50 protein-coding genes, 5 pseudogenes and 1 riboswitch are annotated in these 56,769 nt (G+C 70.1%); of the genes and pseudogenes, 26 read left to right on the top strand and 29 right to left on the bottom strand.

Annotated features, from left to right (window positions below; genetic code table 11):
- Window positions 1-936: 936 nt before the first annotated feature.
- The 3 genes and pseudogenes from IEY89_RS34510 to IEY89_RS34500 all read right to left on the bottom strand — a co-directional run.
- Window positions 937-1,734, bottom strand: coding sequence for a cytochrome P450 (locus IEY89_RS34510; RefSeq protein WP_308437474.1), 798 nt, complete (start codon window positions 1,732-1,734; stop codon window positions 937-939).
- A gap of 451 nt (window positions 1,735-2,185) precedes the next feature.
- Window positions 2,186-2,758, bottom strand: a pseudogene (locus IEY89_RS34505) (FAD-dependent oxidoreductase); the annotation flags it as partial.
- 10 nt (window positions 2,759-2,768) lie between these two features.
- Window positions 2,769-2,906, bottom strand: a pseudogene (locus tag IEY89_RS34500) (transposase); the annotation flags it as partial.
- A 40-nt stretch (window positions 2,907-2,946) separates the two neighbouring features.
- Here IEY89_RS34500 and IEY89_RS34495 point away from each other — a divergent pair.
- Window positions 2,947-3,306 carry a hypothetical protein gene (locus IEY89_RS34495; protein WP_189151500.1) on the top strand — a complete coding sequence of 120 codons (360 nt, stop codon included), beginning with the start codon at window positions 2,947-2,949 and terminating at the stop codon, window positions 3,304-3,306.
- A gap of 255 nt (window positions 3,307-3,561) precedes the next feature.
- Here the strand turns inward: IEY89_RS34495 and IEY89_RS42060 are convergent, their stop codons facing one another.
- Window positions 3,562-3,822, bottom strand: coding sequence for a hypothetical protein (locus tag IEY89_RS42060; RefSeq protein ID WP_189151484.1), 261 nt, complete (start codon window positions 3,820-3,822; stop codon window positions 3,562-3,564).
- Between the two features lie 7 nt (window positions 3,823-3,829).
- Between IEY89_RS42060 and IEY89_RS34485 the strand changes: the two genes are divergently transcribed.
- On the top strand, window positions 3,830-4,072 hold the full coding sequence (locus tag IEY89_RS34485; RefSeq protein ID WP_189151499.1) for a hypothetical protein: 243 nt from the start codon (window positions 3,830-3,832) through the stop codon (window positions 4,070-4,072).
- 225 nt (window positions 4,073-4,297) lie between these two features.
- Window positions 4,298-4,858, top strand: a complete 561-nt coding sequence (locus tag IEY89_RS34480) for an SMI1/KNR4 family protein (protein WP_189151483.1) — start codon at window positions 4,298-4,300, stop codon at window positions 4,856-4,858.
- Between the two features lie 256 nt (window positions 4,859-5,114).
- Here IEY89_RS34480 and IEY89_RS34475 read toward each other — a convergent pair whose 3' ends face one another.
- From IEY89_RS34475 to IEY89_RS34455, 5 genes are all read right to left on the bottom strand, one after another.
- Window positions 5,115-5,894: an SGNH/GDSL hydrolase family protein gene (locus IEY89_RS34475; RefSeq protein ID WP_189151482.1), complete on the bottom strand. Its 780-nt coding sequence runs from the start codon at window positions 5,892-5,894 to the stop codon at window positions 5,115-5,117.
- A gap of 70 nt (window positions 5,895-5,964) precedes the next feature.
- On the bottom strand, window positions 5,965-7,011 hold the full coding sequence (locus IEY89_RS34470; RefSeq protein WP_189151481.1) for a hemolysin family protein: 1,047 nt from the start codon (window positions 7,009-7,011) through the stop codon (window positions 5,965-5,967).
- Window positions 7,008-8,396, bottom strand: a complete 1,389-nt coding sequence (locus IEY89_RS34465; protein WP_189151480.1) for a hemolysin family protein — start codon at window positions 8,394-8,396, stop codon at window positions 7,008-7,010. The genes IEY89_RS34470 and IEY89_RS34465 overlap by 4 nt, the downstream gene beginning before the upstream one ends.
- A 155-nt stretch (window positions 8,397-8,551) precedes the next feature.
- The gene (locus tag IEY89_RS34460) at window positions 8,552-8,977 is read right to left on the bottom strand and encodes a GNAT family N-acetyltransferase (protein ID WP_189151479.1); all 426 of its coding nucleotides are present in this window, start codon (window positions 8,975-8,977) and stop codon (window positions 8,552-8,554) included.
- A 90-nt stretch (window positions 8,978-9,067) separates the two neighbouring features.
- On the bottom strand, window positions 9,068-10,729 hold the full coding sequence (locus IEY89_RS34455; RefSeq protein WP_189151478.1) for an FAD-dependent oxidoreductase: 1,662 nt from the start codon (window positions 10,727-10,729) through the stop codon (window positions 9,068-9,070).
- A 278-nt stretch (window positions 10,730-11,007) separates the two neighbouring features.
- On the opposite strand from IEY89_RS34455, the gene IEY89_RS34450 reads away from it, so the two are divergent.
- The 7 genes from IEY89_RS34450 to IEY89_RS34420 all read left to right on the top strand — a co-directional run bounded on the left by IEY89_RS34450 (window position 11,008) and on the right by IEY89_RS34420 (window position 16,340).
- A complete protein-coding gene (locus tag IEY89_RS34450; RefSeq protein WP_189151477.1) occupies window positions 11,008-12,132 on the top strand; it encodes a SchA/CurD-like domain-containing protein in 1,125 nt (374 codons plus the stop codon).
- A gap of 76 nt (window positions 12,133-12,208) precedes the next feature.
- Complete coding sequence (locus tag IEY89_RS34445) at window positions 12,209-12,691, top strand: cupin domain-containing protein (RefSeq protein ID WP_189151476.1); 483 nt, start codon at window positions 12,209-12,211, stop codon at window positions 12,689-12,691.
- Window positions 12,688-13,956: a beta-ketoacyl-[acyl-carrier-protein] synthase family protein gene (locus IEY89_RS34440; protein ID WP_189151475.1), complete on the top strand. Its 1,269-nt coding sequence runs from the start codon at window positions 12,688-12,690 to the stop codon at window positions 13,954-13,956. Before IEY89_RS34445 ends, IEY89_RS34440 begins: the two co-directional genes overlap by 4 nt.
- Window positions 13,953-15,218 (top strand): beta-ketoacyl synthase N-terminal-like domain-containing protein, encoded by a 1,266-nt coding sequence (locus IEY89_RS34435; protein ID WP_189151474.1) that lies wholly within the window; start codon window positions 13,953-13,955, stop codon window positions 15,216-15,218. The genes IEY89_RS34440 and IEY89_RS34435 overlap by 4 nt, the downstream gene beginning before the upstream one ends.
- 25 nt (window positions 15,219-15,243) lie before the next feature.
- Window positions 15,244-15,504: a phosphopantetheine-binding protein gene (locus IEY89_RS34430; RefSeq protein ID WP_164323487.1), complete on the top strand. Its 261-nt coding sequence runs from the start codon at window positions 15,244-15,246 to the stop codon at window positions 15,502-15,504.
- A 1-nt stretch (window position 15,505) separates the two neighbouring features.
- Entirely contained in the window at window positions 15,506-15,982 is a 477-nt protein-coding gene (locus IEY89_RS34425; protein WP_189151473.1) for an SRPBCC family protein, read from the top strand.
- Window positions 15,983-16,007: 25 nt separating this feature from the next.
- A complete protein-coding gene (locus IEY89_RS34420; RefSeq protein ID WP_189151472.1) occupies window positions 16,008-16,340 on the top strand; it encodes a TcmI family type II polyketide cyclase in 333 nt (110 codons plus the stop codon).
- 69 nt (window positions 16,341-16,409) lie between these two features.
- On the opposite strand, the gene IEY89_RS34415 is transcribed toward IEY89_RS34420, so the two are convergent.
- From IEY89_RS34415 to IEY89_RS34390, 6 genes are all read right to left on the bottom strand, one after another.
- A complete protein-coding gene (locus IEY89_RS34415; protein WP_189151471.1) occupies window positions 16,410-17,465 on the bottom strand; it encodes a methyltransferase in 1,056 nt (351 codons plus the stop codon).
- Between the two features lie 61 nt (window positions 17,466-17,526).
- Window positions 17,527-18,606, bottom strand: coding sequence for a right-handed parallel beta-helix repeat-containing protein (locus tag IEY89_RS34410; RefSeq protein ID WP_189151470.1), 1,080 nt, complete (start codon window positions 18,604-18,606; stop codon window positions 17,527-17,529).
- 76 nt (window positions 18,607-18,682) lie between these two features.
- On the bottom strand, window positions 18,683-19,369 hold the full coding sequence (locus IEY89_RS34405) for a class F sortase (RefSeq protein WP_189151469.1): 687 nt from the start codon (window positions 19,367-19,369) through the stop codon (window positions 18,683-18,685).
- A 137-nt stretch (window positions 19,370-19,506) separates the two neighbouring features.
- A complete protein-coding gene (locus IEY89_RS34400; RefSeq protein WP_189151468.1) occupies window positions 19,507-19,995 on the bottom strand; it encodes a hypothetical protein in 489 nt (162 codons plus the stop codon).
- A 473-nt stretch (window positions 19,996-20,468) separates the two neighbouring features.
- Window positions 20,469-23,036, bottom strand: a complete 2,568-nt coding sequence (locus IEY89_RS34395) for an ABC transporter permease (RefSeq protein ID WP_189151467.1) — start codon at window positions 23,034-23,036, stop codon at window positions 20,469-20,471.
- Between the two features lie 6 nt (window positions 23,037-23,042).
- A complete protein-coding gene (locus IEY89_RS34390; RefSeq protein WP_189151466.1) occupies window positions 23,043-23,891 on the bottom strand; it encodes an ABC transporter ATP-binding protein in 849 nt (282 codons plus the stop codon).
- A gap of 171 nt (window positions 23,892-24,062) precedes the next feature.
- On the opposite strand from IEY89_RS34390, the gene IEY89_RS34385 reads away from it, so the two are divergent.
- Window positions 24,063-24,302, top strand: coding sequence for a hypothetical protein (locus IEY89_RS34385; RefSeq protein ID WP_055533068.1), 240 nt, complete (start codon window positions 24,063-24,065; stop codon window positions 24,300-24,302).
- 4 nt (window positions 24,303-24,306) lie between these two features.
- The gene (locus IEY89_RS34380) at window positions 24,307-24,681 is read left to right on the top strand and encodes a fic family toxin-antitoxin system, toxin component (RefSeq protein WP_189151465.1); all 375 of its coding nucleotides are present in this window, start codon (window positions 24,307-24,309) and stop codon (window positions 24,679-24,681) included.
- On the opposite strand, the gene IEY89_RS34375 is transcribed toward IEY89_RS34380, so the two are convergent.
- The gene (locus IEY89_RS34375) at window positions 24,676-25,413 is read right to left on the bottom strand and encodes a class I SAM-dependent methyltransferase (RefSeq protein WP_189151464.1); all 738 of its coding nucleotides are present in this window, start codon (window positions 25,411-25,413) and stop codon (window positions 24,676-24,678) included. The two genes, IEY89_RS34380 and IEY89_RS34375, sit on opposite strands and share 6 nt — an antisense overlap.
- Window positions 25,414-25,539: 126 nt before the next feature.
- Complete coding sequence (locus tag IEY89_RS34370) at window positions 25,540-26,226, bottom strand: esterase/lipase family protein (RefSeq protein WP_189151463.1); 687 nt, start codon at window positions 26,224-26,226, stop codon at window positions 25,540-25,542.
- Window positions 26,227-26,341: 115 nt separating this feature from the next.
- On the opposite strand from IEY89_RS34370, the gene IEY89_RS34365 reads away from it, so the two are divergent.
- On the top strand, window positions 26,342-28,702 hold the full coding sequence (locus tag IEY89_RS34365; protein WP_189151462.1) for a helix-turn-helix transcriptional regulator: 2,361 nt from the start codon (window positions 26,342-26,344) through the stop codon (window positions 28,700-28,702).
- Window positions 28,703-28,773: 71 nt separating this feature from the next.
- Here IEY89_RS34365 and bioD read toward each other — a convergent pair whose 3' ends face one another.
- From bioD to bioB, 3 genes are read right to left on the bottom strand one after another with little or no spacing between them, the layout of a single operon-like run.
- Window positions 28,774-29,496, bottom strand: coding sequence for a dethiobiotin synthase (gene bioD / locus IEY89_RS34360; protein WP_189151495.1), 723 nt, complete (start codon window positions 29,494-29,496; stop codon window positions 28,774-28,776).
- A gap of 2 nt (window positions 29,497-29,498) precedes the next feature.
- Window positions 29,499-30,779 (bottom strand): adenosylmethionine--8-amino-7-oxononanoate transaminase, encoded by a 1,281-nt coding sequence (locus IEY89_RS34355; RefSeq protein WP_189151461.1) that lies wholly within the window; start codon window positions 30,777-30,779, stop codon window positions 29,499-29,501.
- Window positions 30,772-31,932, bottom strand: a complete 1,161-nt coding sequence (bioB, locus tag IEY89_RS34350; RefSeq protein WP_189151460.1) for a biotin synthase BioB — start codon at window positions 31,930-31,932, stop codon at window positions 30,772-30,774. Before bioB ends, IEY89_RS34355 begins: the two co-directional genes overlap by 8 nt.
- Before the next feature lie 322 nt (window positions 31,933-32,254).
- On the opposite strand from bioB, the gene IEY89_RS34345 reads away from it, so the two are divergent.
- Complete coding sequence (locus IEY89_RS34345) at window positions 32,255-32,401, top strand: hypothetical protein (RefSeq protein WP_189151459.1); 147 nt, start codon at window positions 32,255-32,257, stop codon at window positions 32,399-32,401.
- A 445-nt stretch (window positions 32,402-32,846) separates the two neighbouring features.
- Here the strand turns inward: IEY89_RS34345 and IEY89_RS34340 are convergent, their stop codons facing one another.
- Window positions 32,847-33,578 carry a DUF7873 family protein gene (locus IEY89_RS34340; RefSeq protein ID WP_189151458.1) on the bottom strand — a complete coding sequence of 244 codons (732 nt, stop codon included), beginning with the start codon at window positions 33,576-33,578 and terminating at the stop codon, window positions 32,847-32,849.
- A 284-nt stretch (window positions 33,579-33,862) separates the two neighbouring features.
- Window positions 33,863-34,393: pseudogene (locus tag IEY89_RS34335) on the bottom strand (zinc-binding dehydrogenase); the annotation flags it as partial.
- On the opposite strand from IEY89_RS34335, the pseudogene IEY89_RS42055 reads away from it, so the two are divergent.
- The 5 genes and pseudogenes from IEY89_RS42055 to IEY89_RS34315 all read left to right on the top strand — a co-directional run.
- Window positions 34,297-34,542 (top strand): annotated as a pseudogene (locus tag IEY89_RS42055) (hypothetical protein); the annotation flags it as partial. The pseudogenes IEY89_RS34335 and IEY89_RS42055 sit on opposite strands and share 97 nt — an antisense overlap.
- Window positions 34,543-34,735: 193 nt before the next feature.
- A complete protein-coding gene (locus tag IEY89_RS34330; protein WP_189151456.1) occupies window positions 34,736-34,912 on the top strand; it encodes an amidohydrolase family protein in 177 nt (58 codons plus the stop codon).
- Window positions 34,913-35,155: 243 nt separating this feature from the next.
- Window positions 35,156-35,926: an SDR family NAD(P)-dependent oxidoreductase gene (locus IEY89_RS34325; protein ID WP_189151455.1), complete on the top strand. Its 771-nt coding sequence runs from the start codon at window positions 35,156-35,158 to the stop codon at window positions 35,924-35,926.
- A 613-nt stretch (window positions 35,927-36,539) separates the two neighbouring features.
- Window positions 36,540-36,980, top strand: coding sequence for an Lrp/AsnC family transcriptional regulator (locus IEY89_RS34320; protein ID WP_189151454.1), 441 nt, complete (start codon window positions 36,540-36,542; stop codon window positions 36,978-36,980).
- A gap of 318 nt (window positions 36,981-37,298) precedes the next feature.
- Entirely contained in the window at window positions 37,299-40,250 is a 2,952-nt protein-coding gene (locus IEY89_RS34315) for an aminotransferase (RefSeq protein ID WP_189151453.1), read from the top strand.
- A gap of 548 nt (window positions 40,251-40,798) precedes the next feature.
- On the opposite strand, the gene IEY89_RS34310 is transcribed toward IEY89_RS34315, so the two are convergent.
- Window positions 40,799-41,362 carry an MBL fold metallo-hydrolase gene (locus IEY89_RS34310; RefSeq protein ID WP_189151452.1) on the bottom strand — a complete coding sequence of 188 codons (564 nt, stop codon included), beginning with the start codon at window positions 41,360-41,362 and terminating at the stop codon, window positions 40,799-40,801.
- A gap of 47 nt (window positions 41,363-41,409) precedes the next feature.
- Window positions 41,410-42,024, bottom strand: a complete 615-nt coding sequence (locus IEY89_RS34305; RefSeq protein ID WP_189151451.1) for a TetR/AcrR family transcriptional regulator C-terminal domain-containing protein — start codon at window positions 42,022-42,024, stop codon at window positions 41,410-41,412.
- A gap of 162 nt (window positions 42,025-42,186) precedes the next feature.
- Here IEY89_RS34305 and IEY89_RS34300 point away from each other — a divergent pair, with 162 nt between their 5' ends.
- Both IEY89_RS34300 and IEY89_RS34295 read left to right on the top strand, forming a co-directional pair.
- Entirely contained in the window at window positions 42,187-43,872 is a 1,686-nt protein-coding gene (locus tag IEY89_RS34300; RefSeq protein ID WP_229695576.1) for an amidohydrolase, read from the top strand.
- Between the two features lie 83 nt (window positions 43,873-43,955).
- The gene (locus IEY89_RS34295) at window positions 43,956-45,443 is read left to right on the top strand and encodes an APC family permease (protein ID WP_189151450.1); all 1,488 of its coding nucleotides are present in this window, start codon (window positions 43,956-43,958) and stop codon (window positions 45,441-45,443) included.
- 220 nt (window positions 45,444-45,663) lie between these two features.
- Here IEY89_RS34295 and IEY89_RS34290 read toward each other — a convergent pair.
- Window positions 45,664-46,341, bottom strand: a pseudogene (locus IEY89_RS34290) (glycoside hydrolase family 6 protein); the annotation flags it as partial.
- A 65-nt stretch (window positions 46,342-46,406) separates the two neighbouring features.
- Here IEY89_RS34290 and IEY89_RS34285 point away from each other — a divergent pair.
- The gene (locus IEY89_RS34285) at window positions 46,407-46,763 is read left to right on the top strand and encodes an RICIN domain-containing protein (protein ID WP_229695575.1); all 357 of its coding nucleotides are present in this window, start codon (window positions 46,407-46,409) and stop codon (window positions 46,761-46,763) included.
- A 37-nt stretch (window positions 46,764-46,800) separates the two neighbouring features.
- Here IEY89_RS34285 and IEY89_RS34280 read toward each other — a convergent pair whose 3' ends face one another.
- The 3 genes from IEY89_RS34280 to IEY89_RS34270 all read right to left on the bottom strand — a co-directional run bounded on the left by IEY89_RS34280 (window position 46,801) and on the right by IEY89_RS34270 (window position 50,155).
- A complete protein-coding gene (locus tag IEY89_RS34280) occupies window positions 46,801-47,838 on the bottom strand; it encodes an HpcH/HpaI aldolase/citrate lyase family protein (protein ID WP_189151449.1) in 1,038 nt (345 codons plus the stop codon).
- Window positions 47,828-49,045, bottom strand: coding sequence for a CaiB/BaiF CoA transferase family protein (locus IEY89_RS34275; RefSeq protein WP_189151448.1), 1,218 nt, complete (start codon window positions 49,043-49,045; stop codon window positions 47,828-47,830). The genes IEY89_RS34280 and IEY89_RS34275 overlap by 11 nt, the downstream gene beginning before the upstream one ends.
- A gap of 183 nt (window positions 49,046-49,228) precedes the next feature.
- The gene (locus tag IEY89_RS34270; protein WP_189151447.1) at window positions 49,229-50,155 is read right to left on the bottom strand and encodes a LysR family transcriptional regulator; all 927 of its coding nucleotides are present in this window, start codon (window positions 50,153-50,155) and stop codon (window positions 49,229-49,231) included.
- A gap of 174 nt (window positions 50,156-50,329) precedes the next feature.
- Here IEY89_RS34270 and IEY89_RS42050 point away from each other — a divergent pair, with 174 nt between their 5' ends.
- From IEY89_RS42050 to IEY89_RS41735, 4 genes are all read left to right on the top strand, one after another.
- On the top strand, window positions 50,330-50,827 hold the full coding sequence (locus IEY89_RS42050) for an SLC13 family permease (protein ID WP_373287331.1): 498 nt from the start codon (window positions 50,330-50,332) through the stop codon (window positions 50,825-50,827).
- A complete protein-coding gene (locus tag IEY89_RS42045) occupies window positions 50,815-51,705 on the top strand; it encodes an SLC13 family permease (RefSeq protein WP_373287330.1) in 891 nt (296 codons plus the stop codon). The genes IEY89_RS42050 and IEY89_RS42045 overlap by 13 nt, the downstream gene beginning before the upstream one ends.
- Window positions 51,706-52,138: 433 nt before the next feature.
- Window positions 52,139-53,338, top strand: a complete 1,200-nt coding sequence (locus IEY89_RS34260) for a PHB depolymerase family esterase (RefSeq protein ID WP_229695574.1) — start codon at window positions 52,139-52,141, stop codon at window positions 53,336-53,338.
- 196 nt (window positions 53,339-53,534) lie between these two features.
- On the top strand, window positions 53,535-54,806 hold the full coding sequence (locus IEY89_RS41735; protein ID WP_189151445.1) for a poly(ethylene terephthalate) hydrolase family protein: 1,272 nt from the start codon (window positions 53,535-53,537) through the stop codon (window positions 54,804-54,806).
- 113 nt (window positions 54,807-54,919) lie between these two features.
- Window positions 54,920-54,986, bottom strand: a riboswitch (guanidine-III (ykkC-III) riboswitch).
- A gap of 105 nt (window positions 54,987-55,091) precedes the next feature.
- On the opposite strand, the gene IEY89_RS34250 is transcribed toward IEY89_RS41735, so the two are convergent.
- Entirely contained in the window at window positions 55,092-56,141 is a 1,050-nt protein-coding gene (locus IEY89_RS34250; protein WP_229695573.1) for a LacI family DNA-binding transcriptional regulator, read from the bottom strand.
- Between the last annotated feature and the right edge of the window lie 628 nt (window positions 56,142-56,769).

Below are 56,769 nucleotides of genomic sequence, written 5' to 3'. Positions count from 1 at the left end.
TCGGCGGGGGTGCGGCCGGTGTCGGTCGGCAGCGCCTCCTGATCGCTGTTGACGAGGGTGGCGGTCCTGTTCTTGCTGCCGACCGGAAAGTCCAGATCGAGGCTGGTGAATTCGAGTGTGCTCATCAGGACTCTTCGCTGTTCGGTCGAGGATGGGGCCCGCTGACGCGAGCCATTCATCTGACAAGACGGTATCTGACACATCAGATGTTGTTGCCATGGGGGCACTCGGTGTGATGCGAGTCGCACTGGGTCTGCTGTTGCGGCCACCGTTGGCCGGGTGGGTGGTGCCGTGGCGTGAAGTGCCCGGGGCGCCGTCGAGCACGCCGGACTCCTCATCCGGGTGAACCGCAACTACATGCTGTCCACCGCCGACCTGCCGCTCGTGATCGGCGGCCTTGACGGTGGGGGCACCTCGTGGTCGAGCGGAGCCGAGACTGGGCAATACAGGGCCTGCGTCGAGTCGGGCGGCTCCACCAAGCCTCGCTGAGGCCGTGAGCGGAACAGATCCGCCAAGTGCTCCCACCGTCGCTCAGCTGTGTCCTGCGGAGACAGCTGACGACAGACCTGGATTACACCGCGGCCTCCCCACCGAAGCCGCCCACTCCGCCTCTCACCGAACCAGCAACACACCAGGCCGGCCACCGCTCCGTACACCAGCGAAACACCCTTCGAGCGTCACCGGTTTCCGGCCCCACCGCGCGCGGTCGGGCCGGAAACAATCGTCAGTTCGGCGGAGGTGAACATCGGGAGGGATGAGGGACCGGCGGCGGCATGGGCGTGGTGACGCCCAGCAGCCGGACGGTCGCAGAGGCGGACGGGAACAGAGGAGTCGTCCTGCCGCGTGTTGGCGGCAGAGGAAGCGGGGGCTGCTGACCAGAGGCGCGGCTCTCATCAGCAGCAGGTGGAACCTACTGTCGTCTGAAGGCGGATTCGGTCACCAGGCCACCGGAAGAGCGGCGACGCCGTAGACGAAGCTGTTCGTCCGCATCTCGATCTCGTCTGCGGGAGCGCCCAGACGCAGGGTCGGGAACCGTTCGAGGAGCGCGGGAATCGCGATGCGCATCTCGACGCGGGCCAGTTGCTGGCCGACGCACTGACGGACGCCGAAGCCGAAGGCCAGGTGACTGGTGGCGGAGCGGCCGATGTCGAGGGTGTGGGGGTCTTCGAAGCGTTCCGGGTCACGGTTGGCCGTCATCAGGGCGGGGATCACCACGTCACCCTTTTTGATCTGCCGGCCGCGGACCTCGACGTCTTGCAGAGCGGCGCGCTCCCCTCCGAACTGCGGGACGGTCAGGTAGCGGAGCAGTTCCTCGACCGCGTTGTCGATCCGGCCGGCGGGGTCTTCGCGCAGCAGGGCCAGTTGGTCGGGGTGCTGGAGCAGGGCGAAGGTGGACAGGGCGATCATGTTGGCGGTGGTTTCGTGACCGGCCACGAGCAGGCCCAGGCCGAGGAAGGCCGCCTCCTCCAGGGAGAGTTCCTCGTCCTGGGCGAGTTCGCTGAGGATGTCGTCCGCAGGATGGGCGCGCTTGTGGCGGGCCAGTTCGTGGACGATGTCCAGGACCCCTTGGACCGCCGCACCGTACTCTTCCGTGGTGCCGCCCACTTTCAGCAGACTGGCGGTACGGGACTGGAACTCTTCGCGCTTCCCATAGGGCACGCCGAGGAGTTCGCAGATGACCAGCGAGGGTATGGGCAGGGCGTACGTCTCGACCAGGTCGACCGAAGGGCCCATGCGCTCCATCTCGTCGAGGCGCTCGTTGACGATCTGAGTGATGGGATCGGCGAGCCGGGCGACCCGCTTGGTGTGAACTTGCCCTGGAGCTTGCGGCGCAGCCGGGTGTGGTCCGGCGGATCCATGGCGGCCAGGTTACCGACCTCGGCGGGCCTGCGTGCGAAGAGCGGGGTTCCGATGGGCGAGGTGCGCAGTTCACCGCGGGAGCTGAAGGTCTCGTGGTTGCGCAGGGTCGCGTAGATGTCGTCGTAGCGCGTGAGCAGCCATCCGTCGGTGCCGTCCGGCATGATGATCGGGCACACCGGCTCCTTCGCCCGGAGTTCGCTCAGCTCGGGGGGCGGGTCGAACGGGCAGCCTTTCACCCGCTGTACGGGGATCGAACGACGCTCGGGCAGGGTTTCCGACATGGGATTCCTTATCTTGATGGGACGGGGCCGGCGGGGTGGGGGTATCAAGCCGCCCGGGCCGCACTCACGACCTCGCGCCAGGCGACGCGCAGGGCGACGGACTGGCGCCATGCCCGGATCGCCTTCGGCGGCATGCCGACGGCGAGGACTCCGGCGAGGACTCCGGTGAGGCGGCCGCGGCTGCGGTAGGCGGTGACGAACCGGCGGGAGGCCAGATCGCCCTCCACGACGGTGGCCTCGTCGTGTCCGCGCAGGTAGCCGTAGGCTTGGATCTTCATGCCGTACTGGTCGGACCAGAAGTACGGCACCGGCGCGAAGGGTTTGCGCGCCTTGGGGGTGAGCAGATTGCGGGCGGCGGCCACACCCTGTTCGGCGGCGTTCGTGCGGTGCTCGATGCGCATCCGGGTGCCGAACAGAGGGTTGTGCCACCAGGCCACGTCGCCGGCTCCGTACACGCCGGGGGTAGCGGCACCGAACTCGTCGCACACCAGGCCGTCGCCGACGGTCAGGCCGCTGCCCTCCAGCCATTCGGTGTTGGGCAGTGAGCCGATGGCCACGAGTACCTCGTCGGCCTTGAGTGCGCTGCCATCGCCGAGGCGTACACCGCCGGGGCCGACTCGCTCCGGCTGCCCGGACCCAGTTCCGCAGCGTCTCCGGATTGATCCCCAGATCGGCGGCGACCGACCTGATCGTCGCCTCCGGCCGCGACTCGTACAGCGCGACCGCGTCCGCCTTGAACTCCGGCGGGTAGTTCTTCATGACCACGAGATGTCCGTTCTCAGATCCTCAGGATCCAGTGTCTCGTGTGTTCAACATCAGGGGTCAAGGCCCGACAGACGCCCTCATTGAGTCTGTCGCGGACGGCAGCGATGCGGGCTTGGGGTTCTGGCGGCTGCCTGGAGGGTTCGAGAAGACCCTCGCTGACTGGCCGACCGCTGGGCCGGTGGCCTACGTGGAAGCCGAGTACTTCGGCGGTGCGGGCGAGCAGCAGGCTGCCGTGTGGGATGGCGGCACCATCGTGCTGGGACCGCCCCATGTACAGGAGGGCCAGCCTTTTCTGCCGGCTGGCAGCGCCATCTCACAGGCTCTTCGACGGCTGGGCGTCGTGGCGAGCACCGGAGAGAATGAGTTTTCCGCTGGGATTGGACCGTCACCGACACGGTGAGGGATGGATCGCCTGAGCAGCGGCTTCCGGATTCCTGCATGGACGAGCAGGTTTCCGGCTCCGCTAGCGGAATCTGTCCGTAAGTCCCAGAACCTCGCGCCGACTTGGGAAAGTCTCACGCAGAATGCGCACCTGGGCACCTGCGCCGATACGGCTGCCGAGCATCTTGGGGAACCCGCGCGAACTCCAGTTGGCGGCAGAGCCTTGCTGCGCGGCACCCGCCTTACCCTCAGCCGGACGGCGTGAGCGGGGATCTCATGCCGAGCCACCGCTCGGCGCCCCAGGCCTCGAACCGCTCCACCTCGGTGAACCCCAGTACAGGGCGGCCGGTCGGCTGAAGTCCACCTCCCGCACGGGGTCGAAGCCGATGCTCACCGGCTTGGCCTCGGTGAACGACAGGGTGGCTCGACGGATGAGGTCAGGTGAGGCCGGACCCAGAGCGGCACGTCGGGCGGGCATGGTGCGGGAGTTCGGGGAGCTGCTCACGTACGCGTGGCCGGGCGACACCGTGTGCACCTCCTGAATGTTCCGCCTCGTGCGCGGCACCCGGTACGTCCTCGACGTACTCCCCTACGACCGGTTCGCCCTGGGCATCCACGACGGCGCGTTCTCCGCCATGGACCCCACCACCCGCCCCCTCCGCATACCCGGAGAGCTGCGCAGGCGTCCGGCGCCCCATGGGCCGCAGCGATCCGCGAGTGTGGCGGGCACGGCATCCCCGTCGTGGCCGCGGAGGAAGTGGAGCGGCTCCTGGAGGGTGGTCTGAAGTTCGATCTCACGGATACTCTCCACACGGCAGCCGCAGGAATCGCCCCATGCCGAGGACGCGAGGGTGTGGCCATGTCGGGCGTCGGCATATCGTGGTAACGGACAAGTTTTTGAGAATTGAGACAGGGGTGACCTTCCTGGGGGGGGCAGGAAGATGCCAAGGGGCAGGTGTTAGTGCCGCAGCGCGCGGGGCGTTGTCGCAGCGAGGTGGTATCCATGCCGCATGAATATTGATCAAGCCGACCCTGCCGAGCTGGCGGTACTTCGTGCGGCGTTCGACGTCGATGACGGAGGAGAGTCGGCTCTTGGCTGGGAGGCAGTCCATGCCTTCGAGGCAGAACACGGGATCGTGCTGCCCGAGCCGTATCGGACCTTCGTCGCGGAGATGACGGACGGTTCGTACTCCGGGCCGCCCGAGTACGGACTGCTGTCGGTGGCGGAGCTGCCGGACGACTGGGGCGATGACGAGCAGGAACGCGACCTGAGCAAGCCGTTCCCGCTGGCGGAGGCATGGATGTGGGAGGAAGCCTCGGACCAGTCCGAGGATGCCGACGAACTCCTTGAACAGGTCTACAACCACGGCTCGGTCGTGCTCGGCACCGACGGGTGCGCGATGAACTGGCATCTCATCGTCACGGGACCTCACCGCGGGCACGTTTGGCTGATCAGCGACGTCGGTGCTGTCCCCTTCGGCGAGCAGTTCGGGTTCACCACTGCTGAGCCTGGCTTTGCTGGCTGGGTCCGCCATTGGGCGGCGAACAAGCCCTGGTATGACGCTGCGTGACTCTTCAGGAGTGCGGCCTGTGGTGGTCCTCTCCAGTTCCGCCGACTTCATGAGCTCAGTGAGAGGGACGAACGAAGCTGTCGGCCGTCCCCAGTTCCTTGGGAGTGTGACCCGCTGGGGCGGGGTGGGGTGTCGGCGAGGCCTTCGGCGAGTGAGGCGACTGCTTCGCGGTCGCCTTCGAGGCGTTCGCGCCCGTGTTCGAAGGGAGCTAGGAGAGGCCGTCGTGCGCGAAGTGACGGCAGGTCGTCATGCGAAGCTACGACAGGTCGTCGTACGGCGACAGTTCCGGTCGTTTCGCCGGCATTCCGTCTCCGGAGGACCGCCCTGTCAGCCGACGCCCGATCCACGGCAGCAGGTACTGCCGGGCGAAGCGGGCGTCCGCGACCCGGCGGGCGCCCCAGCCGGGCGGTGCCGTGGCCGGCACGGGCGTGTGCCACTCGGGGTCCTCGGCCTCGTGCCCGAGGGTCTGCCAGACCGCCTCGGCGACCCTCCGGTGGCCCTCGCTCGTCAGGTGCAGCCGGTCGACGTCCCACAGACGGGGGTCGCCGAGCGAGGCGGCCCCGTACAGGTCGACCACGAGGGCGCCGTGCCGGGACGCGAGGTCGTCGATGCAGGTGAACAGTTCCTCCATGCGCGGCCGGAAGCGCTCCATGACCGGGCCCTGGCGGCCGGGGCTGCGCATCAGCACCAGCTGCTTGCACGCGGGCGCCAGCTGCTCCACGGACTCCTCCAGGAGCCCGCGCACCCGCCCCATGTCGCACTTGGGGCGCAGTGTGTCGTTCAGCCCGCCCACCAGCGTGATGACGTCCGGCTCCATCGCCACCGCGACCGGCACCTGCTCCGCGGCGATCTGCCCGATCAGCTTGCCGCGCACGGCGAGGTTCGCGTACCGGAAGCCGGGCGTGCGGGCGGCCATCCGGGCCGCGAGGAGATCGGCCCAGCCGCGATAGGAACCGTCCGGCAGTCGGTCCGACATGCCCTCGGTGAAGGAGTCGCCGACCGCGACAAGGCTGGTGTATGAGGCATTCGTCTGCATGGCGACAGAGATGATAGCCCGATAAACATACCCAGCGGTCGGTCGACCTCCGACAGGCGTCCGGCAGCGCTTACACCGGCTGTCCGAACAGCTCGCGCAGTACGTCCTCCATCGTCACCAGACCCGCGAGCAGTCCGTCCTCGCCCTGCACCGCCGCCAGGTGCGTACGGCTGCGCCGCATCGCCGTGAGGACGTCGTCCAGGGGAGTGTCCGCCCGTACGCTCGCGATGGGCCGCATGTCCCGGACCTGGAAGGCGAGGTCCCGGGGCGCGGCGTCCAGGGCGTCCTTGACGTGCAGGTAACCGGCGATCCGGCGTTCGTCGTCCACCACGGGGAAGCGTGAGAAGCCGGACTCGGCCGACAGCCGCTCCAGCTCCTCCGGAGTGACGCCCACGCGCGCGTAGACGATGCCTTCCAGCGGGAGCACGACGTCACGCACCGGTCGGCGCCCCAGCTCCAGGGCGTCGTGAAGGCGTTCCCGCGCGCGGTCGTCGATGAGCCCCGCCTCGCCGGAGTCCCGGACCAGGCGGGCCAGTTCGGCGTCCGAGAAGGTCGCCGTGACCTCGTCCTTGACCTCGACGCGCAGCAGCTTCAGGAGCGTGTTCGCGAAGGCGTTGATCGTGAAGATCACGGGCTTGAGCGCCCGCGCCAGGGCCACCAGGGGCGGGCCGAGCAGCAACGCGCTGCGCACCGGCTCGGCGAGCGCGATGTTCTTCGGCACCATCTCGCCGAGCAGCATGTGCAGATAGGTCGCCAGGGCGAGGGCGATCACGAAGGACACCGCGTGGCCCGCGCTCTCGGGAACGCCCACCGCGTGGAACGCCGGCTCCAGCAGATGCGCGATCGCCGGTTCCGCGACCACGCCGAGGATCAGCGTGCACAGCGTGATGCCCAGCTGGGCCGCGGCCATTAGCGCGGACACGTGCTCCAGGCCCCACAGCACGCTCTTCGCCCGCCGGTCGCCGTCCGCACGGTCCCCGTCCGTGCCTCCCGCACCTTCCTCCACGTGCTGCTCGATCTGGCTGCGGCGTACGGAGATCAGCGCGAACTCGGCCCCCACGAAGAAGGCGTTGACGACCAGCGTCGCCAGACCGATCAGCAGTTGGACGGTGGTCACTTCGCCTCCCCTTCCTTGTCAGCCTTGTCAGCCTTGCCCTTGTCGGCCTTGCTCATGTCGGTTTCCCGGGTCTCCTCGCTCGCGCGTGGCGCGTGCAGCAGGACGCGGGCGGCCCTGCGGCCCGAGGCGTCCACCACGTCCAGGCGCCAGTCGGCCACCTCGACGGTGTCACCGGCCTGCGGAATACGGCCCAGCTCCGTCGCGACCAGGCCGGCGAGCGTCTCGTACGGCCCCTCGGGGATCCGGAGGCCGACACGGGCGAGCTGGTCGGTGCGGGCGGCGCCGTCCGCGGAGTAGAGGGTGCGGCCCTCGTCGTCCACGCCGGCCGGGTCGAGGTCGGACGTCTCGTGCGGGTCGTGCTCGTCCCGCACCTCACCGACGACCTCCTCGACGATGTCCTCCAGCGTGGCCACACCCGCCGTACCGCCGTACTCGTCGATGACGACGGCCATCGTGCGCTTGCCGGAGAGCCGGTCGAGGAGCCGGTCGACGGTCAGTGACTCGGGGACGAGCAGTGGCTCGCGCATCAGTTCGGAGACGCGCACCCGCGGGCGACGCTCCGCGGGCACCGTGAGGCAGTCCTTGATGTGCGCGACGCCGACGACCGAGTCGAGGTTGCCGCGGTACACGGGGAACCGGGAGAGCCCGGTCGCCCGCGTCGCGTTGGCCACGTCCTCGCAGGTCGCCTGGGCGTCGAGGGCGACGACCTGGACCCGCGGTGTCATCACGTTCTCCGCGGTGAGGTCGGCGAGGTTCAGGGTCCGTACGAACAGTTCCGCGGTGTCGGGCTCTAGGGCGCCCTCCTTGGCGGAGTGCCTGGCCAGCGCCGCGAGTTCCTGAGGGCCGCGCGCGGAGGCCAGCTCCTCGGCGGGCTCGATGCCGAAGAGGCGCACCATGCGGTTCGCCGTGTTGTTGAGGTGCGTGATGAACGGCCGGAACGCGGCGCTGAACAGGCGCTGCGGCGTCGCCACCCGCTTGGCCACGGCCAGCGGCGAGGAGATCGCCCAGTTCTTGGGCACCAGCTCGCCGAAGACCATCAGGAAGACGGTCGACAGCGCCGTACCGATCACCAGGGCCAGGGAGGAGGACATGGAGGCCGAGACGCCGAGCGACTCCAGCGGGCCCGAGATCAGCGCGGCGATCGACGGTTCGGAGAGCATGCCGACGACGAGATTGGTGACCGTGATGCCGAGCTGCGCGCCGGAGAGCTGGAACGTGAGGTTGCGTACGGCCTTCAGGGCACCGGCGGCACCCCGTTCGCCGCGCTCCACCGCGCGCTCCAGCTCGCCGCGCTCGACCGTGGTCAGGGAGAACTCCGCCGCGACGAAGGCGCCGCACGCCAGGGAGAGCAGGATCGCCACCAGGAGGAGGAGCACTTCGGTCATCGGTTCACCTCCGTCCCATGGTCGGGCAGGGCCGGCGGGATCGCTCGACGTCGAGTGGTGCTGTCGCTACTGGGAGGCTCGCCCATGGGCGGACGCTCACACCTTTCCTCGGAGAAGTAACTGGTCCGCTCATAGTAAAGGGTGCGCAAAGTGGCTCAGCCGGTGAGGGGTTTCACCCAGCGCCGCCACTGCTCCTCGGGCCGGTACCCGGCCGCACGCCATGCATGCTGCCCGCTCTCGTTGCGCTCCAGCACCATCGCGTCCGCGCGCCGCCCGCCCAGCCGGACGAACCGTTCCTCGGCGGCGGCGAGCAGGGCCGAACCGATGCCCTGCCGACGGCGCTCCGGATGGACCGCGAGCCGGTAGAGATGGCAGCGCCAGCCGTCGAAACCGGCGATCACGGTGCCCGACAGAACCCCGTCGCGCTCCGCGAGGAGCAGTGCTTCGGGGTCCCGGTCGACGAGGCGGGCCACGCCGTCGCGGTCGTCGCTGATGCTGGTTCCCTCGGCGGCCTCGCGCCAGAACCGCAGCACGGAGTCGATGTCCGCGTGGGTGGCCGGGCGGATGCGCAGATCACTCATGGAGCGAGCCAAGCAGAGCGGTGACCTGTCTGGCGAACCCGTTTCCGTGCACGGAAGTGAAGTTTCCGCGCACGGATGCGAACCGAGCGGTCAGTTCCGGTCCAGCAGTGCCGAGAGAGCCTCCCGCAACACCGCTCCGGGGTCCGCCTGCGGCCCTTCGGAGCGCCAGGCGACGAACCCGTCGGGGCGCACCAGCACCGCTCCCTCCGGGCTCACCCCGTGGGCCTCCGCCCACTCCAGGTCGCTCGCGGGGGACAGCTCGGCGTCCGGCCCGCTGCCGATCCGGTACGAGTCGAGCGGCACCGACAGCTGTCGCGCGGCCTCCGTCGCCGCGTCGTGCCATCCGCCCGCCGCGCCCGCCGAACTGAGGAGCACCAGCGAGCCCTCGTACAGGTCGAGGGTGGAGATCCGGGTGCCGGCGCGGTTCAGCCACAGGTGGGGAGCCCTGCTCCCGGGCTCACCCGCCAGCCGCACACCCTCGGGCACGACCGGAACCGTCTGATCGGCGCCCAGGACCGCACCCCGCGGATAGCGGTAACCGAGGGCCACGTTGAGGATTCCGCCCTTCCTGCCGCCGGGGCCGCCGGCTCCCGGAGCGGGTGTGTACCCGGGGTGGCTGTGCTCGACCGACCGCGCGGAGGCCCGGGCGCTCGTCGCCTCCGCGACCGGCCTGCGCTCCATGTCGTACGACCCCAGCAGACCGGGACCCGCCCAGCCGCCCAGCACGGCGGCCAGCTTCCAGGCGAGGTTGTGGGCGTCCTGGATGCCGGTGTTGGATCCGAACGCCCCGGTGGGGGACATCTCGTGGGCCGAGTCACCGGCGAGGAACACCCGGCGGTCCGCGTACCGTTCGGCGACCCTCTCGGCGGCGTGCCAGGCCGCCCTGCCGGTGATGTCCACGTCCAGATCGGGTACGCCGACGGCTCGCCGGATGTGTTCCCGGCACCGCTCGTCGGTGAACTCCTCGATCGTCTCGCCCTGTTCGGGGTGCCACGGCGCGTGGAACACCCAGCGCTCCAGGTTGTCGACCGGCAGCAGGGCCCCGTCGGCGTCCGGGCTGGTCAGGTAGCAGACGATGAAACGCCGGTCGCCGACCACGTCCGCGAGGCCGCGGGAGGTGAAGGTGATGCTCACGTTGTGGAACAGGTCGCCGGGGCCGTTCTGCCCGATGCCGAGCTGCTCGCGGACGGGGCTGCGCGGACCGTCGGCGGCGACGAGGTAGTCCGCCCGGATCGTGGTGTGCTCACCGGTCTCCCGGCTCTTGACCCGCGCGGTCACCCCCTCGGGGTCCTGCTCGAACGACATCAGCTCGGTCGAGAACCGCAGATCCCCGCCGAGCGCCCGCGCGCTCTCCAACAGGACCGGCTCCAGGTCGTTCTGGCTGCACAGGCACCACCCGCTGGGGCTGAACCGGGCGAGCCCGCCGCCGGGGTCGATCTCCTTGAACAGCCACTCGCCCACGTCGCCCACCAGGCTCGGTGTCTGCAGGATGCCGTGGTTGTCCGCCAGTACCGACGCCGCCTCCTCGATGCGCCGCTCCACTCCGGCCACCCGGAACAGCTCCATGGTGCGCACGTTGTTCCCGCGCCCCCGTGGATGGATCGAGGTGCCCGAGTGACGCTCCACGAGCGTGTGCGGCACCCCGAGGCGCCCGAGGAACAGGGAGGTGGACAGCCCCACCAGGGAGCCGCCGACGATCAGGACGGGGGTGTGGTGGCCGACTCCGGCGTCGGCCTCTTCCGCGCGGTTCATTGAATGCCTCCAGTGTCTGCCGGTCCTGGCGGGACGCGGTCCGGCGTGGGAACGCCCCTGCACAGTGCATCCCCGGTGACCGTTCCGCCCGCCGGGGACACCCGGATGGCGCACGGTTCACTCGCCCGACCCCGCGGGAGTCGCGCACATCGCGACTCGCGTCAACGATCGGCTCAGGGCGGCCCCGGCATTTCGGACGCGGCGGTCGCTCCCGGCCTTCCGCGACGGACTTCCACGGCGAAGGCGAACTTCCACGACGAAGAGGAGAGGTGCGCCGGATGACCATCTCGGGACGCATATCGCAGTCGGCGTTCGACGGCTCCAGGCTGCGGGTGATCCTGCTGCTCGACCTGTACGAAGGAGCCCAGCAGCAGTTCCTGGACGCGTACGAACACATGCGCAACCAGGTCGCGTCCGTGCCCGGTCACCTCAGTGACCAGCTCTGCCAGTCGATCGAGAACCCCTCGCAGTGGCTCATCACCAGCGAGTGGGAGAGCGCCCCGCCCTTCCTCGCCTGGGTCAACAGCGAGGAACACGTCGAGACCGTCCGACCGATGCACAGCTGCGTCCGTGACACCCGCTCGATGCGCTACAGCATCCTGCGGGAGACGACCCCCAACGCACCTCTCACCCCTGAGCGGTCGACAGCGGGCGTGCAGGTGGCGGCCCGCGTGGGCGACGGTGTCGCACGCCACGCCCTCACCTTCACCGTCAGGCCCGGCTCCGAGTCGAAGGTCGCCGAGATCCTGGCCGGCTACACCTCGCCCGAGGCCCAGGTCGACGACACCACCCGGCTGCGCCGCACCTCCCTCTTCATGCACGGCAACCGCGTCGTACGGGCCGTGGAGGTCGAGGGCGACCTCCTCGCCGCGCTGCGCCATGTCGCCCGCCAGCCCGAGGTGCGGGCGGTCGAGGAGGCCATCAACCCGTATCTGGAGCAGGACCGGGACCTCAGCGACCCGGACTCGGCGCGCGTCTTCTTCACCCGGGCCGCGCTTCCGGCCGTCCACCACGTGGTCGCCGGCGAGAAGGCACCCGCCGGACTGCGGCGGCACGCGCTGTACTACCCGGCGAAGGAAGGCCGCGGGATGGACCTGGCCCGGCTGCTCGCCCACCAGGACGAGGCCGCGGCGGACGACCCGCACAGCCCGGTGTACGGCAGCACCGTCTTCCAGCGCGATGACATCGTTGTCCGACTCGTCGACGTCACCGGCGAACTCGACGCCGACCCCCTGGCCGCCCTGGGCCTCAAGGGGCCTGGGAAGGCAGCGGAGTTGGAGCGTCTCCTCGACGGCGCCGCGATCGGTGTCGAGGGCTCCCTGGAGACGGACCGCAACATCAACCGCCTCCTGTCGCACGCCGACATGATGCCCGTCACCGACCGCAGCTCGGCGCGTTCCTGACCGACCACCCCGGCGCTGTCCGCGCCGCCCCCGCCCCGCCCGGACGACGTCCCTGCCCCACCCGGAGGTGTCAACCATGAACAAGCAGCACCCACGCATCGTGGACCTGAGCGAGACAGAACCCAACCGCAGACGCGGAGGCGACCTGCGGGCCATGCTCACCCCCGCCACGGTGGGGTCCACCAGCGGCTTCATGGGCCTGGCGATCGTCCAGCCCGGCGAGCGCATCGGCGAGCACTACCACCCGTACTCCGAGGAGTTCGTGTACGTCGTCGCAGGCAGCCTCGAAGTGGACCTGGACGGTGAGACCCACGCCCTGAGGCCCGATCAGGGCCTTCTGATCCCGATCGACGTGCGCCACCGCTTCCGCAACGTCGGTGACGTGGAGGCCCGCATGGTCTTCCACCTGGGCCCGCTCGCCCCCCGCCCCAGCCTCGGGCACGTCGACACCGAGGTGACCGAAACCGCCGTACCCGGCACGGAGTTCGCCGTCGGCGGGCCGGACCGGCTCGCTCCGGACCACGGACAGCCGTCCGAGCGAAGCGAGGCCATACGGTGACCCGGCGGGTGGCTGTCACCGGTATCGGTGTGGTCGCTCCGGGCGGAACCGGCGCCACGGCGTTCTGGGACCTCCTCTCCGGCGGGCGTACCGCGACCCGGGGCATCACGCTGTTCGATCCGGCGGGCCTGCGTTCGCGCATCGCCGCCGAATGCGACTTCGACCCGTTCGCGCACGGCCTCGACCCGGAACTGAGCCAACACGCCGACCGCTACATCCAGTTCGCCATGGTCGCCGCCGCCGAGGCCGTCGGCGACTCCGGCCTCGACAGCGGCGCACAGGACCCCTGGCGCGTCGCGGTCTCCCTGGGCAGCGCCGTCGGCGGCACCACCCGCCTCGAACACGACTACGTCAAGGTCAGCGAGGGCGGTCGGCGGTGGGACGTGGACCACCGCGGCGCCGACCCGCAACTGCACCGGGCGTTCTCACCGAGCACCCTCGCCTCGGTCGTCGCCGAACAGTTCGGCGCCCAGGGCCCGGTGCAGACCGTCTCCACCGGCTGCACCTCCGGGATCGACGCGGTCGGCTACGCCTTCCACACCATCGAGGAGGGCCGGGCCGACATCTGCATCGCCGGAGCGGCGGACTCGCCGATATCGCCGATCACCATGGCCTGCTTCGACGCCATCAAGGCGACGTCGGACAACAACGACGACCCCGAACACGCCTCCCGGCCCTTCGACGCCCGTCGCAACGGCTTCGTGATGGGCGAGGGCGCGGCGGTCCTCGTCCTGGAGGAGTACGAGCACGCCCGGGCACGCGGCGCCCACGTGTACTGCGAGATCGGCGGCTACGCCACGTTCGGCAACGCCTACCACATGACCGGTCTGACCTGTGAGGGCCTGGAGATGGCCCGGGCGATCGACTCCACGCTCGACCAGGCCCGCCTCGATCCCACGATGATCGACTACGTCAACGCGCACGGCTCGGGCACCAAACAGAACGACCGGCACGAGACCGCCGCCGTGAAGCGCTCCCTGGGCGCCCACGCCTACGACACACCCATGAGCTCCATCAAATCCATGGTGGGCCACTCACTCGGCGCCATCGGCGCGATCGAGATCGTCGCGTGCGTCCTGGCGCTGAAGCACCAGGTGGTACCGCCGACGGCGAACTACGAGACACCCGACCCCGAGTGCGACCTGGACTACGTGCCGCGCACCGCGCGCGAACGCAGGCTCAGGAACGTGCTCTCCGTCGGCAGCGGATTCGGCGGCTTCCAGTCGGCCGTACTGCTGACCGGGCCGGGCGGGAGGACACGATGACCACACGCCAGACTCGGCCCACTCGGCGCACCCCGCGCGCGGCCATCACCGGGATCGGGGTGATCGCGCCCAACGGTCTGCGGACCGACGCGTACTGGAAGGCCGTCGGTGAAGGCCTCTTCGTTCTGGACGGGATCACCCGCGACGGCTGCGGACATCTGCCGCTCCGGGTGGCCGGAGAGGTCCGGGGCTTCGATGCCGCGGGTCTCATCGAGGAACGTTTCCTCGTCCAGACCGACCCGTTCAGCCACTTCGCCATGGCCGCCGCCGCACTGGCACTCGAGGACGCCGGTATCGCCCGCGGCGAGCCCGCGGAGCCCTACGACATCGGTGTGGTCACCGCGGCCGGGTCCGGCGGCGGCGAGTTCGGGCAGCGGGAACTCCAGAAACTGTGGGGCCAGGGATCCCGGTACGTCGGCCCGTACCAGTCCATCGCCTGGTTCTACGCCGCCAGCACCGGCCAGATCTCCATCCGCGGCGGCTTCAAGGGACCGTGCGGAGTGGTCGCGAGCGACGAGGCCGGCGGCCTGGACGCCGTCGCGCACGCCGCCCGGGCCGTACGGCGCGGCACCGGCGCGGTCGTCGTCGGCGGCGCGGAGGCACCCCTCGCCCCCTACTCGATGGTCTGCCAGCTCGGATACGCCGAACTCAGCACCGCCGAGGACCCGGCCCGCGCCTACCGGCCCTTCACCGAGGCCGCCTGCGGCTTCGCACCCGCGGAGGGCGGCGCCATGCTCGTCGTCGAGGACGAGAACCGCGCCCGTGAGCGCGGGGCGACCGTCCGGGCCATCGTGGCCGGCCATGCCGCGACCTTCACCGGCGCCTCCCGCTGGGAGCGGTCCCGGGAGGGGCTCGCCCACGCGATCCGGGGCGCCCTCGACGAGGCCGGATGCGCCCCCGAGGAGATCGACGTCGTGTTCGCCGACGCCCTGGGCGTGCCGGAGGCGGACCGCGCCGAGGCCGGTGCCATCGCCGACGCCCTCGGGGCACACGGTGCCAAGGTCCCCGTCACGGCGCCGAAGACCGGCATCGGGCGCGCCTACTGCGGGGCGCCCGTGCTGGACATCGCCGCCGCGGTGCTCGCCATGGAGCACCGCCTGATCCCGCCCACCCCCAACGTGTTCGACATCTGCCACGACCTCGACCTGGTGATGTCCCGCGCTCGCCCCGCCGAGCCGCGCACGGCCCTGGTCCTCAGCCGGGGACTGATGGGTTCCAACGCGGCGCTGGTAGTGCGCCGTGAAGACGACTCCGCCCGATGACCACGGGCGGGAAGGAGACACCCGCATGCTCACCACCCAAGTGACCTACGACGAGCTGGCCGCCCTCATGAAGAGGGGAGCCGGAGTCACCGTCGACCCCGGCGAGCTGGAGCGGGCCTCGGACACCCCCTTCGGGATCCTCGGCCTCGACTCGCTCGGCCTGCTCGGCATCGTCGGCGAGCTGGAGAACCAGTACGGCCGCTCGCTGCCCCCCGACTCGGAGCGCTGCAGGACGCCCCAGGAGTTCCTCGACCTCGTCAACAGCACCCTCAAGGCTGGAGCCTGAAGTGGCCGGACACACCGAGAACAGCATCACCGTCGACGCCCCTCTCGACCTCGTCTGGGACATCACCAACGACATCGAGAACTGGCCCCGGCTCTTCACCGAGTACTCGTCCCTCGAAGTGCTCTCCCGTGACGGCGACACGACGGCCTTCCGCCTGACCATGTACCCGGACGACAACGGCAAGGTCTGGAGCTGGGTCTCGGAACGGACAGTCGACCGAGCCAACCGGACCGTCCGGGCCCGCCGGGTGGAGACGGGCCCCTTCGCCCACATGAACATCCTGTGGGAGTACACGGAGCTGCCGGGCGGCACCCAGATGCGCTGGACGCAGGACTTCGCGATGAAGCCCGACGCCCCGGTCGACGACGAGTGGATGACGGACAACATCAACCGGAACTCCCGTACGCAGATGGCGCTCATCCGGGACCGGATCGAGCAGGTCGCCCGCGACCGCCAGAACGCGCCCCTGCCCCGCTGAGCCACCGGCCCAGGAAGGACACCCGATGCATCACGCCCTGATCGTCGCCCGCATGGCACCCGACTCGGCGCCGGCGATCGCCGACCTGTTCGCCGCCTCCGACAGCGGTGAACTCCCGCACCTCGTCGGTGTCACCCGCCGCAGCCTCTTCCAGTACGGCGACGTGTACCTGCACTTCATCGAGGCCGACCAGGACCCGGCGCCCGCCATCGCGAAGGTGGCCGGCCACCCCGAGTTCCGGAGCGTCAGCGACAAGCTGTCGGCGTATGTGTCCGCGTACGACCCGCTGACGTGGCGCAGCCCCAAGGACGCCATGGCGCGCTGCTTCTACCAGTGGGAGCGGAACGCCGGCTCCTGAGCACCGAAACCCCGAGGCCGGTACCGCGAACATCGCGGTACCGGCCTCGGGGTTTCGGCTGTGGCGCGGTCAGTTGGGGACGGTGCACTCGAAGGCGTGGAGATACGCGTTGACCGGGCGGATCTCGCCGATTACCAGGCCCGCTTCCGTCAGCCGGTCGACCATGCTCTGCCGGGTGTGCTTCGCACCGCCGACGTTGAGGAGGAGCAGCAGGTCCATGGCCGTCGTGAACTTCATCGACGGCGTGTCGTCGACGAGGTTCTCGATCACGACGACCCTCGCACCGGGCCGCGCCGCCTTCCGGACGTTCGCCAGCGCCCTGCGGGTGCTGTCGTCGTCCCACTCCAGGATGTTCTTGATGATGTACACATCGGCCTGTACGGGGATGTCCTTCCGGCAGTCCCCGGCCACGACGCTCACCCGCGCGGCCAGTGAACCGCCCTCGCGCAGCCGCGGGTCGGCGTTCTCGACCACGCCGGGCAGGTCGAGCAGCGTGCCGTGCATCCCGGGGTGCTTCTCCAGCAGACTCGCCACGACCCGGCCCTGTCCGCCGCCGATGTCCGCGACCGAGGACACCCCGCTCAGGTCCAGCAGGTTCGCGACGTCCCGCGCGGACTGCTCGCTGGACGTCGTCATGGCCCGGTTGAAGACGTACGCCGACTCGGGGGCCTCTTCGTTGAGGTACGAGAAGAACTCCCGGTCGTACATGTCCTCGAAGACGTTGCGGCCGGAGCGCACCGCCTCGTCCAGCTGCGGCCAGACGTTCCACGTCCACGGCTCGGTGCACCACAGCGCGATGTACCGCAGGCTGTGCGGGTCGTCCTCGCGCAGCAGCCGGGACATCTCCGTATGGACGAAGGTGCCGTCGGGGCGCTCCGCGAAGACGCCCTGGCAGGACAGCGCGCGCAGCAGCCGCCTGAGGGTGTGGGGCTGGGTCTTCACCGCCGCCGCCAGGTCCTCCACGGTCGTGGGTGTGTCGTCCAGGGCGTCCGCGACGCCCAGCCGGGCGGCGGCGCGTACGGCGGCGGCGCAGGCCGCCCCGAACACGAGCTCCCGCAGCCGCATGGGAGCGGGGGGAGCGGGGGGAGCCGGAGCAGTGGGGGGAGCCGGGTCAACGGTCGTCATGTGTTTCCTCGCCTCTGTGGTTGTGCCGTGTGAGGGGTGGGGCGGGTGGGAGGTCGGTCGGTCAGCACAGTCCCGCGGGTTCGGAGACCCCGCAGGTGTTGCCGCGGAAGGTGTTGCTCTTGCCGGTGTCCCGGTCGGCGAGATCGGCCGTGCTGTTGCGCAGCACCACGTTGTCGCGGATCTCGTTGCTCTCGTTGGGGGCGCCCACAAAGCTCTTGAACAGCACGATGCCTCCCGACAGCGGGGAGGCGCCCACGTTGTCCTCGACCCTGTTCTTCGTCACGAGCGTCTTCTCGCTGCCGGTGAGGACGATGCCCGAGCCCTGCAGGAAGGGCAGCCGGGGGGTCTTCGGGCACAGCTTGTTGTTGGCGTGGATGTGGTTGCGGCGCACTGTCATCGCCCCGGCGCGCGGCTTGCCCTCGTCGCCGACGACGAACACCCCGGCGCAGTTGCCCGTCGCCTCGTTGCGTTCGACGGTCAGGTTCCGCAGGCGCCGCACGGTGACGCCGATGCGGTTGCCGAGCAGACGGTTGTGACTGATCACGGTGCCCTTGGAGTCCTGGGCCCCGTCCTCCCGGTCGACGGTGTTGGCGACGAAGAGCCCGGCGTCGCCGTTGCGGTCGGCGGTGTTGCGGGTGAACACGCCGCGCACGGACCTCTCCTGGGCGATGCCCCACTGCCCGTTCTTCTCGGAGGTCACGCCCTGGACCTTCAGCTGGTCGGTCCACGACGCCCACAGGCCGTTCTTGGCGAAGCCCCGGATCGTCAGCGAGCGCACGGTGACGCGCTTGACGGGACTGCTCTTGGTGCCGGTCACACAGATGCCGTTGCCCGCGGTGGCACAGGTGTTGCCGGCGGCGGCCGGGCCGGGCACGATGACGGCGGGCCCGGCGACGAAACCCCGCAACGTCAGGTTCGACACCGTGACGCGGACGCTCTCGTGGTAGGTGCCGGGGGAGAGGAGAACGGTGTCCCCCGGCCGGGCGGCGTCCACCGCCTGCTGGATCGATTCGCCGGGCTGTACCCGGTGGATGCGGAGCACCTGCTGCGTCGTGCGATGGTCCGCGGGTGCGGCGGCACCGAGCCCCGACGCCACCACAGCAGCGGTGCATACGAGATGGGTGATCTGTCGTCTGGTCATATGCCGAAGCTAGGAGCGGGTGTTCCGGCTCGCCACCGCTGATCCCCCAGGTGGGCCCCCGCCCGACGCCGACGGGTCAGACGAGGTGGGCGAAGACCACCAGGTTGGCGGTGTAGTCCTGCACCGCGTGGTCGTAGTCACCGGCGCAGGTGATCAGCCGGACCTGGGCCTGCGGGGTGTCGGCGTACACGCGCTGGTCGGGGAAGTCGTCCTTCGCGAACGTCTCGACACTGTCGACGACGAAGACGGCCGTGCGGCTGTCGGACCGGTTCACGGAGAAGCGATCCCCCTTCTTCAGCTCGCTGAGCCCCGCGAAGACGGCGGGTGCGGTCGCCGTGTCTACGTGCCCGGCGATGATCGCGGTGCCCGCCTCTCCGGGGGACACGCCGTTTGCCTGCCAGCCGACCAGGTTCACGTCGTCGGCGGGCGGGGCTTCGAGCTGGCCCGAGTCGCCGATGGCGAGGCCGATGAAGGGCGCGCTCACGTCGATGGCCGGGATGAGTAGCCGCGTCGGCCGGGCTCGCGGCAGCCGCTTCCCGGCCCGCGGCGCTGCCGAGGACTCCGGCGCGGCCGACGAGGACGGGGCGTGGGCAGCGGCGGCGCGCGGCGCGGGGCCGCGGTCGGCCGACTCGTCGTTTCCGGAGAAAAGGAGGAAGAACACCGGGATCAGGAGAACGACGGTCCACGCGGTCATACGTACGACAAAGCGCCGCCTGGTCGGCACCGGCGCGGACTCGACAGGGGAGGGCAACCGGGTTGCCATCGGGAACCACCTCACTGGAACACGGGCACAACACGTAGCGGGACTGACAGGTAGAGGGACCGAACCGGCCGGGCCGCCGCAGTGTGCACAGGCGGATGTGCACACGCGACGGCCCCGGCTGCTATGTCAGGCATCGGTCAGGAGGCCCCGTCGGCCGCGTTCCTCCGACGCATCGCGAACGCACCGGCGCCGACGACCGCCAGTGCCGCCAGCCCGCCGGCCGTGACACCCGGGGCCGCGAGGGCGCCGCCACCGGTGTGCATGCCACCGCTGGGCTTCTCGTGCTTGGAGCCCCAGTCGCCCTTGCCGCCTTCCTCCTTGTCGGCCTCCCAGTCGCCCTTCTTGCCCTCGTCCGTGCTGTCGTCCTTGCTCCAGTCGTCCTTCTTGGTCTCGTCCGCGCTGTCGCCCTTGCTCCAGTCGCCCTCGTTCACCGCGGTGAGCGCACCGCCACCCGTGTGCATTCCCCCGTTCGGCTTGTCGTGCTTGCTGTCCTTGTCGTGCTCCTTGCTGTAGGAAGAGTCACCGTTGTCCCAGTCGCCGCCGTCGGCGGCGAGGGCGCCGGGCGCGGCGATCGCGAGAGCGGCCGTGGCCGTCGCGGTAGCGAGGAGCAGGCGGGCAGAGCGCATGGTCTGAGTCCTTCCGCCGCGGCTGGGGCGCTGACGTGATGTCAGCTGACGAGACCCGGCCCCGACGTGATCCACCGTCAGCCAGACCAGCCCGCCGCACCACTCGAGCCGCCCACCCGGCTGACCCGCACGGCGGTATCCCGCTCGGGCGGCCGACCCTCGCCGAACCGAGCAACAAGGCTCTGACCAGCCATTTAATCGGCTGACCGGCAGTCATGTCCCGGCCGACGCCACGCCGTACGCACAACCCGATCGGCGGCGACACGACTGCACGTATCGCCGGTTCCCCACTCCGCCCGGAGCGGAGCCTGATCCTCGGTCAGCTGCGGTCCGCGGGACAGGAGGGGGCCCGCATCGGCGGGGGACTTGAACAGCACGGACAGGCAGCACGGACAGGCAGCGCGGACAGCCCGGAAAGCGTCCACGGAACGGAGAGCGAGGGGCGCGGCCATCGCGCGCCCCTCGCACGCCCCTCACTCGTGCGCGATCGCCGCCAGCACGTTCATCCGGGACGCGCGCAACGCGGGCAGCAGCGCGGCCACGATGCCGACCACCGCCGAGCCCACGACCACCGCGACGATCGTGCCCCAGGGAATCGCCAGCGCCTCCATGCCCTGGAGAGCAAGCACCCGGTGGATGCACACACCCCACACCAGCCCGAGCCCGAGTCCCAGCACCGCACCGAACACGGCGATCACCACCGACTCCAGCCGGATCATCCGGCGCAACTGCCGCCGGGACAGCCCGATGGCCCGCAGCAGCCCGATCTCGCGTGTGCGCTCCACCACCGACAGGGCGAGGGTGTTGACCACGCCGAGCACCGCGATGACGATCGCGAGCCCCAGCAGCGCGTACACGAGGTAGAGCAGTACGGCGATCTGGTTGCGGATCAGTTCCTTGTAGTCGGCCTGGTCACGCGCCTTGACCTGCGGATACGGGGCGAGCGTCCGCTCCAGCGCAGGCCGCAGCGTGTCGGCGTCCGTGCCGCCCGAGGCGTTGACGTACAGCGCGGACTCCTGGCCGCCCGGCACGTACTTCTCGGCGACGGCGATCCCGAAGTAGATCCCGCCCTGCGTCCCGAACCCCTCGGCGCTGTCCTGGTCGGTGAGGGCGGCGACCGTCAGCTCCGTCCGGCCGCCGGCCGGGAACTCCACCGGCAGCACCGTGCCGACGCGCACGTCGTGGTCCTTGGCGTAGTCGGCGGACATCGCCAGGTGGCCGTCCGCGAGAGCGGCGGCCGTGTCGCCCTGCGTGTAGGCGACCCGGGCGACGTCGTCGAGCTGCGCGTCGTACCCGGCGGCGGTGGTTTCGAGGCGCTTGCCGTCCGGGAACCGCACCGCGACCGGCACGAACCGCTGCCGTACGACGAGACCGACACCGTCCGTGGCCCGCACCTTGTCGGTGAGCTCCCGGGGGAACGGGACGAAGTTGTCGTTCTGTACGACGAAGTCGGCGCCGAGCGTCCTGTCGATCTGCTGGTCGAAGGACTTGGTCATCGAGGCGCTGGCCACGGACATACCGCCGACCAGGGCGAGGCCCACCATCAGCGCGGCGGCCGTGGCCCCCGTACGGCGGGGATTGCGCAGGGCGTTGCGCTGGCTCATCAGGCCGACCGGCCCGAAGATCGCCGGGAACGCGCCGCCGAGGACCCGGATGACCGGCCGGACCAGCAGTGGGCCCGCGATGACCGTCGCGACGAGCGTGAGGACGACCCCGAGTCCCAGAAGGGAAGCGGAGGTCGATGTCTCACTGGCCGTGGCACAGCCCGCGAGCGCGGCGGCTCCGAGCGCCCCGACGATCGCTCCGACCACCGCCCGTACCCGCAACGGCCGCCCCACGCCCGCGATTTCGGCGTCCGAGAGCGCGGCCATGGGGGAGACCACCGCGGCCCGCCGGGCCGGCAGATAGGCCGCCACGAAGGTGACCCCGAGCCCCACGGCGTAGGAGGACACGGGAGTTGCCCAGCCCACCACCATGTCGGCCGAGCTGAGGTTCATGCCGAACGCGCTCATCAGCTGGATCAGGCCGGCCGCGAGCCCGATCCCGGTGGCGAGGCCGAGTGTCGAGCCGACCAGACCGAGCAGCACCGCCTCCGTCAGCACAGACCGGCGCACCTGCCGCCGATCGGCGCCGAGTGCCCGCAACAGGCCCAGTTCGCGGGTGCGTTGGGCGATCAGCATCGAGAAGGTGTTGACGATGAGGAAGACCCCGACGAGCACCGCGATCCCGGCGAAGCCCAGCATCACGTACTTGATCACGTCGAGGAATCCGCCGAGTTGGTCAGCGGCGGACTCGGCCTGCTCGGCGGCCGTCTTCAACTCGTAGTCGGTGGTGCCGATCTGTTGCGCGATACGGCTCTTCAGCTCCGCGTCGCTCACGCCGCTCGCGGCGGTCACCGAGATGCTCGTGGCCCGGTCCGGCGAACCGAGCAGCCTGGTCTGTGCGGTCCTCGTGTCCAGGAAGAGCAGCGCCGCGCCCGGGTTGGTGGTGGTGAAGGTGGCGATCCCGACGATCCTGACGCTGAACGACCCCGGTTGCGCCTGGACGGTGAGCGTGTCGCCGATGCCCACGTCCTTGCTGTCTGCGGTGTCCGCGTCCAGCAGTGCCTCGCCGTCGCCCTCGGGGACGCGGCCGGAGGTGAGTTCGACGGGACTGCGGTCGGTGAGGTACCAGTCGGTGGCGATGGTGGGGGCGCCCGAGGTCGGTGAGACCGACTTGTTGCGGTCGTCGACGACGGTGATGTTCTCGACGGACGCGTCCGCGTGGGCGTCCTCGACCCCGGCGACCCCGGCGACCCGCTGGGCCAGCGAGGCGGGAACCGTCAGGACCTCCCCGGACGGCACCGCCGACTCGAAGTCCTTGCGCGGGCTCACCGTGACATCGGCGGACGTGGAGGCGAAGAGCCGGTCGAACGTGCGGGTGACCGTGTCGGAGAAGATCAGGCTGCCCGCGACGAACGCCACGGACAGGACGACGGCCAGCGCGGAGAGCAGCAGTCTGCCCTTGTGGGCGAGGAAACTCCTGAGCGTTGCCTTCAGCACGGGGTGTCAGTCCTCGTCGGTGGGCTTGGTGAGGGAAGGGGCCTCGGGGTCATGGGGGATGCCGGGGGGCGAGGCCTGGGTCGGCCCTCCGGAGAAGAGACGCATGCGCTCCAGGACCGCCTCCGCCGTGGGCTGTGCCATCTCGTCGACGATCCGTCCGTCCGCGAGGAAGAGCACCAGGTCGGAGTGGGCGGCGGCGCCCGGGTCGTGGGTCACCATGACGACCGTCTGGCCGAGGTCGTCGACGGCCTCGCGGAGGAAGCCGAGGACCTCAAGACCGGCGCGGGAGTCGAGGTTGCCGGTCGGCTCGTCCGCGAAGATCAGCTCGGGGCGCGAGGCGAGCGCCCTGGCACAGGCCACGCGCTGCTGCTGCCCGCCGGAGAGCTGGGCCGGCCGGTGCTTCAGCCGGTCCCGCAGTCCCAGTGTGTCGATGACCTGGTCCAGCCACTTCTGGTCGGGCTTCTGGCCCGCGATGTCCATCGGCAGGGTGATGTTCTCGACGGCGTTCAGGGTCGGGATCAGGTTGAACGACTGGAACATGAACCCGATCCGGTCCCGCCGCAGCTGGGTCAGGTCGCGGTCCTTCAGCCCCGTGATCTCCGTGTCGCCGAGCCACACCTGCCCCGCCGACACGGTGTCGAGCCCTGCCAGACAGTGCATCAACGTGGACTTGCCCGAGCCCGAGGGCCCCATGACCGCGGTGAAGCGCCCGCGCGCGATGTCCACGTCGACCGAGTCGAGTGCGAGCACGGTCGTCTCGCCCGAGCCGTACGCCTTGGTCAGCGCGCGGGCGCGGGCCGCGGTGCCGTCCGCCTCCGCTTGCCCGGGGGCGTGCTCCGCAGCAGGTGTGGACAAGGCTGTCTCCTTCGGTAGCTTGTGCTGGTCGTGGCCGTTCCGGTGTCGCACCGACGTCCCTCGTTCCTTGTCCCGGCCGAGCGTAGTGTGACGAGGCGCACACCCGGTATCCCTTTTCGCTCATGGGTGGCCCCCTTGCGGGTGCTAGCACTTGCGCGCTAGCTTCGAGGTATGGCTAAGACTCAGCTGAACGTCCGGGTGGACGAGGGCACCGCCCGCGCGGCGCGGGAAAAGGCTCTGGCCCGCGGAATGAGCGTCAACCGCTACATAGAAGAGCTGGTCCAGCAGGACACCGGCGAGGCGGGCCATACCTTCGTGGAGGCGGCCGCCGATTTCATGAAGCAGTACGAGTCCGTCTTCGCGGAAGAGTTCGGCACGGATCGTGAAGGCAAGCGCGAAGGTCGTCACTGAACCCTTGGACAACCTCAGGATCGACCTCGCCTGGCTCCTCATGATCGCCGAACGGAAGACGCCCGGAGACCCCCAGGTCTCCGACTGGGGCGCTCTGGTCGCCGCCGTCGCCCGCCACGAGGCCGAGATATTCGACATCCCCGTCTACGACAACCCGCACGCCCGGGCCGCAGCCCTCCTCCAGCTCCTGCTGCACGTGCCCGCGCTGGAGCGGTCGAACGCGCTGTTCGCCTCCGCGGTCGCCTACGCCTACCTCATCGCCAGCGGGGTCAAGGTCGTCACCTCGCCCGAGCAGGTGCGGGATCTGGCCCGGCTGGTGAAGTCCGGCAACGCCTCGGTGCAGGACATCGCGCACGAACTGCGCCAGTGGAGCCTATGAGGCGTCCGGCTCTGCCTCCGGCCCCGGCTCTGTCCCTGGCTGGGTCCCCGGCTGCGGGGGACGCCAGGCGCTGCCCGTCACACAGTACGAGGTGGGCAGTCGTGGCCCCTTCTCGGGCAGCAACAGCCGTCGGTAGGGGCCGAGTTCGAACCCGGCGTCCCGCAGCGCGGCCACCGGGTCCCGGGCCAGATGACAGCCGCCGGCGAGCGCGGGCCACACCGTGCGGTCGAGGGCGCGCTGGGTGAACCGCATCGCGGGCCCGCCCCCGACGCCGTGCTCGAGGAACCGCACCTCGCCACCGGGCCGCAGCACCCGCCGTACCTCACCGAGCGCCCGGGGCACGTCCCGGACACCGCACAGCACCAGCGAGAGCACGACCGCGTCGAAGGCCTCCCCCTTCACCGGCAGCGCCTCCGCCACGCCCGGTACGACATCGACGGGCACCTCGGAACGCATCGCCGCCTCCACGGCCAACTGCCGCAGCAGGCGCTCGGGTTCGATCGCGACGACCTCCGAGACGGTGCCCGGATAGTGCGCGAAGTTCAGTCCGTTGCCGGCGCCGATCTCGATCACCCGGCCGGAGAGTCCGGCGAGCAGCCGGTGCCGCACGGCGCCCAGGCCGATGCCGGTCTCGGCGGCCACGCTCATCCGGGCGTAGTAGCGGGCGAACAGCGGATGGTGCACGGGATCCCGCGGCACCTTGCCGGAACCTGAGGTGGACCGTAGCGGCATGGGGCCTCCCGGGGAGGAATGGTCTCACCGCGATTGTCCCCCTTGCGGGAGCCGTGCACCCTCGCTGTCGCCGGGAACGGGCGGGATCAGGCCGTGTCAGGCCGTGTCAGGCGGGATCAGGCGGGATCAGGCGATGAAGTCGCGGACCTGCTGGTAGATGCCGTAGTCGTTGTTCATCTCGTCGTGCGAGACGCAGCCGACCCCGACGTTCGTGGCACCGCTCAGGATCGCGGTCGTGTCCGGATTGAGTGCCTCGTCGCAGTTGGACCAGTAACTGGCGTACGACACACTGCCCGGCGTCTCGTCGCCCGAGTTCAGCGAGGTGAGGAACGAACTTCCCGTGTTCATCTCGGAGCACGAGGTGTACAGCCACGCACACAAAGAGGCGAGCGACGTGCCGTGGTTGGTGCCGGCCGTGGAGACGAAGTCGTCGACGTACGCGGTTCCGCCGAGGTTCTTGAGGTAGTAGCGAGCGCTGAGCGCGCCCATCGAGTGGACGACGAGGTCGACCTTCGAGGCGCCCGTCGCGGCCAGAACTCGTCTGACCTCGGTGGCCAGTTGCTGGGCCGTCGTGACGTTCGACTGGGACCAGGAGTACGACCAGGCGTCCAGCTCGGAGGCCGTGTAACCGTCGGCCTTGAAGTCGGCCACCCAGTCGTTCCAGCTGCTCGACGAGCTGCTGATGCCGTGCACGAAGACGACCGGATTGTGGGTTGCGGCCTGGGCGGGCGTCGCGGAGAGCGAGAGGGACAGAAGCATCGAGGACACGACGGCCGAGACGGCTGCTGTGATGCGTCGCGTGCGGCGCTGCATGGTGCCTCCTGATATGCGTGGGGTTGGCTGGAGTGTCAGGCCGGGTCTTCGCGCGCCGCATCGGCGAAATCGCCGGTCTTTACGTGCCTTGTAACTCGCCAGTAACGTGAGTTGTGTGGTGACCTCGGTGAATCCCCCGCCTCAGCCGCGCATTTCGCCACCGGAACTCACGGACGCGTGGCAGCAGCTAGGCCCCCCGCTTCCCGAAGGTGTCCGCGTGCGCGTCCTCTGCGCCGCGTACGGAGATCCGCGCGCCGCCGCCGAACTCGTACCGCTCCTCACCGAACGGCAGGCGGCGGGACTCGACCCGCTCCCCGCGGAACCCGCCGCGCTCGCCCCCGAACTGCTGCGGGCGCACCGCCGGGCGATCCGTGCCTTGCCCGACGACACGCGGCTGCTCCTTCTCCTCGCCGCCGCCGACCAGTACCCGGTGGCGACCCACGCCTTCCTGCGCGCGGTCGCCGCCGCCGGTCTCGACACCCGGGCCCTCGAAGCCGCCGAGACGGCCGGGATCGCCCACGCGACAGCGAGCGGAGCCGTGTTCCGCGACGCCTGGACGCGCATCGCGGCCTACGAGTCCGGGTCCTCGGCGGACCGGCGGGACATGCACCGACTGCTGGCCCGCGTCCTGCACGGTGACGGTGAGTCGCCCCGGCGCTCCTGGCACCGGGGCGCCGGCGCCCTCGGCCCCAGCGCGCGGCTCGCCGCCGAACTGGGCGCCGCCGCGCACGATGCCCGCGGGTGGGGCGACCACCTCCTGGCCGGCGCCCTCGGCGAGCGCGCCGCCGCCCTCTCGCCCGACCCGCGCGAACGGTCCCGGCTGCTCTCCCGGGCCGCCGCCGACGCCTGGCACCGCGGTGACGGGGACAGAGCCCGAGGTCTGGTGGCGTCCTCGGACGAGAGCGCGCTCAACGGCATGCTCGCCCTGCGGTCGGGCAACGCGACCGAGGCCTTCGACTCGCTGCTGACAGCCGCGGTCCGGCATGCGAGGGCCGCGCTCGCGCAGGGGAGCGAGGGGAGCGTGCTGAATCGTTCCGCCAAGGATCAAGAACCTCGTTCCGGCCCACCGGAACGATTCGGCACACCGGACGATCCCTATGCGTACCCTTACGCGTCCCGCTACCCGCACCCGGATTCACAGTCGTCGCGCAGCGTTCCGAACCCCGCTCTGGACGTCGCCGTGCACCTGTTGGCACGTGCCACCGAGGCCGCCGTCTACACCGGCGACCTCCGCCGCTGCCGCGAGGCGGCCACCGTGGCCGCACGGCTCGGCATCATCCCGCCCGGCACCCTCGCGGGACTCGCCGCCGCCGTCGAGGGACGGTACGAGGACGCCCGTAACCTCCTCAAGGCCGCCGCCGGGCGCTGCGGTCCCGGTGGCGACCCCACCCTGCTCGTCCACTCCGGCATCGCCGCGCTGCTCCTCGGCGACCACTCCGGCGCCGAACGCGCCACCGTACGGGCCGCCGCCTCCGCCCGCGCCCGGGGCGAGACGGTGACCGTCCCGCAGGCCATGGAGTTCCGGGCCTACGCCGACTTCTGGACCGGACGCCCACGTGCCGCCGAGGCCGCGGCTGCCGACGCCCTCTGGCAGGCGTACGCCACCGGTCAGGACAACGGCGCCTGTCATCTGCAGGCCGCCCTCGCCATGTTCGCGGCCGTGACCGGCGACGGCGAGGTCTGCCGGGAACGCGCCGAAGCCGCCCGCACCCACGCCCGGGCTCATGGACTGGGCCTGCCCGCCGCGCTCGCCCTGTGGGCGCTCGCCTTCCTCGATCTCTCCACCGGCCGGTTCGAGCGCGCCGCCGCCCGGCTGCGCGCCCTCGCCGGATTCGGCCCCGGTCACGGCCACCGGGCCATCCGGCATCTGGCCACCCCGCACTACGTCGAGGCGGCCGTCCGTACCGGCGACACCCGCGTCGCACGGGCCGCCCACGCCGACTACGACCGCTGGGCCACCGCTGTTCGCAGCCCCGACGACCTGGCCCTCAGCGCCCGCTGCCGCGCGCTGCTCGCCCCCGGCGCCGAAGCGGTCGACCACTACCGCACGGCCCTCGACCTGCACGGTCACGGCACGCGTGACTTCGAACGCGCCCGTACCGAGCTGTTGTTCGGCAGCGCGTTGCGCCGGCTGCGTGAGCGGACCGAGGCCCGCGACCGCCTGCACAGCGCGTTGGAGGCGTTCGAGACGTTCGGGGCACCGCACTGTGCGACGCAGACGCGGGCGGAGCTGAGGGCGCTGGGGGCGCCCGTGACGGTCAAGTCGGGGTCGGCGGATCTCGCTGCTCGCCTTACGGCGCAGCAGTTGATGGTTGCGCGGATGGCGTCGGAGGGGGCGACCAATCGGGAGATCGCCGTTCGGCTGGCGCTGAGTCCGCGCACGATCGATCATCATCTGCGGGGGGTGTTCACGCGGTTGGGGATTCGGTCGCGGATCGAGCTGGTTCGGTTGTTGGGGGAGGAGTCGGGGTTGTGAGTTCGCCGCAGGCCCGGTGGGGGCTGGTCGCGCCCCGCGGCGGAGCCGCAGATCGACACAGCCCCGCGTTCCTAGCGAAGGGGCGCTTCGCGCCCTTCGAAATCCGCCGCGTCCCATGTTCCGCCCAGTGTTGGGGCCAGCCAATGTCCGGCCATCGTGCGGAAGTTGGTCGGGGGAAGTGATCCCGCACCTGCCGGCAGCGCCCCGATCAGAGGAGCCCCGGCGATCACCGGCAGGTCTGCCAGGTTGCAACGCGCCGCCAGATCAGGCGAGTCGGGCCAGCTGCCGATGACGATGCCCGTCAAGTGGATGTCTCTGCGGGAGAGTTCACGGGCCGTCAGTTCTGTCGCGTTGAGGGTGCCCAGGCCCGCCGACGCGACGACCAGGACCGGTGCGTCCAGCAGTTCGGCCGCGTCCGCCAGGGTGCCGCCCTCGTCGTCGAAGCGTACGAGCAGTCCGCCCGCGCCCTCCACCAGGACCACGTCGTACTCGGCGGCCAGTTTCGCGGCGGCCTCCGCCACCTCGGACGGCCGGACCGGTGGCAGCGAGGCTCGTCGGGCGGCCGTCGCGGGAGCCAACGGGTCCGGATAGCGGGCGAGTTCGAGGGTTCGTACGGCACCCGCGAGCCGCGCCGCCTCGTCGGCGTCCCCGCGCTCGTCCGGACGTACCCCTGTCTGTGCGGGCTTGAGCACGGCCACCGTGCGGCCCGCGGCGAGGGCCGTGGCGGCGACGGCGGCCGTCGTGACCGTCTTGCCGACCTCCGTGCCCGTCCCCGTGATCACCAGGATCGGCATGCTCATCCCTCCTGTGCCGCCGCGCACACAGCGCGCGCGATCCGCGCCACGTCCGCGTCGCCGGTGATGTACGGCGGCATGGTGTAGACGAGGTCGCGGAACGGCCGCAGCCACACGCCCTCGCGCACGGCCGCCGCCGTGGCCGCCGCCATGTCCACCTCGTGATCGAGCTGGACCACCCCGATCGCGCCCAGCACACGCACGTCCCGGACCCCGGGAAGGTCCGCCGCCCCGGCGAGCCCGTCCCGCAGTCCGGCCTCGATCCGTTTGACCGCCGCCCGCCAGTCCTGGTCGAGCAGCAGCCCGATCGAGGCGCAAGCGACGGCCGCCGCCAGCGGGTTGCCCATGAAGGTCGGGCCGTGGGCCAGCACCGGGACCTCGCCGCGCGAGATGCCGTCGGCCATCCGTGCCGTGCACAGTGTCGCCGCCATCGTCAGATAGCCGCCGGTCAGTGCCTTGCCCACGCACATCACATCCGGCGTCACCGCCGCGTGCTCCGCCGCGAACAGTGCGCCCGTACGCCCGAACCCGGTCGCGATCTCGTCGAACACGAGCAGCACGCCGTACTCGTCGCACGCCTCGCGCAGCACCCGCAGATAGGCGGGGGAGTGGAAGCGCATCCCGCCCGCGCCCTGGACCACCGGTTCGACGATCACGGCGGCCAGTTCGCCGGCGTGCCGCTCGATCGTCGAGCGCAGGTGGTCGGCGTACGGTTCCTCGTACTCCGTGGGTGGCGCGTCCGCGAACACCTGGCGGGTCAGGACGCCCTGCCACAGCTCGTGCATGCCGCCCTCGGGGTCGCACACGGACATCGGCTGCCAGGTGTCTCCGTGGTAGCCGCCGCGCCAGGTCAGCAGGCGCTGCTTCGCCGGGCGGCCCACCGAACGCCAGTACTGCAGACACATCTTGACCGCGACCTCGACCGAAACCGACCCCGAGTCGGTGAGGAAGACATGTTCGAGTCCATCCGGAGACAAGTCGACAAGGAGCTTCGCCAGCCGAACGGCGGGCTCATGGGTGAGCCCGCCGAACATGACGTGGCTCATCCGCGAGAGCTGCTCGCGCGCGGCCTCGTCGAGCACCGGGTGGTTGTAGCCGTGGATCGCCGACCACCAGGACGACATCCCGTCGACCAGCTCGGCCTTCCCGCCCGCTAGCCGCAGCCGCACCCCGCTCGCCGACTCCACGACGAGCGGTTCGACACGGCCCGGCATGGGCCCGTACGGATGCCAGACGTGCCGCCGGTCCAGGTCCAGAAGTTCGGACAGGGGCAGGTCAGGCATTGGGCGCGAGGTCCGTTCCGGCACCTCGTCGGCGCACGGTGACCAGGTCCGTACGCGGTTCGGGCGCCGCCGCGTCCGAAGCGCAGGCGCCCGCCTCCGTGCCGCACGCCCCCGACGCTGCCGATGACGCGCCGCAGCCGCCGCCGGCCGCCCGGTGTTCCGGCAGCGTGACCTGGTCGGTGCCCTCGATCTCGAAGCCGGCGTCGGCGATCATGTCGAGGTCGGCCTGGCCGGCCTGCCCCTCGGTGGTGAGGTAGTCGCCGAGGAAGATCGAGTTGGCGAGGTTCAGGGCGAGCGGCTGCATCGTCCGGAGGTGCACCTCCCGGCCGCCCGCGATGCGCACCTCCGCGTCCGGGCACACGAACCGGACCATCGCCAGGATGCGCAGACAGCGCTGCGGGGTGAGGTTCCACTCCTTGGCCAGCGGGGTGCCCTCGACCGGGATGAGGAAGTTGACCGGAACCGAGTCGGGGTCGAGGTCGCGGAGGGAGAAGACGACGTCGACGAGGTCCGTGTCGCTCTCGCCCATGCCCGCGATCAGGCCCGAGCAGGCGGACAGCCCGGCCGCGTGGGCCTTCTGGACCGTGTCGACCCGGTCCTCGTAGGTGTGGGTGGTGGTGATGTCGCCGTAGGTGGCCTCGGAGGTGTTGAGGTTGTGGTTGTAGGCGTCCGCCCCGGCCTCGCGCAGCCGCTCGGCCTGGCCGTCGGAGAGCAGGCCCAGGCAGGCGCACACCTCGACGCCCTCGTGTCGGTCCTTGATCGCCTTGATCGTGCCGGCCACCCGGTCCACGTCCCGGTCCGTCGGACCGCGCCCGGACGCCACCAGGCAGACCCGCTTGGCGCCCCCGGCCAGTCCGGCCGCCGCGGCCTTCGAGGCCTCGTCAGGCTTGAGCCAGGTGTACTTCAGGATGCCGGTGGTGGAGCCGAGGCGCTGCGAACAGTAGGAACAGTCCTCGGGGCACAGCCCCGACTTCAGGTTGACCAGATAGTTGAGCTTCACCCGGCGGCCGAACCAGTGCCGGCGCACCTTCCCGGCCGCGGCCACCACATCGAGGAGATCGTCGTCGGAGGTGGCCAGCACGGCCAGCGCCTCTTCACGGGTCGGCAACTCGCGCCGCAGTCCCTTGTCCACCAGCGTCGTCAGCAGGTCCATGGGAGCCGATCCTGACGTATCCGACGGGCTGAGGGAAAGGAGAGTTCGTACAAGAGAGGTGCTTCGACGTGTGGGGTATGTAACACGCCCACCTCGGTACGTAGGGTCAACAGAGAGCATGGAAGACCGGGTCAGAGGCCCAAAGTCCGCATCTCACCGCCGATTCGGTGAGAGACATGTGTGAGACGAAAGGGCCAGTGGATCAGTATGGAGGGTTCCTACAACACCCCCGAAGGGGCTGTTCCCTCAAGCGCCGTGCGTGACGTGATGCGGGCTGTTCTGGAAGCTCTCGACATCCCCATCCCGCTTGACACCAAACGACATGGGGGGTCTGACCAGCATGGAGGAGGTACTCGGCAAGCACACCGTCACCCCGACGTCCTCGCGGCCCAACGACTGCGAACGCGCCCGCATCCGCAGCGAACGAGGCATCCGCTGGGGCGACAGGCCCCTGTCCACCGCGGTCTGACCACTCAACCCGGTGAACCTTCCCGGTCACAGCACAAGCCGCGGGCCGGAACGTGACGGAGCCCGGGAGCATGTCCAGCTCCCGGGCTCCAGCTTGCCACCCATTTGCGCACACCGACGGCGTTTAAGAACCGCGGGTCATGTTGAGATCGACGTGTTCTGCCTTTGAACTACAGCGCCACGAGAGAGGCGCCGAGGGGACTTGAACCCCCATCCGTCGATGTTCGCCCACGCTCGGTCGATCCGGTGTTCGGCGGCGAATACTGAGACTGGAGCGAGAATCTGAGTTTCACGGGGCCGCCTCTGCCAGGCTTGGGCCACCCCCGCACGTGGTGCGGGGAGAGGGATTCGAACCCCCAACTGACACCCCTTCATCAGCTTCAACATCAGTTTCAGCTTGCGCTCATCGCGCACCCTCCGCTCGCGACGGAGGGCGTGTGTGGAGGCTACCGGAACAGGTAGCCGAATACCGCGTCGCCGACCCGCTGGTCGGTGACCTCGGTGTTGTTCGCCTCCTCGCGGGCGAACTTGACGGACTGCTGGAGCTTCTCGACGCGGTCGAGGAGCTCGTTGACCCGCCGGGCGGGCAGCGCGCCGGAGAACTTCACCGTGGTCCAGTAACCGACCGGGACGTCCTCGTAGTACACCTCGACTTGCGCCGGGTGCTTCTCCGTGGCCTCGGCCTTCACGTGGTTGCGCGGAACCTTCTTCGTGCGGATGGTCCGCACCGGGTCCGTCTTCCACGAGTCCGTCGAGGGGTCCAGGTTCCAGGACTCGGAGGCGTCGAGCACTGGCAACTTGCGCACAAAGGTGTGCAGGTCGGTGAGTTGCTTCTCCAGGAACAACAGGTAGGGGACGGGCACCTGGGGCAACAGCACCGTACCGTCGGCCACCACGTCCGCGACCGCGGACCGGTTCGCCCAGTCCTTCGTCGCGGTCACGTCGAAGAGCCGCGTCAGCGTCCCGGCGGTCGCCCGCAGAGCATCCTCGGCCTTGATCTGCACTCGCGTGGACTCGGGCGGCAGCTGCTCGCCCTCCTCGTCCTTGGGCTGGTAGGTCCGGGAGATGCCGGCCAGCAGGGCGGGCTTCTGCACGTCCTGGTGAGCCTGGGTGAGCTCCTGGAGAGCCTTGGACTTGACGCCCTTTTCGACTGCGATGATCTGATTCAGCTTCGGCACACGGCGAACCTAACAACCCCGCGCCGCACGCACATCCGATTAAACGCCTGCCCCGTCTTTTCCGCCCCCGTCCTTTCCGCCTCAGAGGGCGGGGCGGCGGGTGTGAGCCCGGACCGGGGCGCGAAGGTCACCAACCGTAAGGAGGCTGCCCGGCCGGCGGCCCGTACGGTGCATCGCAAGGCGGCGGGCCACGGCTCCTACCGCACGTACCTCGATGGTCCGACCAACGCGTCGAGGCTCCGTGCCGGCCATCGCGACACGGTGAACCTTCACGGTCACAGGTCCTAGGGGCGCAGGAGCACCTTGCCGCGCGCACGGCCGGTCTCGCTCAGCTCGTGCGCCTTGGCGGCGTCGGCGAGCGGAAAGTTCCGGTCGACGCGCACGCTCAGGCGTCCGTCGGCGGCGAGGCGGGCGTACTCGGTGAGCTCCGGCCCGAACCGTCGGCTGTCGCCGGAGAAGGTGATGCCCAGCTCAAAGGCCCGAGGGTCGGAGATGGTGACGATGCGGTCGGTGGTGCCGCCGCACAGCTGGACGGAGACATCCAGTGCGTCGATGCCCTGCGGGGCGACGGCGCGGACACGGTCGGCGAGGCCGTCGCCGTACACCACGGGGATCGCGCCGAGAGAGTGCAGGTAGTCGTGGTTGGCCTCGGACGCCGTACCGATAACGGTGGCACCGCGAGCCACGGCGAGCTGGACGCCGACGGAGCCGACCACACTTGCCGCTCCGTGCATCAGCAGCGTCTCGCCCGGGCCCACCGCGAGCTCGACCAACGCACGGTCGGAGGTCTCGACGGCCACGGGCAGCGCTGCGGCCGTTCCTCGCGGCGGCCGAGGAGGCAGGCATGCCGCTCTTCGTCCACCCCACGGACGGTCCGCACGCGATACGGCGTGCCGAGCCGACGTACGCCTTCGGTGTGGGCATGCTGACGGACACCGCTCTTGCGGCCACCGCACTGGTCTTCGGAGGTGTGCTCGACGACTTCGCCGGTCTGCGCGTGGCCCTGGCCCATGGCTGCGGCGCCTTCCCGTGGACGTACCCCCGCACCGCATACGGCGACACCATCGTGCGCGGCGGACCCGACCCGGAGCGCACGGCCCGACTCGACCGCCTCGTCGGCTCGTTGTGGGCCGACACACTCCGAGCACCTGCGGCTGGTGGCCGAGCGTCTGGGCGCCGGACACCTCATGCTCGGCACGGATCACCCCTTCCTGCGCGCGCCCTTGGAAACCGCTCTCGCGACCGTCTCCGAGGCCGCCGATCGCAACATCCTCAGCGGGCGGCAGATTGCCGGCGTCCTCGGACTCCACGCGCTCCGCTTCCTGGGCCCGTGACCGAGAGGTGACCTCCCCTGTGGAGACGGACGGTCGCGAAGACCGACGGACAAGGATGTCGGTGTGCAGCCGTCGGCGGGGTACTGGCCGGCCGTGAGGTCTACTGCCCCATGCTGGACGAAGTTCAGCGAGCGGTGCCAAGATCCCCGACTATCGCGCGCTCGTCACCGAAGACGAGCTGAACCGTCCGCCAAGCCTCCACTGCCAACTGCGCGGTGGCCTCCTCCGTAAAGGCTGTCTTTCATGGCACGTTTCGCGGATCGAGTGGCCATTGTGACCGGGGCCGGTGCCTCTGACGGAATCGGTGTCGCGGTCACCAGGGGGCTGGCCGCGGAGGGTGCGCGCGTCGTGTTGGGCGCGACGTCCGAGAGGGTGCACCAGCGAGCGGCGGAGCTGGGGCCCGCCGCCGTCGGTGTGATCGCCGACCTCACCATCGACGGGGCCTCGGACGTCCTGGTGCAGGCCGCGATGGACCACTGGGGCCGCGTCGACGTGCTGGTGAACAACGCCGGCATGACGTCCGTGGCATCGGGCTGGGACGCAGACGACGACGTCGCCGATCTGTCTCTGGCCGACTGGGAAACGGCGCTGTCCCGCAACCTGACCACCGCTTTCCTGATGTGCAGGGCCGTGGTGCCGATCATGCGGGCTGCCCAGTACGGCCGTATCGTCTCGGTCGGCTCTACCAGCAGCACGGTTAGCGCGATGCCGGGGCAGGCCACGTACACGGCCGCGAAGGCGGGGCTGCTGGGGCTGTCCCGGGCGCTCGCCCTTGAGGTGGTGTCGTACGGCGTCACCGTGAACGTCGTGGCCCCCGGCTATGTCGCGACCGGCTCCCAGCTGGAGTTCGAGGCAGCGGCCGCCGCGGCGGGCCCCATCGGACGCAGTGCCACACCGGACGAGATCACGGCTTGCGTCATGTTTCTGGCGCACGAATCGGCGTCGTTCGTCACCGGATCGGCTCTCGTGGCCGATGGCGGGCACGGTCTTCCAGAGACGTGGCCGCGACCGTGAGCCTCGTGCAGCTTCTCGGGGCTTTCTCCGAGGCCGAGACGAGCCCTTGGGGCCAAGTGGCCAGCAGGGTGTAAGGAAGACGCCCGGCTTGAAGCGGCGTGGGAACGCCCGCCCTGCGGCGACCCTCCGAGCGGTGTCGTACCCCAGCGCCGAGCCGCACGTTCAGGCCCGTCGGAGCGTCGACGAGAGCCTCGTCGGCGGGAGAAGGAACGCGCTGCCAGGGCACCTGCCGCCCGGCCATCGCGCGGCCCTTGTCGATCCAGAACATCCGGCAGCCCGGCTCGCTCGGCGTGCAGGGCTGCCCGTCTTCGAAGCGGTCTGCTTCCTCGTCAACTGCGGGGCCGGAACGTGTGGGGACATGACGATCCCGCCCGGAGCCGCCAGGTCGTGCGCCGAGCGTGAGTGGCCAGTCGATCACCGGGTCTTGGCAGCGCCTCCTGGCCGGGGCTTCGGCGGGCTGCCGGCGAGGCAGGTTCCATGTCCGGTGCCATATGGCTTCCAAGATCCGAACGATTGATTCGACTTTAGCGGTAGAGGAATCGATGGTCCTGTGCGTGTATTGCGCGTGAATCGATTGCATGCTTAGCTGATCGAGCACCTAGGAGGTGTCCTTATGGACGACATCGATCGGGCCATCCTGTGCGAGCTGCAGGCCGACGGTCGTATCCCCTACGCCGATCTCGGCCCGAAGGTCGGCCTGTCGGCGTCGGCCGCCCGGCAGCGGCTGCAGCGGCTGATCGACACCAATGCGGTGCAGGTCGTCGGTGTCACCGACCCGATGGCGATGGGCGGGCAGGCCATGGCCCTGCTCGGACTCCGAGTCGACGGCGATCCGAGAGCGGTGGCCGACGAACTCTCACGCCACGACGAGGTCGTCTACGCCGTCCTGACCGCCGGTACCTTCGACTTGTTCGCCGAGGCCGTCTGTCGCCGTCCGCGTGACCTGCTGGACTTCGTCAACGACGTCGTGCGTCCCATCGAGGGCGTGACAAAGATTGAGAGCTTCCCCTACTTCGGGATTCACACGCACCGGTTCTTCTGGAACGTCGGCTGAGCAGCGCCCCAACTGGCGGCCATGCGGCGCAGCCTTTCACGACGCCGCCAAACCGTACCGGGCCGCCGAACTCCGATGGGCACCAGGAGATCGACCGCCGCGGTCTCGCCGAGTCCGTGGACTCCGTGGCGGCGGACTGAGCGGCGAGGAAAACCCTCGACGCCACTGCGGACCTCCAACTCTAGGTTTTTTGCGCCCACTTCAGTGATCCGCGCGATGGCGTGGCACGCCGCCCTGCGTCACCTCTGTCTGATCACGCTCGCCGATCCGCAATGACCGGGTTGTCGCGGGTCAACCAACTGATGAACGGAGAATTCGATGGGCATCTCCTCTGCCGAGTGGCTGGTGGCGCCGATGGTCGCAATCGAGGAGGAGAGGGCCGCAGCCCTCCTCGCGGAGCGATTCGGCATCGAGGGAACACTCGAGGAACTGGGCAGCAACCACGACCGCAACTTCCGGGTGCGCACCGGTCTGGATGAGCACGGGTACGTCTTCAAGGTCTTCAACCCGGCCATCGACCGCGCGGTACTGAGGGCGCAGTCCGAGGCCACCGAGCGCCTCGCCCGGGCGCTGCCGGAACTGCGGCTACCGCGGGTCCGGGTCGGAGTCGACGGGGAGCACATCCAGACCGTCTCCGTGGCCGGCCAGGACTACGACTGCCAATTGCTCGACTATGTTCCCGGTGACCCCATCATGGACAGCCGCTATCTGGCTCCGCGGGTTGTGGCGCGGCTGGGCGAGCTGGCCGGACGCATCACCGCGGCCCTGGAAGGCCTCGACATACCGACTCCGGACCGGCCGATGCTGTGGGACCTGCGCAACGCCCTCGAAGTCGTCGAGGCCCTGGCCCCGCACATGGTCGACCGGCGAAGGGCCGAGCATGTGCTGCGAGCCGCCCGCGCGGCACAACAACTGGTGGAGCGGCGCGCCGCGCGGCTTCCGATACAGGTCATTCACGGCGATGTGGCCGACAACAACGTGGTGTGCTGGACGGAGCCGGACGGCCGCCCCATACCGGTCGGGCTGATCGACTTCGGAGATCTCACACACAGCTGGGCGGTGGCCGAGCTGGCGGTCGCCTGCACTTCCGTCCTGCATCATCACGGAGCCACACCGGCTTCGGTGCTGCCCGCGGTCCGCGCGTTCCACGCCGTACGGCCGCTCGTCGGAGACGAGCTGGACGTGCTGTGGCCCCTTGTCGTGCTGCGCGGCTGCGTGCTGGTGGTATGCGGGCAGCACGCAGCACTGCAGGACCCCGGCAACGGCTACGCTGCGGCGGCCCTTGACCGTGAGTGGGCCATGTTCGAGGCCGGTGCCTCGGTACCGGCCGAGGTGATGGCGGCCCACTTCCGGCAGGTGATCGGCGAACCCGCCCCGCACAGCGATCCACCGACCTCGAGCCATCCTCTTCTCTCCGAACTTCCCTCCGAAGCAACGGTGCTCGACCTGTCGGTTACCAGCGACGCGCTGCACGGCGGCGGCTGGCTCGATCCCGACGCGGAGGCCGCTGTGGTCGCACGGGCACTCGCCTCGGGCGGCACGGCAGTGCTGACCCGGCACGGAGAGTGCCGTCTCACCCGCACACAGGTCGACAACACGGAGGAGAGCGCCACGCTCGCGCTCGGCGTGGAGGTGCACCTCACCAGCCCGCTGGCGGTCCACGCGCCGTGGGTGGGAACGGTCACCCGGCACGCCGAGCACGGAGTGACCCTGACCGCCGGGGGGCTGCACCTGGTGCTCGACGGCATCAGCCCGGCTGTCGCGGTCATCGACGGGGGAGAGGCCGTATCCGGTCAGCAGTTGGGCACCGTCGCCGCACAGGGCAGCCGGTATCGGTTGGATGTGCAACTGTCCCGGCTGAGCACGGGAATTGCGCCACGCTTCACCCGGCCAGGGCTGGACGCGGGCTGGCTATCGATGTGCCCTGATCCCACCGGCCTGATCCTCCCCCGGGCGGACCGCCCCGTGGCGGACACGCCCACGGAGCCGGAGAGCGTCCTGCTGGAGCGTCGAGTGATGTCTTTCGCCACCGTGCAGGAGCACTACTTCCAAACGCCTCCGCAGATCGAGCGAGGCTGGCAGCACCATCTGGTGGACACCCGCGGCCGCGGCTACCTGGACATGCTCAACAACGTGACCGTCCTGGGCCACGGCCACCCGCGACTGGCTGAAGCAGTGCACCGGCAGTGGCAGCGGCTCAACACCAACTCCCGTTTCCACTACGCCTCGGTGGTGGAGCTGTCGGAGCGGCTGAGCGCGCTCCTGCCGGACGGACTCGACACCGTTTTCCTCGTCAACAGCGGCTCCGAGGCCGTGGATCTGGCACTGCGGCTGGCCTGGGCCGCTACCGGGAGGCGCGATGTCGTCGCGGTGGAGGAGGCGTACCACGGCTGGACCTACGCCGGCGACGCCATCTCCACCTCGACGGCCGACAACCCGAACGCCTTGGCCACCCGCCCCGCGTGGGTGCACACAGTCCCCACCCCGAACAGCTACCGCGGCCGGCACCGCGGCCCGGATTCGCACCTCTACGGCCCCGAGGCCGTGGCCGTGATCGCAGACCTGGTCAGGTCCGGACGCCCGCCGGCGGCGTTCGTGTGCGAGCCCTACTACGGCAACGCCGGCGGAATGGCTCTGCCCGACGGCTATCTTGAGCAGGTCTACGCCGCCACCCGGGAATCCGGCGGTCTCTGCATCGCCGATGAGGTGCAGGTCGGCTACGGTCGGCTGGGCTCTCATTTCTGGGGCTTCGAGCAGCAGGGCGTCGAACCGGACATCGTCGCTGTTGCCAAGGCGATGGGCAACGGCCACCCCCTGGGGGCGGTGATCACCCGACGCGAGATCGCCGACGCCTACCGTTCGCAGGGCTACTTCTTCTCATCGGCCGGTGGCAGTCCGGTCAGTTCGGTGGTCGGACTGACCGTGCTCGACGTGCTCCGCGACGAAGGGCTCCAGGACAACGCCCGCACGGTCGGCGCACACCTGCGAACGCGGCTGCTGCGACTCGCCGACAAGCACCCGCTGATCGGCGCCGTCCACGGCAGTGGCCTGTATCTGGGCGTCGAGTTCGTCAGAGACCACGAGACACGGGAACCGGCGACCGAGGAGACAGCCGCCATCTGCGAGCGGCTACGGGAACTGGGCGTGCTGATGCAGCCGACTTCGGACCGGATGTGCGTCCTGAAGATCAAGCCGCCGCTGTGCCTGACCACGACGAGCGCCGACGTCTTCGTCGACGCCCTCGACGACGCACTCACCCACGGATGGTGACACACGGTAGGGGCGCACCTGTCGGAGGCTGTCCTGCGGCACCGATCAGCGGTGGCACCAGGTCGACACAGCCAAGTCAGAGCCCAGCAGCGAGCACACCGGGTGACAGCTGCTGACCTGCGTTGTCGCGCGTCGAGCCGACTGTGGCCTCGACGATCTCGGTCCTAGGGCGTCCCGGACATCCGGGCACCACCCTGATCCGACCTCAGCCTCCCCCCCCACGGGACCCGGACTCACAACCCGCGCATGACGAGGGGCGGCGGACCGAGCCCCCGTCCGCCGCCCGCTCACCGGGTCAACTCACCCCGTCAGCGCCCGAGCACCACCACCGGCTCGGAGCTCACCGTGACGCTCTCATGATCCGGCAGCTCCTTGGCCGTGGTCTCCACCAGCTGGTCGAGGCCAGTGTTTGTCAGCACGCGTTCTGGCCCCGCCGTATTAGGTTCAGTTGGCTCCGACAGCCGTTCGACCGCTGGCCCGGTGATGGGCTGATGCACAGGCGCAGCCAGCGAGAAGAAACCTGAGCCCGTGATTTCAGGCGCACCACACTAGACGGGCGTCGACGCCGACGGCACGAAGGGTGCCCCGTGTCCCGGCACGATCAGCGCCGGGCCGAGGGCCAGGACCTTTTCCCTGGCCGCCCGCAGTTGCTCGCGGTCGGGCGCGAAGGGGTCGTCGGCGGGTCCCTCGGCGGTCCACCACAGATGGGTCAGGACCACCAGGCCCTCGGTGGTCGTGACCAGCGTGCTGACGTCCTCGGCGGTGTGGCCGGGGGTCGTCATGAGCGTGATCGACGGCGACAGCTCGTATCCGTCGGCATTCCGGTCCTCCCAGACGTCGTTCTGGTAGATCGCCATGTGGTCGTGGAAGCGGGCGCGGGGGAACAGGGCCGCATTCAGTGTGTGGTCCGGGTGATGGTGGCTGAAGATCACGTCGGTGACGTCTTCGGGGTTCAGTCCGCGGTGCGCGAGCGGATCCAGGATGAGTCGGCGGTCCGCGACCATGCCGGGATCGGCGATCGCGACCGTCTGGCCGTCGACAAGCAGGGTGACGGTGCCGGCCACCCGTGTGTCGGCGTAGCCGGTGGTCAGAACGTGGAAGGCGGCGGTCATCAGGGGCTCCTCGGGTGACGGGTGTGTCGGGGTGTCGTACGAGCCGGTCACCGGGGAACGAGCTCCCGGAAGCCGGTGAGCAGGGCTCGGAGACCGATGTCGAACGCGAGCTCGGCCCGGCGGTGGTCGGTCGGGGTGTTGTCGAGTACGGCGCTGAGGTGGGGGGCGGTCTCGCGGCTCACGGCGGAGACCATCACCGGTGGCGCGACGAGGTCGAGGGCCGAGCCGAGGAAGAAACTCTCCAGCGCAGTGATCAGGGGCATGACCTGGCCGGTGGCGAAGCCGGCGGTCAGCAGGAGTTCGGCGACCTTTTCGTACATCGCGTGCATGAACGGCTCGGCCAGCGGGGCTGTCGCCAGCAGTGGCACCGCCCCTGGGTGGGCCGCGAAAGCCATGCGATACGAGCGCGCCCATGCCTCCAGGGCCTGCTCCCAGGGCTGTGCCGAGTCCCAGTCGGCAGGGTCTGTCTCCAGGGCCAGCTCTTCCCGCATGAGCGAGATGATCTCCTCGCGGCCGGACACGTGGTGGTAGAGCGCGGAGGGGGCGACCCCCAGCTCCCGAGCCAGGGCGGGAATGGTGAGGGTGCCCTGCTCATCGGCGATTCTCAGCGCTGCCGCGCCGATGCGCCGACGGTCCAGCAGGGGGGTGCGCGGCCTTGCCACGTGGGCTCCTCTTCGTATGTCTCCCCGCCGGGCGGCGGCACAGCCGGCCGTGGCTGTCACGCGAACTTTACCGAATGACTTTCAGTAAAAAGCTTCCCGGCCGTTCGAGTGACGCCTACATTACCGAAACCGAATCAGTTTCAGTTCGGTTGCCGCACTCGGTTGCCGTACGACGGAAAGGGCGCCGCCGCCATGCAGGCCGACATCGTGTTCACCGGAGGGACCATCAGGACCGGGGCCGCCGAAAGCCCGGTCCTCGACGCCCTCGCCGTCACGGACGGCAGGATCAGCGCACTCGGGGCGGAGGCGCTCGCCGCCCGCGGCAGCAGCACCGTCGTGGTCGACCTGCGGGGAGGCGCTCTGCTGCCGGCGTTCGGCGACGGGCACGTGCACCCCGTGATGGGCGGCTTGGGCCTGCTCGGAGCACCGGTCCGCGAGTGCACCTCCGTGGAGGGGATCGTCGAGGCCGTACGGAACTGGGCCGACGAGCATCCCGAGGCCGAGTGGGTCACCGGCGACGGTTTCGACGCCTGGCTCGCCCCTGACGGCCGGTTCGACGCCCGCTGGCTGGACGCGGCCGTCCCCGACCGACCCGTGTTGCTGCGCACCATGGACCACCACACCGCGTGGGTGAACAGCGAGGCACTGCGCCGGGCCGGGTTCACCGCCGCCACGCCCGACCCGGCCGGCGGGGAGATAGTGCGCCGGGAAGGCTCCGTCGAGCCGCTGGGCACCCTGCGCGAGTTCGGCGCCCTGCTTCCCGTCCTCGGCCTCGTCCCTCAGCCGTCCCACCAGGCGCACGTGGACGCGCTGTGCGAAACCGCCGCCCGGTTCGCCGCCGCCGGGGTGACCTGGGTGCAGGACGCCTGGGTGGAGCCGCAGCACGCCGAGGTCTGGATCACCGCGGCGACCAGCGGCCAGGGGCTGCCGGTCCGTGCCGACCTGGGCTTCTTCCTGGGACCGGAGCAGTGGCGTGAGCAGCTGCCCGAACTCGCCGCCAGGCGTGAACGCGTTGAGGGTGCCGCCCCCGGGCTGCTCACCGCGCACACCGTGAAGTTCTTCGCCGACGGGGTCGTCGAATCCGGCACGGCCGCCCTCCTGGAGCCCTACACCGATTGCCCACACTCCCACGGCATCGCCAACTGGACACCGGGCGAACTGGCGGAGGCCGTCACCGCGATCGACGCCCTCGGTTTCGAGCCGCACATCCACGCGCTCGGCGACGGCGGTGTCCGGGTCGCTCTCGACGCCATCGAGGCCGCGGCCCGTGTCAACGGGCCCCGCGACCGCCGTCCGGTCGTCGCCCACGCGCAACTGATCGATCCCGCCGACCTGCCCCGCTTCGCCGAACTCGGGGTGATCGCCAATCTCCAGCCGCTGTGGGCCCAGCCTGACCGGCTGATGACCGACCTCATCCTGCCGAGGATCGGCCCGGAACGCGGCGCGCGTCAGTACCAGTTCGCCGCCCTCCTCGCCTCCGGCGCACGTATCGCGTTCGGCAGCGACTGGCCGGTCACCGACTACGAACCGCTGCGGGGCATCGCCACCGCCGTGACCCGCCAGACACCCGAGGGAATCCCCGAGGGCGGCTGGCTTCCCCAGGAGCGGATCGACATCGCGACCGCCCTGGCCGCCTACTCCGCCGGTTGCGCCCACCAGGCGTTCGAGGAGAAGGAATGGGGCGTCCTGCGCCCCGGAATGCGCGCGGACCTGGTGCATCTCGCCGCCGACCCGGTCGAGACCGCTCCCCGCGACCTCGCGGACCTGCCCGTCCTGGGTACCTGGCTCGCAGGCCGGCGCACGCACGGTTTCTACGCTCTCTTCCCCGTTTCTCCCGGAGGACGGTAGCCGTACGGCGCCTTCCGAGGCCGAACCGCTCACCAGGGTCAGCACCACTCACCTGTCACCTCACGCAGCACGCGGAGACCCTCATGACCGAGCCCCAGACTTCCCACGCGCCCCAACAGCCCCCAGCGGCTGCCGGGACGGAGCCGACCGGCCACCTGCAGCGGGCCACACTCGGCGTCAGCGACATCGTCTTCTTCGTCGTGGCGGCCGCCGCCCCCCTCACCGTGATGGCGGGTGTCGCCCCGCTCGCCATCCTCTTCGGCGGCATCGGCGCCCCGGTCGCCTACCTGACGGTCGGCATCGTTCTGTGCCTGTTCGCGATCGGTTTCACCGCCATGACGCCCCACATCCGCAACGCGGGCGCGTTCTACTCGTACATCGCCCGAGGCCTCGGGCGCCCTGCCGGACTCGGGGCGGCACTGCTGGCGGTGTTCTCCTACAACGCCCTGCAGATCGGTGTGTACGGCGCCTTCGGCTTCTTCGCCGCCGGCACCGCGAACGACCTCCTGGGCGTCGACCTGCCCTGGCCGGTCTACGCTTTCGCCGGGATCGCCGTGGTGTGGTTCCTCGGCTTCCGGTCGATCCATGTGGGCGCCAAGATCCTCGCCGTCCTGCTGATCGCGGAGACCGCCATCCTGGTGCTGCTCGCCGGCGCGATCCTCCTCAAGGGCGGCTCGGACGGCCTGAGCCTGACCTCCTTCGCCCCGTCCAACGTCTTCACGTCGAAGATGGCCGCACCGCTGGGCCTCGCCACCGCCGCCTTCATCGGCTTCGAGGCCACCGTCCTCTACCGCGAAGAGGCCCGCGATCCCGACCGCACAGTGCCTCGCGCCATGTACCTGGCCGTCGGCTTCCTCGGCCTCTTCTACACGTTCGTCGTCTGGGTCATCGTGCAGGCCTTCGGCGACGACAACGCGGTCGGGGCCGCGGCGCGGAACCCCGCCGAGTTGTTCTTCATCGCCATGACCCGCTACGTGGGCGACTGGGCCACCGACCTCCAGCGCGTCCTGATCGTCAGCAGCCTCCTGGCCTCTCTGCTCGCCTTCCACAACGCCATCACCCGCTACGGCTACGCGCTGTCCGTCGAGGGCGCCGCCCCCGCGCCTCTGGGCCGCATCCACCCCCGGCACGGCTCGCCCTGGATCTCCGGCATCGCACAGACCGTTCTGGCGGCCGTCGTCACCGCCGTCTTCGCCGCGATCGGCGCGCACCCGTACAACGAGTTCCTGCTGTGGGTGAACACCCCCGGAGTGGTCGGCATCCTCGTGCTGCAGACGCTGGCCGCCTGCTCCGTGGTCGCCTTCTTCCGCCGCAACCGCGGTGTCGGCGGGGCGGGACGCCTGCGCACGGTCGCCGCACCCGCGTCGGCCGCACTCCTCCTGGCCGTGATCACAGGGCTGGTCTGCACGCGCCTCAATCTCTTCACCGGCGCCCCACCCGCCGTCAACTGGATGCTCGCCGCGCTCACCCCGATCATCTTCACGATCGGCGCGGTCCTCGCGATGCGGCTCCGCCGCAAGCGGCCGGAGGTCTACGCGAGGCTCGCCACCACCGACGTCGAGTCCGTGTGACCGACGGGCGGGCCCCGTCGCGGGACGAGAGATCCGCGACGGGACCCTTGCGCCCCGGGGGGAAGAAGCCGAGAGCCCGATGGCAGCACCACCAAGGACACCACCCGCTACGGAAAGGCGGCCACGTCGGCCTGGGACGGGGTACGCCCCGGACTCACCCACCGCGCCCCCTGGTGGGAACACACGAAGGAGGAACTGCCCGTCCTGCACGGCACGTTGGTCAGACCGAGGAGCCGTTCCCGGCGCCGCAGTTGCCGTCGGACTCGCCCGGAGCCTTGATCCACAGGAGCATCTCGGCGCCTCCACCCAGCTGGGTCGGGGTGCCGATCTTGCGGCCCGAGGGGTTGCACCACTGGCCGTTGGAGCCGTTTCCGTTGTGGCTGGTGTCCACGACGAAAGGCTTGGTGTAGCTGTACCGTGCACGCAGTTCATTGTTGACGGCGTTGCCGTACGCGGTGTTCTCGCCCGTGGTCAGGTAGTTGGAGATGTTGAGCGAGAAGCCGTGGGCCTGTCGGAGGCCTGCTTCGTTCAGGCGCTGGGCCATGGTCGCCGCGCTCGCCCAGGCCGGGTTGCCGGAGTCGAGACAGACCCAGGTGTTGGGGGCCTGGCGGTTGAACTCGGCGAGGGCGCCGGTGAGCATGGCCCGGCGTTCGTCGATCTGGGCCTGGTTCATACAGCCGTAGTCCCCGAGGGAGTCCGGTTCGAGGACGACGACGGCCGGGCGGCCGGCGATCCCGCCCGCGAACTGGGCGATCCAGTTAGCGTAGGCGGACGCCGAGGAGGCTCCGCCCGCGGAGTGCCCGCCGCAGTAGTCGCGGTTGTAGATGTTGTAGGCGACAAGGACGGGCAGCTTGTCCCGGGCGTCCGCGGCGCCCACGTACGCGCCGGTGGCGGTGCCGCGCGAGTGCCTCGGCCAGGACATCGGCCGGCAGACGGACCCAGCGCGGCCAGATCAACGTCAGCGTGTCGGCAACCGCGCCGAGCGCGAACGACGACTCCGCGGTCTGCGTGGAGGTCAGCGGCATGTCGGCCGTCCTCGCGGGCGGTGTCTACCGGCTGGTCTGTGTCCGCAGCGGAAAGGCCCTCGACGACAGCGGCGGCACCAGCGACGGCGCGGCGATGGTCCAGCGGACCGCCAACGCCGGCACCCAGCAGCAGTGGGCCATCACCGCGCTGGGCGGCGGCGCGTACCGGCTCACCAACCGGCACAGCGGCAAGGTGCTGGACAACGCCAACGTCGATACGGAGGGAAGCACCGTCATCCAGTGGTCCGCCAACGGCGGCTCCCCGCAGCAGTGGAAAATGACCAAGATCGGCTGAACGCACCGAGGGACGTGCTTCTGGTCCGTCCCCCGGCTCATGCCGGGGGAGGGTGATTGTCCGTCAGGGGACGCTGAACGTCGCGGGCCCGAGGCCTCGACGCGCAGCCCGTAGGTGCCACGCGAACCTGTGCCGCGTGTCGTTCGAGCACAAGGCGGGCCGTACAGGCCATGGCCTCGTCGACCATCTCACCCTGGAAGGTCACGGCACCCGTCCCGTCCCTCTGTGCCGCCTCGACCGCCGCGATCAGCTCTGCGCAGCGGGCCAGTTCGGCGGGGTGGGGAGAGAACACCTCGTTGATCACGGGGACATGGGAAGGGTGGATCGCCATCATGCCCTCGTAGCCGAGGGAGCGGTTCTGCTCGGCGAAGGCGCGCAGCCCCGGCAGGTCGCCGATGCGCGTCCACAGTCCGCTGACCGGGCACGGCACTCCGGCTGCCCTGGCGTCCAGCAGAACGCGGGAGCGCAGTGCCACCGTTTCGGTTCCCTCAGGGCTCCAGCGGTAGCCGACCGCGCGTTCCACGTCACCGCCGGGGGCGCTGAGAGCGCCCAAGTAGGCGATACGCGAGGCGGCTCGGGCGATGTCGTAGGCCTCGCGCAGGCCGCGCGCCGTTTCCAGCAGTGGCACCAGGGCGACCCGGCTCGGCGGCAGCCCCTGTTCCCGTTCGCACCAGCCCAACACGCGGTCGGCAAGCCTCACGTCCTCGGCGGAGCGGACCTTGGGAAGGACGACACCGGCGAGCCCGGGCCGTACGACCGCCCGCAGTTCCTCGGCCCCCGCCCAGTCGTCCAGCGGGTTGACGCGGACGAACAACGCCATTCGTCCCGCCTGTTCGGCCGACGTGGCGGCGGCCTGTGCGACGGCGTCGGCCACCTGTGCGCGGGCCGCGAGCTTGTCCGCGGTGGGCACGGCGTCCTCCAGGTCGAGGACGGCCGCGTCGGCGCCCGCCGCCCGGGCCTTGGGCAACCAGTCGGTTCTGGTGCCGGGGACGAAGAGCAGGGAGCGCAGCGGGGGCCGGTCGACCACTCCCACGCCCACCTCGGCAGGGTTCTTCGACGACTCCCTAGATGACATCGCTCTTCTCCAAGTCGGCCAGCTCGTCCGCGCTGAGTCCGAGCCACTGCCCGTATACCAGGCGGTTGTCCTGCCCGAGGGCGGGCCCCGTCCGCCAGACCCGCCCGGGGCGCTGCCGGAAATGCGGGATCACCGCCTGCATACGCACCGGCCCGAGATCGGGGTCGTCGACGGTGACGATGTCCTCGCGTTCGGCGTACACGGGGTCGGCGGCGATGTCCGCGGCGTCGAACACCCGTGAGGCCACGACTTCGGCACGGGCGAACTCCTCCAGACACTCGCGGGTGACGCGCTCCGCCACCCAGTCCCGCAGGTTCTCGTCCAGCTGTTCGCGGCGGTCGTACTGTTGCTCGGCCGTGGTGAACTCCTGCTCGGGAAGTCCCAGCAGGCGGACGATGTTGCGGACCGAACGCAGCGTCGCGGAGGTCACCGTGATCCACTCGCCGTCGCGGGAGCGGTAGGTGTTGATCACGGCCCCCGGGGCGACCGCCAACCGGTTGCCGGAGCGTTCGGGTACTCGTCCCAACTGGTCGTGGACGATGACCTGCCACTCGACCAGACGGAACAGGGACTCGAAGAGAGCGAGGTCGATCCACTCGCCGTCGAACCCGGGGTCGTGGTCGCGTCGGTGGAGGGCGGCGAGGACGGCGTAGGCACCCATCAGGCCGGTCACGGCGTCGCCGTGCGAGAAGCCGGTGTGCACGGGCGGGCCGTCGGGAAAGCCGGTCAGGTGGACGACCCCGCTGCGCGCCTCACCCACCTTGCCGAAGCCGGGGGCGTCCGCCTGGGACGAGGTGGCGCCGAAGCCGGAGATCTGCAGCAGCACGGCCCGGGGGTTGATCCGGTGCACGGAGTCCCAGTCGAGTCCCCAACTGCGCAGGCGTCCTGCGCGCAGGGTGACGATGACGACGTCCGCCCAGGCGACGAGCCGGTGGGCGACGAGCCGGCCGGCCTGGTGGTGCAGATCAAGGGTGACCGAGCGTTTGTTACGGCCGGCGACCTTGAACCACAGGGGAACACCGTCACGTTGGGGCCCCATGGCGCGGGCCGCGTCTCCGGCGCCGGGGGGCTCCACGTGTACGACGTCGGCCCCTTGGTCGGCGAGCATCGAGCCCGCCAGCGGACCGGCCACCACATGGGCGAACTCGACCACTTTCAGCCCGCGCAACTGCCCGCACCCGGTGATGTTCCGCTCGTCGTCCGACACCGCTGAACTCCCTTGCCCTGCCGTTTCGCGTGAGTCCCCGACAGCGTCGTCCGCGTTGGTGCGGCGGGGCTGTCGCCGTTGTCCTCAGACTGCCGGAGCGCGGAAATGCCTGTCGAGCATCAGAAGGCCATCAATCGCTGCGAAAAACGCATGAATTGGGGAGGTCGGTACTGGTAAGCGGTCTCAGGCCCACGAGACCCCGGGCGGAAGTGGACGTCTCTGGAGGCGGAACTCTTCCAGCGTCTCCAGGAACCGCTCCGTCACGGTGGGGAGCGATCGTCGAGCGCGCACCGCGATGTCCAGTCGCCGGTCCACCACGGGGTCCACAAGTGGTCGGCAGACGACGGGTCCGGCACCCATCAGCGGGAGCACGAGGGCGGGCATCGCCGACACCCCGAGGCCGGCGGTCACCAGTCCTCCCACGGTCGCGATACTGCCCGCCTCCGCCGCCGGGGCCGCGTGCGCATCGATCTGGGCGAACGCCGCGTCGGTGAGCCGGCGCACGCTCGAGTCGCGCCCGACGGCCAGGAACGGCCGGCGAGCCAGGTCGTCCCAGGTGATCTCATGGCGGTCGGCGAGCGGGTGGCCTTCCGGCAGCACCGCGACGAAGCGGTCCCTGACCAGGGGACGGTGCTCCAACTGCTCCGGCGGGTTGCCGACGGTGGTGATCGCGAAGTCGGCGTCGCCGGACAGGACCCGGTCCAGTACCGACCGCTCCAGGCCGTCGAGAAGTCGTACCGCCACCTGTGGCCGCCGCTCGCGGAAGTCGGAGATCACCCGCGGCAGGAGCACCGCGGCGACGGAGGGAAGGGTGGCCACGGCGACCGTTCCCGACTCGCCGAGCAGGTATCGCCGCAGCTCCTTCATGCCCGCCCGGTGAGCGGTGACGATCTGCTGGGCGACACGCAGTGCCTCGACGCCTGCCGCGGTCAACTGCACGTTGCGGGTGTCCCGTTCCAGGAGCTGGACGCCGAGTTGTCGCTCCAGATCCGCGACCGCGCGGCTGAGCGAGGACTGGGACACGTGCATCTCCGCGGCGGCCGCGGTGAAGCTCGCGGCCCGCGCTACGGCCGTATACGCCGCGAGTTGACGCAAGGTGGTGGCTTCCATGGCGGACGAGCATAGGGTGCTCCCGCTTGGATTGATGCGCTTAACGCATGGACAGATCTCGGTTTGATGCTGGACACCGATCCGCCAGTGCTCCGAAACTCTCGCGTAACACCTCGGCCCGCCTTCCCCCGCCCACCGCCGCCGAGGGCCGTCCCCGAGAAAGCGAGCGCCGCCATGCCGGCAGCCCTGGGCTTCGCCACGATCGCCGTCCTACTGCTGCTCACCATGACCAGACGCGCCTCCGTGCTGGTGGCTCTGATCCTGCTTCCGGTACTGGCGGCGCTCATCGGCGGTTTCGCGGGCGATCTGGGGGAGTTGATTCTCGGTGGGCTGTCCAAGGTGGCCCCCACCGGCATCATGATCGCCTTCGCGGTCCTGTACTTCAGCCTGATGGTGGACGCCGGGCTCTTCGACCCCCTGATCCACGGTCTGTTGCGTGCGGCGGGTGGCGACCCGTTGCGGATCACCGTCGCCACGGCCGTCCTCACACTGTGCGTGGCCCTGGACGGCGACGGCGCCTCCACCTTCCTCATCACCGTCTCCGCACTGCTGCCGGTCTACAAGCGGCTCGGTATGAACCCCTTGGTCCTGTCCGGCGTGGTCTGCCTGGGCGCGGGAGTGATGAACATGGTCCCCTGGGTGGCCCGACCGTACGCGCCATGGCGGCGCTGAAACTGGACAGTTCCGAGGTCTTCAACCCCGTGCTGCCCGCGATGGGCCTCGGCGTCGCCTGGGTGCTGGTGGCCTCGTACCTGCTCGGCCGCCGGGAACGGAGCCGTCTCGCCGCGCTGTCCCCGCCGGGTCCGGCCGCGGACGGGCGCGAGGGCGGCGACGAGAGGGACGACCGTGAACCCGCCTCGCCGACGACGGTCTCGGCGACCACGGAACCCGAGTCGAACCGACACGTCACCCCCGCGACGGCTGACGGGGGACGTCAGGCCCTCCGGGCTCCCGGGGACGGGCCCGGTACCGACCGGGTCCCGCCGCTGCCGCGGACCTGGCTGAACATCTTCAATCTCCTGCTCACCATCGCCCTCGTGGTCTGCCTGATCCAGGAAGTACTGCCGCTTCCGGTGTTGTTCGTCCTCGGGTTCGCGATCGCGCTGCTGGTCAACCACCCCACCTGGGAACAGCAACAGGCGCTGCTCGACAAGCACGCCAAGAGCGTTGTCCTGGTCACCACGATGATCTTCGCGGCCGGAGTCCTCACCGGGATCCTCACCGGCACCAGGATGCTCGACGAGATGGCCGAGACGCTCGTCTCCGTCGTCCCCGACTCCTTAGGCCCGCACCTGCCCGTCGCGGTGGCCGTCACCGGCATGCCGCTCAGCCTGGTCTTCACCCCGGACGCCTACTACTTCGGCGTACTGCCCGTACTCGCCGAGACCGCGCAGGGCTTCGGCACGGACCCGGCCGAGGTCGCCAGGGCTGCGGTTCTCGGCCAGATGACCACGGGGTTCCCGCTCAGTCCGCTCACCGCGTCCACGTTCATCCTGGTCGCCATGAGCGGTGTGTCGCTCGGTGAACACCAGCGCTTCATCTTCCGCTGAGCCTTCGCCACCACCCTGGTCATGACTGCAGGCGCCCTGCTGACCGGTGCGTTCCCGCTGTGACCGGTGTCCCGGACCTGAGCGCGGTCCCCGTCGACCGCGGGCTCCGGGCAGCTCCCGTACATGCCGTGCAGACCTCCAACGTGCCGCCCGCTTCCGGTGGTCGGGGACAGGGCGAACACCTCCACACACGCCAGGCACCCGGTCCGGGTGCTCCACAAGACCGAGACGAGGACGCATGAGACGGATCACCAGACGTACGGCGCTCGCAGTCACAGCGGGTGCGGTCGCGGCGCCGGCCGTGAGCGTGGCAACCGCCGAGGCCGCCGACACCACGGCAGCCACATCCCAAGCTCGACATGCGGCCTCCGGGCGCAATCCGGTCCTGCGAACGGACCTTGTGACTCGGGTGACGCCGAGGAACAACTGGCTGGTGACCGCCGTCGCCCTGCAGTACTCGTATCGCATCGACTTACGCGGTGGGGTGATCCCGCCCTCGGCCTTCCAGGTCAAGGCCACCGTCGGCGGACAGACGGCGGCTCGCACGGTGACCCGGGTCTACTCCAGCACCACCGCCGACGTGGACGACCGATCTCGGCCCGGACGGCCGGGGGACCGCCTGATCATCGAACTCGACCCGAACGACTCCAACGCGCGGGCCGCGGGCACCGACCCCCTTCCGCTGGACCGCGCCTACTCCGTCAGGCAGGTGGCGGACGTGCGCACCCCGGAAGGTGAACCAGTGCTCAGGGCTGGTCCGTTCGCGAGCCGGAACGACGATGTCATCACTCCCGTGGTCGACGACTTCGCCGCCGGTTCCTGCACCGACTCCGCAGGCTTCGAACTGGACTTCCGGCTGTACCGGCCCGAGGGACTGGTACGGAACCCGCAGACGCGCAAGCGGTATCCACTTGTCGTCACCCTGCATGGCGGTGGCGAAGTCGCGGACAACAACATGACCCAGCTCACCTCCAACCGGATCGCGGTCACGTTCGCCAAGCCGGAACGACAGCGCCGCGACCCCGCGTTCGTCCTGTCGCCGCAGATCCCCCTGCCCCGTCCCATGGACGGACCCGACGGCACGGACTGGACCGATGCCAAGGTCCAGGCCGCTCTGATCGAACTCATCGACACCTTCGTGAGCGAGCACTCCCGAAACGTTGACACGGCCCGGCTCTATCTCGTGGGCCTGTCCTCGGGCGCGCGCGGTATCTACAGTCTGCTGGCGAAGCGCCCCGACGTGTTCGCGGCAGCCCTGCCCACGGCCGGCTGGGGCGACGCGGCCACCATGGAAAGGATCACGCACATCCCGATCTGGGCGGACCACTCCGTGGACGACCCGGTCGTCCCCTACCGGGAGGGCCGATTCGGTAACCCCGGCACCTGGGCACTGATGAACGCGCTGGAGACCGCCGGTACCCGGGTCAGCCGTGGGGAGTGGGCGAACGATCTGCCGAAGGCAGAGTTCGAGGCCCGGTCCCGGGCACTCCTACGGCAGGCCCGGGCCACGCGCAGTCACGTACTGTTCACGAGCTACCCGCCCGGGACGACACCGGTGAACCCTCACCTCGCATGGGCCCAGACGTATGAGAACGACGTGGTCATCGACTGGCTCTTCGCACAGTCCCGGTAGCCGCCGCACGCGACGCCCCTTCCGTTTCCTTCCGCACTGTGAAAGACCGCCTACTGGCGAATCCGGCAGCTCTCACAGCGCGGGTGCACCCCGCTGTCCGGTTACCGCGCTCCTACCGCTATCCGGAGGTAAAGCAATGCGTCCATCCAGTAGTTCCACTCACACAGCCACGCTGTTACGGACCCGATCCCGCGCCATGACGGCACTGATCGGCCTGGCGACCACCATCGGCTTGGCGCTGACTCTGCTGACAGCCGCAGCCCCGCCGGCGGCCGCAGCCGACCTGCTGTCCCAGGGCAAACCCGCGACCTCCTCGTCCACCGAGAACGCGTCCACCCCCACGTCGGCGGCCGTGGACGGCAACACCGGGACGCGCTGGTCGAGCACGTTCAGTGACCCGCAGTGGCTGAGCATTGATCTGGGCGCCACCGCCGCCATCAGCCAAGTCGTGCTGCGCTGGGAGGCCGCGTACGCACGCGCGTTCCAGATCCAGACCTCCGACAACGGCACAACCTGGGCCACCATCTACTCGACCACGACGAGCACCGGCGGCGCGCAGACCCTCGACGTGAACGGCCACGGCCGGTACGTCCGCTTCCAGGGCACCCGGCGCGGCACCGCCTACGGCTACTCGCTGTGGGAGTTCCAGGTGTACGGCTCCGGTGAGGACACCCCTCCGGCCGGCGACATCCCGGACCCGACGACTGCTTCCCTCGAGGCCGCCGACGGGCCGCTGATCACCGCCACCTGCACCGTTCCCGGCCCAACCGGGTACGGCTCCGGCACGGTCACGTACCCCACGAACAGTGGCTCGTACCCGGGCGTCGTACTGATGCCTGGCTATCAGGGCACACAGCAGAACCTGCAATGGCTCGCGCCCCGCCTCGCCTCCTGGGGCTTCGTCGTCATCAACGTCGGCACCAACACACTCACCGACGATCCCGCATCGCGCGGCCGTCAGATCACCGCCGCCGGCACCCAACTGCTCGCCCTCGGCGACACCACCGGCAACCCGATGTCCGGGAAGCTCAACGGCACGCTCGGCGCGGTCGGTCACTCGATGGGCGGCGGTGGCGTCATGGCGGCCCTCCGGGACGACTCGCGCTTCCGGGCGGGCGTGCCGACGGCGCCCTACTACCCGAACGTGAACTTCTCCGCAGTCACCGACCCGACGTTCTTCCTGACCTGCCAAAGCGACCCCGTCGCCCACGGCGACACCTACGCGGTGCCCTGGTACAACTCCATGTCCCAGGCCGAGAAGCTCTACATCGAGGTTCCGGGCGACCATCTGTGCCCGATGACGGGCTCCGGCAACAAGGCCAAGCAGGGCAAGTGGATCGTGTCGTTCCTCAGCCTCTGGCTTCGTGCCGACACCCGCTTCAGCCCGTTCCTGTGCGGTCCCGTACGTGACGCCGACAGGAACAACACATCCCTGGTCACGCGCTGGATGGACACCTGCTCGTTCTGACCGGCTCGCTCGGAGCGCTCCGCCGCCCGCCGACGCAGCGCTCCGAGCCTGCTGCCGAAGCCGTCGCCGCCCCGCCCGGCGGACCAGGTCCAATGCCACGACATCGAAGCCTCTGCGGGCCGTCCTGCCGCACACCGGGTACGGCACCCCTCGTCCGCAACCCACTTCCTCGCGCTCCGCTTCCCCGTTCTCGCACGCCGCCCATACGAGGAACAAGACCGGCTGGATCCGAACGACACGGGACGGCGAGGCTATGCCCCCGCCACTGTGATCCGGGCCCTGCGGTCAGGGGGTGCCGTTCTCTCGACGTACCGGGCGTCGTGTGGATCGGCGAGGGACCAGGACCGGCTGAACGAGGCGATGCCGGTCCACACCGCTGCGGGCGTTGACGAGAGCGATCAGCAGGTCTACGGCTTCGTCGCTCACCCGGTCCGGGCAGAGCCCCAGCGTGGTGAGGGGCGGAGTCGTCGTCGCGTAGTCCGGATCCTCACTGACACACGCCACCAGCAGATCCTGCGGCACTCGAAGCCCGTGGTGCCGGGCGGCGGCGAGGATGTTGTGACCGGAGTCGGAGTAGGCGCCGATGACGGCGTCCGGTCGTGGATCGCGGTCGAGCAGCCGGCGGACAGCGTCCCGTTCAGCCGTGAAGTAGTCGGGCAGCGAGGCGTACTCCTCGACGAGGGCGGGCATGTCGTGCTCGGCGCACCAGGAGGCATAGGCGCGTCCGATCCGGTGCGGGTACTCGTCGTCGTGCAGCGGCTGGGAGAGTGCGATCCGCCGAGCGCCGGCCTCCGTGAGGTGGTCGAGCAGGAGGCGCACGCCCGCCTCGTAGTCGGTGTCCACCCAGGCGTCGCGCCAGTGCGGCTGGGGCGGCCGGCCGGCTGTGACCATCGGGATACCCCGCTCCAGCAGGATGGAACGCACCGGGTCGTCGGCGCGTGGCTCGACGTGGACGACGCCGTCCATCGGGGTGTTGAGCCACATCCACGGTGACAGGGAACTCGGCATCACCATGAGCATGTAGCCGCGCTCGTGCGCCGCCGCCATCGAGCCCAACGCGAGCTGTGCGTAATAGGGGATCTCCATGTACGAGACGGGAAGGTCACCGTACGTCGTCATGGTCAGGCCGAGCACTCCGGTGCTCCCGCGTGCCAGGGCCCGGGCCGCGCTGGCCGGGGCGTGACCGACCTCGCGCGCTGCGGCGAGCACGCGTTGCCTGGTCGCCTCGGACAACCGTCCGGTGCCGTTGAGCGCGTTCGACACCGTGGCCGTGGACACTCCGGCTCGTGCCGCCACGGCGCCGAGCGTGGGCCGCTGCCAGACACGCGAACTCACAATGTGTACCCCATGCACCCCAACAGCCCCATGAGGGCTTGTGGTTAACACCTTAATCACTCAGCCTACCCGGCGACGGCGGCCCGGACGCTGCCGTCGCGTGAGGAGTGATCAGATGCCAGATGTTCTCGACGGCACCTCCGCGGCACTCGCGGACGGCCCGCCGCACCGGCGGACTTTCCTGGCCGCCGCCGGAGTGGACGCCTTCGCGGTGGCCGTCGGCAGTGGTTAATGACCCGCGTATCGCGTCGGCGGCCTCGGCGCGCAGGGCTGCCGACTCGTTGGGGCGGCCGGCTGCGGGGTCATGAGCGTGATGTCGAGGAAACGAGAGGGTGCCCCGCGAAGTGATCGCAGGGCACCCCATGAGGCATGTGAGGTCCGCTCGACCGGCGTGCCGATCGCGGAACAAGAACAGTTGAGGCCGAACAGGCCAGCTCCTCGCCATGTTCCGTACTCTTGCCCCGCCCAGGGGCGCCGTATCAGATCAGGGCGCTTGGGTCCCCCCGCGACCTCGCGGGTGCCGGGCACCAGTGCGTCACATGGACAAGAGGGGAAGCGGTGGAGGCTACAAGTACACGGTTGCGACAGGGGACCATACCTCCGGTCGTCGCGGCGCGTTGGGCGCTGT

Source organism: Streptomyces lacrimifluminis (assembly GCF_014646095.1).
Classification (GTDB): Bacteria; Actinomycetota; Actinomycetes; order Streptomycetales; family Streptomycetaceae; genus Streptomyces; species Streptomyces lacrimifluminis.
Note: the sequence above shows the minus strand (reverse complement) of the source record. Positions and strands in the feature narration are given on the sequence as shown.

Bases quoted from the DNA above. Each gene is read 5' to 3' on its own strand.
- IEY89_RS34320 (WP_189151454.1), top strand. From the start codon at position 36,540: ATGGACGACATCGATCGGGCCATCCTGTGCGAGCTGCAGGCCGACGGT.
- IEY89_RS34445 (WP_189151476.1), top strand. From the start codon at position 12,209: ATGAACAAGCAGCACCCACGCATCGTGGACCTGAGCGAGACAGAACCC.
- IEY89_RS34405 (WP_189151469.1), bottom strand. From the start codon at position 19,369: ATGGCAACCCGGTTGCCCTCCCCTGTCGAGTCCGCGCCGGTGCCGACC.
- IEY89_RS34455 (WP_189151478.1), bottom strand. From the start codon at position 10,729: ATGAACCGCGCGGAAGAGGCCGACGCCGGAGTCGGCCACCACACCCCC.
- IEY89_RS34485 (WP_189151499.1), top strand. From the start codon at position 3,830: ATGTTCCGCCTCGTGCGCGGCACCCGGTACGTCCTCGACGTACTCCCC.
- IEY89_RS34355 (WP_189151461.1), bottom strand. From the start codon at position 30,779: ATGCCTGACCTGCCCCTGTCCGAACTTCTGGACCTGGACCGGCGGCAC.
- IEY89_RS34375 (WP_189151464.1), bottom strand. From the start codon at position 25,413: ATGCCGCTACGGTCCACCTCAGGTTCCGGCAAGGTGCCGCGGGATCCC.
- IEY89_RS42045 (WP_373287330.1), top strand. From the start codon at position 50,815: ATGGCGGCGCTGAAACTGGACAGTTCCGAGGTCTTCAACCCCGTGCTG.
- IEY89_RS34430 (WP_164323487.1), top strand. From the start codon at position 15,244: ATGCTCACCACCCAAGTGACCTACGACGAGCTGGCCGCCCTCATGAAG.
- IEY89_RS34475 (WP_189151482.1), bottom strand. From the start codon at position 5,894: ATGCAGACGAATGCCTCATACACCAGCCTTGTCGCGGTCGGCGACTCC.
- IEY89_RS34450 (WP_189151477.1), top strand. From the start codon at position 11,008: ATGACCATCTCGGGACGCATATCGCAGTCGGCGTTCGACGGCTCCAGG.
- bioD (WP_189151495.1), bottom strand. From the start codon at position 29,496: ATGCCGATCCTGGTGATCACGGGGACGGGCACGGAGGTCGGCAAGACG.
- bioB (WP_189151460.1), bottom strand. From the start codon at position 31,932: ATGGACCTGCTGACGACGCTGGTGGACAAGGGACTGCGGCGCGAGTTG.
- IEY89_RS34510 (WP_308437474.1), bottom strand. From the start codon at position 1,734: ATGGGCCCTTCGGTCGACCTGGTCGAGACGTACGCCCTGCCCATACCC.
- IEY89_RS34295 (WP_189151450.1), top strand. From the start codon at position 43,956: ATGACCGAGCCCCAGACTTCCCACGCGCCCCAACAGCCCCCAGCGGCT.
- IEY89_RS34435 (WP_189151474.1), top strand. From the start codon at position 13,953: ATGACCACACGCCAGACTCGGCCCACTCGGCGCACCCCGCGCGCGGCC.
- IEY89_RS34325 (WP_189151455.1), top strand. From the start codon at position 35,156: ATGGCACGTTTCGCGGATCGAGTGGCCATTGTGACCGGGGCCGGTGCC.
- IEY89_RS34410 (WP_189151470.1), bottom strand. From the start codon at position 18,606: ATGACCAGACGACAGATCACCCATCTCGTATGCACCGCTGCTGTGGTG.
- IEY89_RS42050 (WP_373287331.1), top strand. From the start codon at position 50,330: ATGCCGGCAGCCCTGGGCTTCGCCACGATCGCCGTCCTACTGCTGCTC.
- IEY89_RS34315 (WP_189151453.1), top strand. From the start codon at position 37,299: ATGGGCATCTCCTCTGCCGAGTGGCTGGTGGCGCCGATGGTCGCAATC.
- IEY89_RS34270 (WP_189151447.1), bottom strand. From the start codon at position 50,155: ATGGAAGCCACCACCTTGCGTCAACTCGCGGCGTATACGGCCGTAGCG.
- IEY89_RS34415 (WP_189151471.1), bottom strand. From the start codon at position 17,465: ATGACGACCGTTGACCCGGCTCCCCCCACTGCTCCGGCTCCCCCCGCT.
- IEY89_RS34465 (WP_189151480.1), bottom strand. From the start codon at position 8,396: ATGACCGAAGTGCTCCTCCTCCTGGTGGCGATCCTGCTCTCCCTGGCG.
- IEY89_RS41735 (WP_189151445.1), top strand. From the start codon at position 53,535: ATGACGGCACTGATCGGCCTGGCGACCACCATCGGCTTGGCGCTGACT.
- IEY89_RS34345 (WP_189151459.1), top strand. From the start codon at position 32,255: ATGGGGGGTCTGACCAGCATGGAGGAGGTACTCGGCAAGCACACCGTC.
- IEY89_RS34420 (WP_189151472.1), top strand. From the start codon at position 16,008: ATGCATCACGCCCTGATCGTCGCCCGCATGGCACCCGACTCGGCGCCG.
- IEY89_RS34310 (WP_189151452.1), bottom strand. From the start codon at position 41,362: ATGACCGCCGCCTTCCACGTTCTGACCACCGGCTACGCCGACACACGG.
- IEY89_RS34460 (WP_189151479.1), bottom strand. From the start codon at position 8,977: ATGAGTGATCTGCGCATCCGCCCGGCCACCCACGCGGACATCGACTCC.
- IEY89_RS34400 (WP_189151468.1), bottom strand. From the start codon at position 19,995: ATGCGCTCTGCCCGCCTGCTCCTCGCTACCGCGACGGCCACGGCCGCT.
- IEY89_RS34370 (WP_189151463.1), bottom strand. From the start codon at position 26,226: ATGCAGCGCCGCACGCGACGCATCACAGCAGCCGTCTCGGCCGTCGTG.
- IEY89_RS34480 (WP_189151483.1), top strand. From the start codon at position 4,298: ATGAATATTGATCAAGCCGACCCTGCCGAGCTGGCGGTACTTCGTGCG.
- IEY89_RS34280 (WP_189151449.1), bottom strand. From the start codon at position 47,838: ATGTCATCTAGGGAGTCGTCGAAGAACCCTGCCGAGGTGGGCGTGGGA.
- IEY89_RS34385 (WP_055533068.1), top strand. From the start codon at position 24,063: ATGGCTAAGACTCAGCTGAACGTCCGGGTGGACGAGGGCACCGCCCGC.